Annotated in this window: 42 protein-coding genes, 1 tRNA gene and 1 pseudogene; 19 read left to right on the forward strand and 25 right to left on the reverse strand. The window is 44.9% G+C overall.

Translation table 11 applies throughout. The annotated features are described in order from the left end of the window. Nucleotides 1-143: 143 nt before the first annotated feature. The gene (gene lipA / locus PAE54_RS08470; RefSeq protein ID WP_273777081.1) at nt 144-1157 is read right to left on the reverse strand and encodes a lipoyl synthase; all 1014 of its coding nucleotides are present in this window, start codon (nt 1155-1157) and stop codon (nt 144-146) included. Nucleotides 1158-1367: 210 nt separating this feature from the next. Between lipA and sthA the strand changes: the two genes are divergently transcribed. Next, the gene (gene sthA / locus PAE54_RS08475) at nt 1368-2783 is read left to right on the forward strand and encodes a Si-specific NAD(P)(+) transhydrogenase (RefSeq protein ID WP_273777079.1); all 1416 of its coding nucleotides are present in this window, start codon (nt 1368-1370) and stop codon (nt 2781-2783) included. Between the two features lie 270 nt (nt 2784-3053). Here the strand turns inward: sthA and PAE54_RS08480 are convergent, their stop codons facing one another. Together PAE54_RS08480 and map are read right to left on the reverse strand one after the other, a co-directional pair. Beyond that, complete coding sequence (locus tag PAE54_RS08480; protein WP_326519108.1) at nt 3054-4274, reverse strand: MFS transporter; 1221 nt, start codon at nt 4272-4274, stop codon at nt 3054-3056. A gap of 135 nt (nt 4275-4409) precedes the next feature. Continuing rightward, entirely contained in the window at nt 4410-5240 is an 831-nt protein-coding gene (gene map, locus PAE54_RS08485; RefSeq protein ID WP_326519109.1) for a type I methionyl aminopeptidase, read from the reverse strand. 206 nt (nt 5241-5446) lie between these two features. On the opposite strand from map, the gene rpsB reads away from it, so the two are divergent. Then, complete coding sequence (gene rpsB / locus PAE54_RS08490; RefSeq protein WP_273777073.1) at nt 5447-6193, forward strand: 30S ribosomal protein S2; 747 nt, start codon at nt 5447-5449, stop codon at nt 6191-6193. Between the two features lie 140 nt (nt 6194-6333). Then, the gene (gene tsf, locus PAE54_RS08495) at nt 6334-7209 is read left to right on the forward strand and encodes a translation elongation factor Ts (RefSeq protein ID WP_273777071.1); all 876 of its coding nucleotides are present in this window, start codon (nt 6334-6336) and stop codon (nt 7207-7209) included. Nucleotides 7210-7812: 603 nt separating this feature from the next. Here the strand turns inward: tsf and PAE54_RS08500 are convergent. The 7 genes from PAE54_RS08500 to PAE54_RS08530 form a co-directional block, all read right to left on the reverse strand. Next, nucleotides 7813-8424 carry a septal ring lytic transglycosylase RlpA family protein gene (locus PAE54_RS08500; RefSeq protein WP_326519138.1) on the reverse strand — a complete coding sequence of 204 codons (612 nt, stop codon included), beginning with the start codon at nt 8422-8424 and terminating at the stop codon, nt 7813-7815. 290 nt (nt 8425-8714) lie between these two features. Next, nucleotides 8715-9680, reverse strand: a complete 966-nt coding sequence (gene mltB, locus PAE54_RS08505; protein WP_442784394.1) for a lytic murein transglycosylase B — start codon at nt 9678-9680, stop codon at nt 8715-8717. A gap of 53 nt (nt 9681-9733) precedes the next feature. After that, nucleotides 9734-10876, reverse strand: a complete 1143-nt coding sequence (rodA, locus tag PAE54_RS08510; RefSeq protein WP_326519111.1) for a rod shape-determining protein RodA — start codon at nt 10874-10876, stop codon at nt 9734-9736. A 127-nt stretch (nt 10877-11003) separates the two neighbouring features. After that, the gene (locus PAE54_RS08515) at nt 11004-11654 is read right to left on the reverse strand and encodes a hypothetical protein (protein WP_326519112.1); all 651 of its coding nucleotides are present in this window, start codon (nt 11652-11654) and stop codon (nt 11004-11006) included. Nucleotides 11655-11679: 25 nt separating this feature from the next. Next, on the reverse strand, nt 11680-12495 hold the full coding sequence (gene queF / locus PAE54_RS08520; RefSeq protein ID WP_326519113.1) for an NADPH-dependent 7-cyano-7-deazaguanine reductase QueF: 816 nt from the start codon (nt 12493-12495) through the stop codon (nt 11680-11682). Next, nucleotides 12492-13265: an ABC transporter permease gene (locus PAE54_RS08525; protein WP_326519114.1), complete on the reverse strand. Its 774-nt coding sequence runs from the start codon at nt 13263-13265 to the stop codon at nt 12492-12494. The genes queF and PAE54_RS08525 overlap by 4 nt, the downstream gene beginning before the upstream one ends. Then, the gene (locus PAE54_RS08530) at nt 13262-14197 is read right to left on the reverse strand and encodes an ABC transporter ATP-binding protein (protein ID WP_273777060.1); all 936 of its coding nucleotides are present in this window, start codon (nt 14195-14197) and stop codon (nt 13262-13264) included. The genes PAE54_RS08525 and PAE54_RS08530 overlap by 4 nt, the downstream gene beginning before the upstream one ends. Nucleotides 14198-14387: 190 nt before the next feature. Between PAE54_RS08530 and PAE54_RS08535 the strand changes: the two genes are divergently transcribed. Beyond that, a tRNA-Arg gene (locus PAE54_RS08535) sits at nt 14388-14464 on the forward strand. A 186-nt stretch (nt 14465-14650) separates the two neighbouring features. Continuing rightward, nucleotides 14651-16621 (forward strand): acyltransferase family protein, encoded by a 1971-nt coding sequence (locus PAE54_RS08540; protein WP_326519115.1) that lies wholly within the window; start codon nt 14651-14653, stop codon nt 16619-16621. Between the two features lie 52 nt (nt 16622-16673). Here the strand turns inward: PAE54_RS08540 and PAE54_RS08545 are convergent, their stop codons facing one another. From PAE54_RS08545 to PAE54_RS08560, 4 genes are all read right to left on the reverse strand, one after another. Then, nucleotides 16674-17036 (reverse strand): hypothetical protein, encoded by a 363-nt coding sequence (locus PAE54_RS08545; RefSeq protein WP_326519116.1) that lies wholly within the window; start codon nt 17034-17036, stop codon nt 16674-16676. A gap of 214 nt (nt 17037-17250) precedes the next feature. Continuing rightward, nucleotides 17251-17859, reverse strand: coding sequence for a hypothetical protein (locus tag PAE54_RS08550; protein WP_326519117.1), 609 nt, complete (start codon nt 17857-17859; stop codon nt 17251-17253). Nucleotides 17860-17954: 95 nt separating this feature from the next. Then, nucleotides 17955-18644, reverse strand: coding sequence for a putative quorum-sensing-regulated virulence factor (locus PAE54_RS08555; RefSeq protein WP_326519118.1), 690 nt, complete (start codon nt 18642-18644; stop codon nt 17955-17957). A gap of 91 nt (nt 18645-18735) precedes the next feature. Beyond that, nucleotides 18736-19182, reverse strand: coding sequence for a hypothetical protein (locus PAE54_RS08560; protein ID WP_326519119.1), 447 nt, complete (start codon nt 19180-19182; stop codon nt 18736-18738). Between the two features lie 357 nt (nt 19183-19539). Between PAE54_RS08560 and glyA the strand changes: the two genes are divergently transcribed. The 3 genes from glyA (at nt 19540) to ahpF (ending at nt 23592) form a co-directional block, all read left to right on the forward strand. After that, nucleotides 19540-20793: a serine hydroxymethyltransferase gene (gene glyA, locus PAE54_RS08565; protein ID WP_273777052.1), complete on the forward strand. Its 1254-nt coding sequence runs from the start codon at nt 19540-19542 to the stop codon at nt 20791-20793. A gap of 264 nt (nt 20794-21057) precedes the next feature. Next, nucleotides 21058-21462, forward strand: a complete 405-nt coding sequence (rnk, locus tag PAE54_RS08570) for a nucleoside diphosphate kinase regulator (RefSeq protein ID WP_326519120.1) — start codon at nt 21058-21060, stop codon at nt 21460-21462. A gap of 567 nt (nt 21463-22029) precedes the next feature. Next, a complete protein-coding gene (ahpF, locus tag PAE54_RS08575; RefSeq protein WP_326519121.1) occupies nt 22030-23592 on the forward strand; it encodes an alkyl hydroperoxide reductase subunit F in 1563 nt (520 codons plus the stop codon). A 108-nt stretch (nt 23593-23700) separates the two neighbouring features. Here the strand turns inward: ahpF and PAE54_RS08580 are convergent, their stop codons facing one another. The 4 genes from PAE54_RS08580 to PAE54_RS08595 form a co-directional block, all read right to left on the reverse strand. Continuing rightward, nucleotides 23701-23955, reverse strand: a complete 255-nt coding sequence (locus PAE54_RS08580) for a YfhL family 4Fe-4S dicluster ferredoxin (protein WP_326519122.1) — start codon at nt 23953-23955, stop codon at nt 23701-23703. Next, nucleotides 23955-25325: a prephenate-dependent tRNA uridine(34) hydroxylase TrhP gene (trhP, locus tag PAE54_RS08585; protein WP_326519123.1), complete on the reverse strand. Its 1371-nt coding sequence runs from the start codon at nt 25323-25325 to the stop codon at nt 23955-23957. The genes PAE54_RS08580 and trhP overlap by 1 nt, the downstream gene beginning before the upstream one ends. A gap of 232 nt (nt 25326-25557) precedes the next feature. After that, a complete protein-coding gene (locus PAE54_RS08590) occupies nt 25558-26205 on the reverse strand; it encodes a TetR/AcrR family transcriptional regulator (protein ID WP_326519124.1) in 648 nt (215 codons plus the stop codon). A 308-nt stretch (nt 26206-26513) separates the two neighbouring features. Next, entirely contained in the window at nt 26514-27293 is a 780-nt protein-coding gene (locus tag PAE54_RS08595; protein WP_273777042.1) for a ferredoxin--NADP reductase, read from the reverse strand. Between the two features lie 102 nt (nt 27294-27395). On the opposite strand from PAE54_RS08595, the gene tsaA reads away from it, so the two are divergent. Beyond that, entirely contained in the window at nt 27396-28115 is a 720-nt protein-coding gene (tsaA, locus tag PAE54_RS08600) for a tRNA (N6-threonylcarbamoyladenosine(37)-N6)-methyltransferase TrmO (RefSeq protein WP_326519125.1), read from the forward strand. Between the two features lie 12 nt (nt 28116-28127). Here tsaA and PAE54_RS08605 read toward each other — a convergent pair whose 3' ends face one another. Next, nucleotides 28128-29402, reverse strand: a complete 1275-nt coding sequence (locus PAE54_RS08605) for an MgtC/SapB family protein (protein ID WP_326519126.1) — start codon at nt 29400-29402, stop codon at nt 28128-28130. Nucleotides 29403-29667: 265 nt separating this feature from the next. On the opposite strand from PAE54_RS08605, the gene tfpB reads away from it, so the two are divergent. Continuing rightward, complete coding sequence (tfpB, locus tag PAE54_RS08610; protein ID WP_326519127.1) at nt 29668-31419, forward strand: type IV pilus assembly ATPase TfpB; 1752 nt, start codon at nt 29668-29670, stop codon at nt 31417-31419. 93 nt (nt 31420-31512) lie between these two features. Here tfpB and hemP read toward each other — a convergent pair whose 3' ends face one another. Then, the gene (gene hemP, locus PAE54_RS08615) at nt 31513-31683 is read right to left on the reverse strand and encodes a hemin uptake protein HemP (RefSeq protein ID WP_326519128.1); all 171 of its coding nucleotides are present in this window, start codon (nt 31681-31683) and stop codon (nt 31513-31515) included. 140 nt (nt 31684-31823) lie between these two features. Here hemP and PAE54_RS08620 point away from each other — a divergent pair, with 140 nt between their 5' ends. Further along, complete coding sequence (locus tag PAE54_RS08620) at nt 31824-32726, forward strand: NUDIX domain-containing protein (protein ID WP_326519129.1); 903 nt, start codon at nt 31824-31826, stop codon at nt 32724-32726. A gap of 86 nt (nt 32727-32812) precedes the next feature. Here PAE54_RS08620 and PAE54_RS08625 read toward each other — a convergent pair whose 3' ends face one another. Together PAE54_RS08625 and mrcB are read right to left on the reverse strand one after the other, a co-directional pair. Further along, the gene (locus PAE54_RS08625) at nt 32813-32992 is read right to left on the reverse strand and encodes a YajG family lipoprotein (protein ID WP_273777033.1); all 180 of its coding nucleotides are present in this window, start codon (nt 32990-32992) and stop codon (nt 32813-32815) included. 12 nt (nt 32993-33004) lie between these two features. Continuing rightward, entirely contained in the window at nt 33005-35395 is a 2391-nt protein-coding gene (gene mrcB, locus PAE54_RS08630; RefSeq protein WP_326519130.1) for a penicillin-binding protein 1B, read from the reverse strand. A 296-nt stretch (nt 35396-35691) separates the two neighbouring features. Here mrcB and PAE54_RS08635 point away from each other — a divergent pair, with 296 nt between their 5' ends. Beyond that, the gene (locus tag PAE54_RS08635) at nt 35692-36597 is read left to right on the forward strand and encodes an NAD(+) kinase (protein ID WP_273779468.1); all 906 of its coding nucleotides are present in this window, start codon (nt 35692-35694) and stop codon (nt 36595-36597) included. Between the two features lie 2 nt (nt 36598-36599). Then, nucleotides 36600-36872 (forward strand): YeaC family protein, encoded by a 273-nt coding sequence (locus PAE54_RS08640; RefSeq protein WP_273777029.1) that lies wholly within the window; start codon nt 36600-36602, stop codon nt 36870-36872. 73 nt (nt 36873-36945) lie between these two features. Here PAE54_RS08640 and PAE54_RS08645 read toward each other — a convergent pair whose 3' ends face one another. After that, on the reverse strand, nt 36946-37947 hold the full coding sequence (locus PAE54_RS08645) for a glycosyl transferase family protein (RefSeq protein ID WP_326519131.1): 1002 nt from the start codon (nt 37945-37947) through the stop codon (nt 36946-36948). A 417-nt stretch (nt 37948-38364) separates the two neighbouring features. Here PAE54_RS08645 and PAE54_RS08650 point away from each other — a divergent pair, with 417 nt between their 5' ends. The 5 genes from PAE54_RS08650 (at nt 38365) to PAE54_RS08670 (ending at nt 44911) form a co-directional block, all read left to right on the forward strand. Continuing rightward, entirely contained in the window at nt 38365-39711 is a 1347-nt protein-coding gene (locus tag PAE54_RS08650) for a dicarboxylate/amino acid:cation symporter (RefSeq protein WP_326519132.1), read from the forward strand. A gap of 193 nt (nt 39712-39904) precedes the next feature. Then, a complete protein-coding gene (gene pheA, locus PAE54_RS08655; RefSeq protein ID WP_326519133.1) occupies nt 39905-41014 on the forward strand; it encodes a prephenate dehydratase in 1110 nt (369 codons plus the stop codon). Between the two features lie 66 nt (nt 41015-41080). Then, nucleotides 41081-42172 carry a histidinol-phosphate transaminase gene (gene hisC, locus PAE54_RS08660; RefSeq protein ID WP_273777021.1) on the forward strand — a complete coding sequence of 364 codons (1092 nt, stop codon included), beginning with the start codon at nt 41081-41083 and terminating at the stop codon, nt 42170-42172. Nucleotides 42173-42175: 3 nt separating this feature from the next. Then, nucleotides 42176-44422: a bifunctional prephenate dehydrogenase/3-phosphoshikimate 1-carboxyvinyltransferase gene (locus tag PAE54_RS08665; protein ID WP_326519134.1), complete on the forward strand. Its 2247-nt coding sequence runs from the start codon at nt 42176-42178 to the stop codon at nt 44420-44422. Between the two features lie 123 nt (nt 44423-44545). Then, nucleotides 44546-44911 carry a hypothetical protein gene (locus tag PAE54_RS08670; protein ID WP_326519135.1) on the forward strand — a complete coding sequence of 122 codons (366 nt, stop codon included), beginning with the start codon at nt 44546-44548 and terminating at the stop codon, nt 44909-44911. Between the two features lie 77 nt (nt 44912-44988). Here PAE54_RS08670 and PAE54_RS08675 read toward each other — a convergent pair whose 3' ends face one another. After that, on the reverse strand, nt 44989-45627 hold the full coding sequence (locus tag PAE54_RS08675) for an alpha/beta hydrolase (RefSeq protein ID WP_326519136.1): 639 nt from the start codon (nt 45625-45627) through the stop codon (nt 44989-44991). 122 nt (nt 45628-45749) lie between these two features. Here PAE54_RS08675 and yaaA point away from each other — a divergent pair, with 122 nt between their 5' ends. Next, nucleotides 45750-46529 (forward strand): peroxide stress protein YaaA, encoded by a 780-nt coding sequence (gene yaaA, locus PAE54_RS08680; protein WP_326519137.1) that lies wholly within the window; start codon nt 45750-45752, stop codon nt 46527-46529. 186 nt (nt 46530-46715) lie between these two features. Here the strand turns inward: yaaA and PAE54_RS08685 are convergent. Next, a pseudogene (locus PAE54_RS08685) lies at nt 46716-46851 on the reverse strand (IS4 family transposase); the annotation flags it as partial.

Consider the following 46851-nt stretch of genomic DNA (forward strand, 5'->3'; position numbering starts at 1 on the left):
AAGGGTTAAATCTAAATTCTCAGATAAAGTCATAAAAAAAATGAGCGTATTTATATACACTCATTTTTACAGCATTTGGCTAAATGTTGCTTAACTGACTGGCATTACTCTTGTGAGAGGGCTTTTAAAATCAGAACACTATTTTAGGCTTCAATGGTTTGCACATTGATTTTCTTGGCTGGATCCACCTTGCGACGTACCGCTGGAACCGGTTCACCATAATACTGACGATCTGCGAAATAGCTGGAACGAACCATAGGGGCTGACCAGATATTTTTAAAGCCCAGTTTGCGGCCATGTTCAGCATAACGTTCAAACTCTTCTGGGGTGACAAAACGATCGATAGGTGCATGCTGGGTCGACGGTTGTAAATACTGTCCGATGGTTACATAGTCCACATCATGGGCTTTCAGGTCATCAAGCAGGGCAATCACTTCTTCTTCAGTTTCACCAATACCGACCATCAAACCGCACTTGGTGGGTACGTCTGGACAATAGTCTTTAAAGGTTTTTAACAGGCTTAAAGAGTGTTGATAGTCTGAACCTGGACGCATTGCTTTATACAGACGTGGCACGGTTTCAATATTGTGGTTAAACACATCCGGTGGACATTCAGTCATGATGCGTAACGCAATATCCATACGTCCGCGGAAGTCCGGTACCAGAATTTCCAGTAAGGTATCTGGACTTAATGCACGTGCCTCTTTAATACAATCAACAAAATGCTGTGCGCCACCATCGAGCAGGTCATCGCGGTCGACCGAGGTGATTACGGCATATTTGAGGCCGAGGTTGGCAATGGTTTCAGCCATATGGCGCGGTTCATCCGGATCGAGTGCATTTGGACGGCCGTGGGCCACATCACAGAACGGACAGCGACGGGTACAAATATCGCCCATGATCATGAAAGTTGCCGTTCCACCACCAAAACACTCAGGTAAATTCGGGCAGGCAGCTTCTTCACAGACTGTATGCAGCTTTTGCGCACGTAGGGTGGTTTTGATACGTTGAACTTCTTCTGGTGCCGTCATTTTGACTCGGATCCAGTCCGGTTTGCGCGGCACTTCAACCGTAGGAACAACTTTTACAGGAATTCTAGCGACTTTTTCTGCACCACGAAGTTTGACACCCTGTTCAGGCTTACGGTTTTCAGACATATTCAACTTTTCCACTGTTTAATAGGGGAGAGGATGTTTGGTAATATAGTTGTCATTATAACGGACGTCACCTGAAATGGGTTAAAATCATTATTCATTTAGAAAATGTGGCTATCACTGAATATATGGTTGTGAAATACGGCAGAAATCAGCATATTAGCTCACAATTGATTAAAAAATTAGTATATAGATTGGTGGAAGGAGCTTTGAATGCCACGTAAGAAAGAGGTCGTTAGTGGGAATTTCGTCAAGTATGACGCTGTAGTTCTCGGTTCAGGACCTGCCGGTGAAGGCGCTGCAATGAAGCTGGCGAAAGCGGGGAAGCGCGTTGCAATTGTCGATATGCGTGAGCAACTGGGAGGAAACTGTACCCATGTTGGAACCATCCCAAGTAAATCCTTGCGTCAAACCGTTTCGAGCATCCTTCGCTATCAACGTGATCCAATGTTCCAAAAAGTGGGCGAATGGAAGCATTTCACCATGAAACAGGTGTTGCGCCATGCTCACAAAGTGATTCAGCAACAGGTTGATACGCACTCGCGTTTTTATGACCGCAACCGCATCGATATTTATTACGGCCGTGCCTATATTCAGGATGCCAATACCGTTCTGGTGTTTAGCCCGGATGGTGTCAAGGAAACCCTGATTTTTAAACAGTTGGTGATTGCGACCGGTAGCCGTCCATATCATCCAGAGATTCTAGACTTTAATCACCCACGTGTATTCGATTCAGACAAGATTCTGGATCTTGATTACACCATCCAGAAAATCATTATTTATGGTGCCGGTGTTATTGGCTGTGAATATGCTTCGATCTTTATCGGTCTAGACCATAAAGTTGATCTGATCAATACCCAGCAAAAACTGTTGAGTTACCTCGATGATGAGATTGCGGATGCCTTGTCGTATCACTTGCGTGAGCAGGGCGTGTTGATCCGTCATAATGAACAGATCGACCATTTAGAAACTCATGATGATCATGTGGTCTTGCATTTGTTGAGTGGGAAGAAAATCAAGGCCGATGCGATTCTTTGGTGTAATGGCCGTTCAGGTAATACCGATGGCCTAGGTCTGGAAAATGTCGGTTTAACGCCAAATAGCCGTGGTCAGTTACATGTCAATGAGCAATACCAAACCGAAGTAGAACACATCTATGCTGCAGGTGATGTGATTGGCTGGCCATCGTTGGCTTCTGCTGCGTACGACCAAGGGCGTTGTGCGGGTGCCAATATGAGTGGTGAGAAAAATGTCAAACCGGTGACGGATATTCCAACCGGTATTTACACCATTCCGGAAATTTCTTCGATTGGTAAGACCGAGCAGCAATTAACGGAAGAAAAAGTCCCTTATGAAGTGGGGCAGTCTTCATTCCGTTATTTGGCACGTGCACAAATTACCGGGGATACCGTGGGTGAATTAAAAATCCTGTTCCACCGCGATACCTTGGAAGTTCTCGGAATTCACTGCTTCGGTAACAACGCTGCAGAGATTGTACATATTGGTCAGGCCGTGATGAACAGCTCGAACAATACCTTGAAATATTTCGTGGAAACGACCTTTAACTATCCGACAATGGCGGAAGCCTATCGTGTTGCGGCATTAAACGGGATGAATCGTTTATTCTAAGTCAAGATTTGATTGTAAAGTCCCTCTTCGGAGGGGCTTTTTTTCTGTGAGCTTAAAAGCGACGGTAAAGCGCGTAAAGATAAAGGTTGGTCAGTTTAGTTCGCGTTTTATGCGTTTGAGTTAGCGATAAAATTCAGTTCTGCTTAATGTGCACAAAAGGCCTGATTAAAGTAGTCGAACAGTTCCGGCGTGTTCCCCCAGAGTACTCCGGCTAAAGCAAAGCATAAAACAATTGTCGTCAGTAAAAAGAGCTTGAAGAGCAGGCTTGAACTAATCATGAACGATTTTCTCCTCATTGACAAAGAAATGTACCATCACCCCAAAAACACTCAGCACAATCGAAAAGAGCCAGACGGCATCATAATTACCGTAAAGGTCGTGGTTCAGACCACCCAGCCAGCCGCCAAAAAAAGAACCAACCTGATGAGTGAAGAATACAATTCCACTGAGCATCGTTAAATATTTTACGCCAAACATGCTTGCCACGATACCGTTGGTCAAAGGAACAGTCGACAGCCAGAGCAAGCCCATCATGATCCCAAAGGCATAAATGGTCCATAGGCTTAACGGTAACATGAGAAAAGCAATAATCGCTAGGCCACGTAAACCATATAACCACATGAGCAGTTTGGCTTTAGGAAAATGGCCACCCAACCAGCCAGCACCGTAAGTACCGAAAATATTAAACAAGCCGACCAATGCCAGAAAAATAGTACCGGTCGTGGCATCAAAACCATGGTCAATCAGATAACCGGGTAAATGTACGCCTAAAAACACTACCTGAAAACCACAAACAAAAAAGCCAAGAGCCAGCCACCAGAAAGGTTTGTGTTTGGCCGCGATAGACAGAATATCTTTAAAACCCAAATTTTGTGGTGTGGGCTGGTGTGTATGAACAGATTGTGGTGCCTGATACATAGGGGCTTTCAACATCCAGGCAAGTGGCACAATCAAGGCAATCAGAATCGCACTCACCACCAGTGCTGCTGACCATCCAAAATTTTTGAGCAGTAGAAGTGTAGATGGCAACATAATGAACTGGCCAAAAGAGCCTGCTGCACTGGCAATTCCCATGGCTAAACTACGCTTTTCAGGATGCGCTGCCCGGCCCACGGCAGAGAGTAATACTGGAAACGAGGTGGCGGATAAAGCTAGTCCAAGAATTAAACCGAGACTTAAATTCAGTAACATTGCGTTAGAGCTGACAGCCATTAACAGCAAGCCGAGTGTATAGAGTGCTCCACCAACTGCAACCACGACTTTACTACCGTATTTGTCTGCAAAGGCACCCGTAATCGGCTGTACTGCCCCCCAGATCAGATTTTGCATGGCGATGGCCAAGCTAAAGACTTGATGTCCCCAGCCAAATTCATGGCTCATCGGAACCAGGTACAGACCAAATGCATGACGTACGCCGAGAGAGAGGGCCAGAATAATGGCTGTTCCAATTAACATCACCACTAAAGGTTTGGAAAAACGAGTCTCTGACATAAGGCATCCGTAAGGTCAAAACGTGAAGGAAGGTGTCGGCAGTTTTACTTGATCTGGCTGTATTTTGGCAATCAACCCGGCAGTAAAAATAAAAGGTTGCCAGAAGGCAACCTTATGTATTTCAGAGAGCGCGACTTAAATCGTATTAAAACGTGATAAATCTTCATCTGGGCGAGCAGTCAGCACTTCAATCCCGGTTTTAGTCACCAGAATGGTATGTTCAAACTGTGCCGATAATTTATGGTCTTTGGTGACCACAGTCCATTTGTCTCCAAGCAACTTGGTTTGCCAAACACCGGCATTGACCATTGGTTCGATGGTAAAGGTCATGCCTTCTTCGAGAATCATGCCAGTATTCGGCTGGCCATAATGTAGGACTTGGGGTTCATCATGGAATGTCGTACCAATGCCATGGCCACAGTACTCACGAACCACACTGAAACGTTCTGATTCAACATATTTTTGAATCGCATTACCAATATCACCAATGGTTGAACCCGGTCTGACGCTCGCCATACCACGGTACATGGCTTCTTGGGCTACTTTACATAAACGCTCAGCTAAAATGGTGGTTTCGCCCCCGACGATGTACATCATGTTGGTATCACCATGATAGCCATCTTTAATGACGGTCACGTCAATATTCAGAATATCGCCTTTTTTCAGGATTTTGTTTTCTGACGGGATACCGTGGCACACCACATGGTTGACCGAAGTACAAATGGTATGCTGAAAAGCAGGGCGACCCGGTGCTGCACCATAGCCTAGGCAGGCCGGAATGGCCTCTTGTACATTGACAATATAGTCATGGCAGAGGCGGTCGAGTTCCAGCGTACTAACGCCTGGCTGAACATGCGGTTTAATCATCTCCAGTACTTCCGCCGCCAGTCGTCCTGCAATACGCATTTTCTCAATTTCTTCAGGCGTTTTGATTAAACGGGCAGGGGCTTGATACGTACTATTCATGATCATCAAAAACTTTTGGTAATTTGTAAACGTCTATGGTATAAATAGCCGCCCATTTTATCAAATGCTTTTCATGAATTAATTGCATGAACATTGGTAATGGGATAACAAAATCCGCACATATGTCGTCACATTCCTCTGGGTGCTCTTTTTAGAGTGGAGAATGCGGACATATGGAGGCCTAACCCAACTTTAAGGTAAAGAAAATGGCAGATTACAATGTAAGCATGCGCGACCTTCTTCAAGCAGGCGCGCACTTCGGTCACCAAACTCGTTTTTGGAACCCAAAAATGCGTCAATACATCTTTGGCGCGCGTAACAAAATTCACATCATCAACCTCGAGCACACTGTTCCAGCGTTAAATGATGCTTTGAACTTCGCTAACCAATTAGCAAGCAAAAAGAACAAAGTTTTGTTCGTTGGTACAAAACGTGCTGCTTCTGCAATCATCCGTGAACAAGCTCAACGCGCAGGTCAACCATACGTTGATCACCGTTGGTTAGGTGGTATGTTGACGAACTGGAAAACTCTTCGTCAATCAATCAACCGTTTAAAAGATCTTCAAACTCAATCTACTGACGGTACTTTCGCTAAACTCACTAAACGTGAAGCTTTAGAGCGTACTCGTGAGATGGAAAAACTTGAACGTGCTTTAGGCGGCGTTAAAAACATGGGTGGTTTACCTGACGCATTGTTCGTAATCGACGTTGACCACGAAGCGATTGCGATCAAAGAAGCGAAAAACTTGGGTATTCCTGTAATCGGTATCGTTGATACAAACTCTAACCCAGACAACGTTGATTACGTTATTCCGGGTAACGACGATGCGATCCGTGCAGTAACGCTTTACGCTTCAGCTATGGCTGATGCGATTCTTGCTGGTAAAGAATACGCTCAAACTCAAGCGAACGCTCAAGCAAAAGGCGAAGAAGCTCCTGCTTCTGAGGCTTAATGCGTTTTGACGCAGGCTTGTCATTTTTGCGACATGTAATGGTGGCAAATTAAAGCGTCGATAAAGCAAACGGCCCAGAGATTACTTTGGGCCGTTTTTGTTGAATAGATTCATTTTTCTACCGACTTTAGGAGATCAACATGACTGCAGTTACTGCGAGCATGGTAAAAGAATTACGTGACCGTACTGGTCTTGCAATGATGGAATGCAAAAAAGCTTTAACAGAAGCGAATGGTGACATTGAACTTGCAATCGACAACCTTCGTAAGTCTGGTCAAGCAAAAGCTGCTAAAAAAGCAGGTAACATCGCTGCTGACGGCGCGATCACAATTGCTCAAGAAGGCAATAAAGCGATTCTTCTAGAAGTAAACTGCCAAACTGACTTCGTTGCTAAAGACGAAAACTTTGCTGGTTTCTCTGCGAAAGTTGCTGCGGTTGCTTTAGCTGCAAACGAAACTGATGCTGCTAAAATTGCTGAATTGAAACTTGAAGATGGTCAAACTGTTGAAGAAGCTCGTATCGCGCTTGTTCAAAAAATTGGTGAAAACATCCAGGTTCGTCGTGCACAAATCGTTGAAGGCGAAAACTTGGCTGTTTACAAACACGGTTTGAAAATCGGTGTTGTTGTAGCGTACACAGGTGATGCAGACACTGGTAAAGGCATTGCAATGCACGTTGCTGCATTCAACCCAGTTGCCGTTACTGCTGAACAAGTTCCTGCTGAATTGGTTGCTAAAGAGAAAGAAATTGCTGAAGCTAAAGCAATCGAATCTGGCAAACCAGCAAATATCGTTGAGAAAATGGTATCTGGTTCAGTTGAGAAATACTTGAACGAAGTGGTTCTTGAGCGTCAAATGTACGTGATCGATAACGACAAGAAAGTTGCTGACGTATTGAAAGCAACAGGTACAACTGTTGCTAACTTCGTTCGTTTCGAAGTGGGTGAAGGTATCGAGAAAAAAGCAGAACTTTCTTTCGCTGAAGAAGTTGCTGCTGCTCAAGCTGCTGCAAAATAATTTTTGCATCTTCTTTAAAAAAGCCCCAAACGGGGCTTTTTTTTATGGTTTATTTTTATCGTATCCGAATTGAATCTTCAGTCTCTTTCAATTGGGTTCAAAAATAGCCTCATTTTTGCTGAGTTTTGCCCTGAAATAATCGATAAAACCGTTTTTACCGAATAAATAATTCGATGATGTGTTGTATTTGCGCATAGGAAGCGATTTTTAGCATGTTTTCTTTGCTGGGTGTAGGGTAGGTTGTGCAAAAGGATTTTACCGTGCTTAGAGCGCAATTGAGCGCTAATGAATCAATTTTGCTTTTATAGATTTTAGGTCGGTTAATTTTATAAGCTTTAAAGAGGCATTTTTCGGTGGAAAACCATACAAAAATAGGTGGAAGTCACTACGTTTTTGTTGATCCCTGACATAAGCCTAAAATGGGCACATTAAATGACAGGTTCAAGATGAGTAACCATATCTCATTCATGCATGAGTTTGGCGATTCTAGGCTTCAGATAAACGGATTAAAACCATCTGGAAAAATCACAGCATTTAAAAATGGAAAAAGCCACAACAGTGGCTTTTCGAGTCAAATGCAAATGTCTAGGAGTGAGTACTTAATTAAGAATTTGGCCCCTCAACGCGCTCGATACTTACTTTTGCTGTACCAGCGTTAGTAATTCCTAAGCGTTTTGCCGCACCGTAAGACAAGTCGAGTACACGGTTACCATGGAATGGACCACGGTCATTAACTTTTACGACAACACTTCTGCCATTGGTTTTGTTAGTGACACGAATGTAACAGTTGAGTGGCAGGCTACGGTGTGCAGCAGTTAACTCGTTCATATCGAAAGTTTCACCATTCGCCGTTTTACGGCCATGAAACTGACGGCCATACCAAGATGCCATACCAGTCTGGCTGAATTTACGTACGGTATTTGAGGCAACGGTATTTAACTTTTCAATGACTGAAGGTTCTTCTTCAGGAATTTCAATTTTACTGGCAATAGTTTGGCGACGGATTTGGTCACCTGAACGTTCAGTGATAGACAGTGTATTTAAATTAGAGAAGTGAGCGTTAAATTTTTGAGAATCTTTACTCAAGATACGAGCTGCTAAACTCGAGTTTTCTGCATCATTATTAAAAGATGAAGATTGCACCATTTCAGCATGCGATTGAGCTACAGTGAGTCCAATCGCGGCGGTCAGGATATATTTTAGTGTAGAATGCATCATAAAACTCCTAGTGACATTTTGCTCGTTTCAACTGAGTGAAGCGGTTGAAATTAAAGCGAACCTGTCTGTAAATTCACTTTGCAACTGCATTTGACGGTAGGGGATAATATTCATGCTTGTGCTGAGGTGTCTAGTGTTTCCTCTAAAATTAATATGAAAATGCTGTAATATTAACAATAGTTGATCAAATAATAATCAATATTGTAACAAATGGTGTAAAATGCTGTTTTTGTCAGCAAAAAATAGATAAAAAATGTTGACTTTTTGTATTTATAAGAAAACCGACCTTAACGGTCGGCGATTTCTGTGCCTAATTGCCACACGGCAGTCGCATACATTCGGCTCTTATTATAGGTGGTGATAACCTGAAAATTGGGATAAGTCAGGTAATACACAGGACCATAAGACTCTTGTAATTGAATGACATTCACCATATCCAAATCATCTATTTTGACAATCGGATTGAGTGGAGAAATCCCCTGACTTTTTAACGCACCGTAAGGCGTAGGTTGGGTTAAATCTGAGGCAATAATGCTTTGAGGGTCACGTCCCGTATAACGTGCTAAAAAGCCAATCGGCTGATTGCGCTGCCAACCCTGTTGTGCCAGATAGTTAGCAATTGAACCGATGGCATCAATTGCAGAGTTGCGTAGGTCGATATGCTCATTGCCATCGTAATCCACACCGAATTTGCTGATATTGCTTGGCATAAATTGTGGATAGCCGATCGCACCGGCATAAGAACCGAGAATACTTTCCGTTGGATAGCCTTCTTTGGTACTCCAGGCAATCAGTGCACCTAGTTCGTCACTAAAGTAGGCGGCACGACGTGGGTAACCAAAAGCCAGCGTTGCCAGAGCATCTCGGGTGCGAAAAGAGCCTTTATTGCTGCCGAAACCGGTTTCCACCCCTAAAATGCCTAAAATGATGGATTGGGGCACACCGAATTGTTGTTCGGCACGATTTAAGGTGTCGGCATACAGACGTTTGAAGTTCACCCCTTTTTGGATGGTGCTTTCAGACAAAAAATTGCTTTTATATTCATACCAAGGTTTGCTTTCACCCGGCCGATTCATAATGTTAATAATATTTGGTAAATTTTGTGTGCCATTCATGGCCTGATCAATCTGTTCATTGCTCAGGCCATAGGTTTGCATGGTTTTTTGTTTAAAGCTGAGGTAATCCGGATGAGTGTAAAAATCGTTGGCATGGCTCAATGCTGTTACGGTTAGACAGCCTCCTAATATCGCCATCTGCTTTAATTTTTTAAAAATACCAAGATCCAACATTATTTAAGATTTTCCTATTATCGATGCGTATGAATGGACATCACCAGACCAAAGGTGGCCATGAGCGTAATTATGGCGGTACCCCCATAACTCATAAAGGGTAAGGGCACACCAACTACGGGTAAAATACCACTGACCATTCCAGCATTGACAAACACGTAAACAAAAAACGACAAACCCAGTGAACCGGCGAGCAAGCGGCCGTAGTTGTGGAAACAGTTCAGCCCGATCTGAAAGGTGCGGAAGATAATCGCGCAATACAGTGCGATCAGAATCATCACGCCCAATAGGCCGAATTCTTCCGAGTAGGCAGCGATCACGAAATCGGTATGGCCTTCGGGTAAGAAGTGTAGATGTGATTGAGTACCTTCAAGATAACCTTTGCCGGAAAATCCACCTGAGCCAATTGCTGTTTTGGACTGAATAATGTTCCAGCCGGTACCCAGTGCATCAGCTTCCGGATCGAGCAGGGTTAAAACCCGTTGTCGCTGGTAATCGTGCAGTAAAAACTCCCAAGCAATTGGAATAATGATCCCGAGTCCGGCTGCTGCCGCGCCAATCATTTTCCAGGATAAGCCACTTAGAAACAGAACAAACATCCCACTGGCTAAAATCAGTAAAGAGGTACCCAAATCTGGCTGTTCAGCAATCAATAAGAACGGTATACCCGTCAAGACTGAAGAAATCAAAACATTCGACAGGCTTGGTGGTAGAGGCTTGCGTGATAAAAACCAGGCAATCATCATGGGCATGCCGACTTTCATAAACTCACTGGGCTGTACACTGCCAAAACCGGGAATGTCAATCCAGCGTTGTGCACCCATCCGGACTTCACCAAACACCATTACGGCGATCAGAGACAAGACCCCGAACACATAGAAATAAGGTGAAAAGGCCTGATAGACCTTGGGAGGAATCTGGGCGAGGGTAAACATCACCGTGAAGCCGATACCGAAGCTCATGGCCTGCTTGGAAACCAGGCCTACATCCTGAGCGGAAGCACTATAAAGGACAGTTAATCCCAACATGGCATTCAGCACCAGAAACAGGCATAACCAAGGGTCAATATGCAGGCGTTGCCAACGGGAGGGCAACATTGCTGTACTCAAGCCATCACGAGGTGCTTGGCGGAGGAATTTGTATTGAGAACTCGGAGACATGGGGCTTAAAACGTGGGTCGGTCGATGCTGAGCGCATGCTAACATAAACCCAGTTGGACACAATGTATATCAATATTTTGCAATAAAAAAACCTAGCCGAGGCTAGGTTTCCGATTGGCAAGGCCGCTTAGTGAAAAAACAGACTGTCATGGTATTTCGCTAGGGCGATTAATTCATCTTTGTTCATGTTGGGAATGAGTTTGTCAATCGCGATATTGACGGCTTTGCTAACCCCCGCCGCTCCAAGATCTGCCGCTTTGCGTTTAATGATTCCCAAGTCGAGCGTCTTGGTGAAGTCTGACATAAAATGACGGACCGCTTCATCGGCAAACTGTTTATACAGCTCGGCCAAGGCAGCTTTATTTACACCACGTCCGGCCTGAATTTCAGCAAAACTGTGCTTCAAGTTTGTGACCAGACCAGCATCAAGCGGCTGGCCGACTTTATATTGACCTTGTGGGTCTTGCAATAGGCTATGTTCGGAGAAGGCAATAGATTGTTGCACCACCGTATTATCTGCTTTACTCAGCAGCTGTTTGAGTAAAACAGCGACTGTTGATTTGACATAACCGGCCAATTTCTCTGCAACTTCTGTTTTTTCACTGCGCGGTAAATTGCGGACCAATCCGGTCAATAGCGCATCAATAATTTCTTCATTGATTTGCAGGGCAATTTTGTCACGTAGTGGATACAGCAGTTCTTTCGATTTCTTTTTTTCGATAATGGTCTGAATGTCATTTAACAATGCTTCAGATGGCGTAAAACCAAAAAATGCCATGGAGCAAAACCTCAATATTCTCGTTTTATTGTCGTGCCAAGCGGATTGGGTTGGGTAACCAGCTCAGATCCGATACCCGACATGGGTTGATATCTAAACCACCACGGCGGGTATAAGTGGCGTAGACCATCAGTTTTTGCGGTTGCAGCGTCTGCCAGAGATCGGCAAACATTTGTTCTACACACTGCTCATGAAAACCATTATGCTGACGGTAGGAGATAATATAGGCCAAGATGCTGGAATAACAAGGTTTTTTACCCTGATAACGAATAAATACTGTGCCCCAGTCGGGTTGACCTGTGACCGGACAATTACTGCGTAATAAATGGGAGTACAGTTGCACATCTTCGACTGATGTTGCCTGGGCATCCCACTGTAGCAAACTGGCATCCGGATGCTGACTCAGTTGTGTCGGTATGAAATCATCCAGACAGATGCCTTGCGGTTTGGCAATCTCCAGTTCGTCAACATGAAATAAGCTTAATGTGACTGCTGCACCCGCAGCCTGTGATAAATCCTGCTGTACCGTTGCGATCAGACTTTCTCGTGATTCAAACTGATGGAAATTCAGGCTGTTGAAGTACAGTTTTAAGGATTTAGATTCAATCAGGTTAGGGGATGACGCCGGCAGCTCCAGACGTCCAATTGCCACTTGTGGAATACCTGCCTGATTCAGCCATGACATTTCAAATACATGCCACCAGTCTTTGCCGTTGGCAATACCTGGAACATCCGCATAGTGCTGACGTGCTTGTGCACGTGCAATCGGAAACAGAATATCGGGTTGATATTGTGTTGGGTAATCGGTGTCTTTACCCAAAAGAGACAGTTCTACACTCATTCACGCATTCCTGAGCCATGAGAAAGTAAATAGTAGGCCACGCCATATAAAGCAGCACAGCATAGTGTAATGACGACCAGAGATAAGGAAACATTTACATCACTGTGACCTAAAATGCCGAAACGGAAGGCATTGACCATATAAACGATTGGATTGATCAGTGACAGGTTTTGCCAGAATGGGCTCAAAGCACTGATGGCGTAGAAAACACCGCCCAAATACGTCAAAGGGGTCAGGACGAAAGTCGGGATAATCGAAATGTCATCAAAAGACTTGGCATAAACCGCATTAATAAAGCCACCGATTGAAAATAGCAGGGAAGTGATCAGCACGGTATAAATGGTGACAAACCAGTTCTGAATGGAGAGTTCGGTAAAGAACAGACTCATAACGGTGACGATCAAACCAACCAACGCACCACGGCACACACCACCAATCACATAACCCCAAAGGATAAGGTGGAGTGGAACCGGACTCATGATCAGCTCTTCAATACTTTTTTGAAACTTGGCACTAAAGAAACTGCTGGAAACGTTGGCATAGCTATTGGTAATCACCGCCATCATGATCAGGCCGGGTACAATAAACTGCATATAGCTATAGCCACCCATGGTACCAATACGTGAACCGACCAAATTACCGAAAATAACAAAGTACAGGCTCATGGTAATGGCAGGCGGTAATAAGGTCTGTGGCCAGATCCGCATAAAGCGGCGGATTTCTTTACGAACCAGAGTGCCTAATGCTGTTTGTAATTGAGCGAAATTCATGCCGAAGTTCCTTCCAGATTTTTCTCCACCATTTTCACAAACAGTTCTTCGAGACGGTTGGATTTATTACGCATACTACGTACCTGAATATTCTGAGCTTCGAGTAACTGGAACAGTTCATTCATACTATGGGCTTTGTCCATGGTAACTTCGAGCGTGACCGGATCAAGCAGATTGAATTTCACCCCGATAATATTCAGTTGTGGGGTTTCAATCGGCGCAGCCAAATCAAAAATGAATGATTCCTCAGTGAGTTGATTCAGGAAATTTTTCATGCTGGTGTCTTCTTTAATCACTCCACGATCAATGATCGCAATGCGACGACACAGCATTTCTGCTTCTTCCAGATAATGTGTGGTCAGGATGATTGAAGTTCCTTGTTCGTTCATCTCGGTCAGAAAGTCCCACATCGAACGACGTAATTCAATATCGACGCCAGCTGTTGGTTCATCCAGAATCAGTAGCTTGGGTTCATGCATCATGGCACGTGCGATCATCAGGCGGCGTTTCATCCCTCCTGACAGCATACGGGCTTGAATATTACGCTTTTCCCATAAACCGAGCTTTTCCAGATAATGTTCAGCACGTTGTTCGGCAATCTTTTTCGGAATACCGTAATAACCCGCTTGCGTCACCAGAATATCAAAGGTTTTTTCAAAATGACCGAAGTTGAATTCCTGAGGTACAACCCCGAGACATTGCTTGGCTTGTGAAGGATGGGTATCCAGATTATGCCCAAAGATTTCAACGGTTCCAGAAGTCTTCTTCGTGAGCGAACTGATGATGCTGATCGTTGTTGATTTGCCGGCACCATTCGGGCCCAGAAGTGCGTAGAATTCGCCCTCAGGCACGGTTAAGTTAATGCCTTTTAAAGCCTGAAAACCATTTCGATAAGTCTTGCACAAATCCCTTAGCGTCAATGCATCCGTCATGAATTTCTCACATGGTCAATGGAAAGGGTATTTTGAGCGATCTGGGTCAATAAACCAAGTCACTCGTATGGAATTCTGAAAATGGAAAAAACGATCTTCAGGATTTGTTTAAAGCATAAACATTAAATGCACTGACAGAAATGAATATGCTTTACCTTGCAGTTTTTTTTGTTATGATGTGCCACAAAATGCGGTCATAGCTCAGTTGGATAGAGTACAGGTTTCCGAAGCCTGGGGTCGTGGGTTCGATTCCCGCTGACCGCACCATTTTCATAAGTTAATGAAATTAAAAGATAAAATAATAAAAAGACGCTTGCAAAATTGCTTTAATCGCTCATCTCTACAAGTTTATGATTATTCCATCGCAATGGGTGAAAAGCCTCTATTTGTGCGCAATAGCCATCTAACGGTTTAAAACTTGTTCAATGAAAATGTCATAGGATCGCCACGACAATGAGAAGTCAGCCCCAGCACGAGAAAAAATATCGTCGTGATATTGATGCCTTGCGTGCGATTGCCGTGTTAAGTGTGGTGATTTATCACTTTTCGAAAGATTGGCTGCCGGGGGGCTTTGTCGGGGTTGATGTCTTTTTTGTCATCTCGGGTTTTTTGATCAGTAGTATCCTGATTCCCGCGATTGCAGAGCAGCGCTTTAGTTTTAGTGACTTTTATCTGCGCCGTATTCGACGGATTATTCCAGCTACCTTATTTTGTGTTGGCATCACGGTTGCCGTCTGTAGTGCCTTTTATACGCCCACGGATGGGTTGTTGGTCGCCAAATCTGGATTAGCTGCCTTATTTTCCGTATCCAATCTGTATTTTTTACAAGGAATTCGAACTGATTATTTCGCGCCGACCTCAGATACGCTGCCTTTATTGCATACTTGGTCGCTGGGCGTGGAGGAACAGTTTTATTTGATCTGGCCGCTGTTAATTTTTGTGCTGGCAAAAATGAAGCGTCTTGGCTGGTTGTGGCTGTGTACGATTTTACTTGCTCTATGGTCTTTTGCTTTGAGTGAATATTATCTCAAGCTTAATCCGTCCTTTTCCTATTATATGTTGCCGGCGAGAGCCGGAGAGCTGTTGGTCGGAACGCTAGCGTACCTGCTTTCTACTCAGCTGAAAAAATTACCTTTAGCCATTTATCATTTGGCCTCCGTATTTGGCTTGGGGCTGATTATTTACGCAAGTATCACGTTTGATAAATCGATGAATTTCCCAGGCTGGAGTGCCTTGATTCCCACCTTTGGTGCAGCTTTGTTTATCTTGGCGGGGACGCATGAAAAGAATCGGATTAACGCTGGACTTGCGATTCAGCCCGTGGTCTTTATCGGTCTAATTTCATTTTCACTGTATTTGTGGCATTGGCCGGTGTTGGCATTTATGCGCTATGCCTATGCTGAGATGAATCCCCAACTTGCGGTGATCAGCCTGCTGTTGATTGTCATGCTGACGTTATTTTCTTATTACGCGGTAGAAAAGCCTTTTAGGAATCCAACCCAGTTAAACAAGAGTTACTGGCTGATCGCAATGGTTTTCACGGGCATTGTCGCGTTATCCGTTTGGGTAATTCAGCAACAGGGAACTTTGCAGGCTCAGGGGACTCAGCGCTTTAATGCACAATTACAACAATTGGCACCGAACTCTTTACCCGCGAATGCTTATGCGTTTAACTGCCAGATGGCTGTATTTGACGAGCAAGTTTTTGATCAGCAGCGTTGTAAGATCGGTACGGCTCCTTCGCCCCACTTTTTGCTCATCGGGGATTCAAATGCGGCACATTATGTGGGTTATCTGAAAGAAATCGTGGAAACTCGCGGTGGTTCATTTCAAAACTATACGCATAGTGCTTGTGCGCCATTTGCAGAAAATGTCATCGGTACTTATGCTGCAGCGAATCAGGTCACGAGTTGCCAGGCTTATAACCGTAAAATTCGGGCAGTTGCAGCTCAATACAAGACCTTATTTATTGGGGGGAGCTGGAATAATTATTTGACTTTGGCGGGTGAACAGCAATTTAGGCAAGATCTGGCAAATATGCTGCGTGATTTTTCCCAATCTGGCCAGCAGGTCATTCTAGCGAGTAAAGTACCGGTTTTCCCGACGTATGATCTTCAATGCCAAGAAAAAAGTATCCGCATGCCCTTTATTCAATGTGGCAAGCGCGAAGGCTATCCATTCAAGGCTGAACAGAAAGCCAATCAGATCCTTGTTGAGCTAGCAGCACATTATCCGAATGTGCAGGTTTTGAGTCTGCGTGAACGCATTTGCTCAAATGGCTTTTGTTCGCCATATCTCCACAATAAACCTTTATATTTCGATGCCAATCATTTAAGTATGGAAGGCTCGATTCTAATCGCTGAAGCTGATCTTAGGGATCATCGTGTGCCCGCTTACTTATTACAGGCGCTTGTCCATCCGTAATCCAAGGGTTTTCCGAAGTCATTTAGAAAACAAAGCTCACGATGCTGTGAGCTTAAGTGGAAGATCGGATCAGGGTGAGGGGAATATCATAGTGGTCAAATTCATGAAAGAGTTTATCAAGAACTAACTGACCGATAGCGTCATCAGCATGAAAATGGACATCTTTGCCTTGCTGGCTATCGTAGCATTCAATATTCTCAATCCGCCAATGGTTGTCAGCATCAGCTTTCGCAATACAAATCCTGAGAGGTTGTAAATGTTCACTGATGTGTTGCGGTAATATTGTGGTAAAGGCTAGACGGATATTGACCAGTTCATCTTCGGGACTGAGATAAGTCATAACCCAATTGCCGATTTTGCTCAATTGCATTGGATTATCTGCTGGGTCAAATTTAATAAAATGCGCTGTGGCCATATACATCCTCCCATAAAAAGATGTTATATGGCGCTTATTGTGAATTATCGCCATAACGCTAAAGTGGTAATTATTGTTATGAAAAAAATGTAAGGTGATTATTTTTATTAAGTAATTTATTGATTTTATTTTTATTTTTTAAATTATTATTGTTTTTATTCGGCTTTTTTAAGCGTTTTTATCAATCATGCAACATCAATTAACTCTAATCTATTCAGGAGCGTTGAAGTTGCTGCAAAGAAAAATTGATCTGCTGTAATGCAAGGTTCAATTGCTGTGGAGAGATCCGGCTTTCCTGCAAGCAGGTAATCCATTGCATCTGACATAATTTCAGGCTGCGCAAATCTTCTGCACTTTGGATTTTCAGTGAAAGTTGTTTGGCCATCAGACCACAGTACTGAGAGAGCAATTGCGCCATTAACTGTTTGATTTCTTCAAAGCTGAGCGCTTCTAAGCTGAGCTCATCTTGCTCGTCTGCTGCATGGCCGAGTGAAGTTTGAATGGGTTGGTTATTATTGGCAGCACTAGCAGTAGGGCTACTATTTTGTTCAAGTGTTGAGTTAGATACTTGAATTTCAGAAACACTCACGTTAGCCTCATCTGGATTGGCCATTTCATCTACAGTTGCAGGCACAATGAGGCCCATATCCTGTAGCTGTTCGAGCAGCTCTGGCGGTGCTAAGCGCTCCTTATGGGAATCGCTGAGTAAATCAAAAGCTTCAGTACCAATAACCACCAGTAGACGACGTTGACGTGCGTTTAATTCCCGAGAACGTTGTTGTATGGCTTCAATGCCCAATTCGGTTTTATAGTAGTTCAACATGCCTTAATTTATCTCCCCACAATAAATTAAGGTTAAGATAAGCGCCGATAATGACACTAATATGAATAAAATGTTACAAATCCGATGATTGTGACTTAATTCAGATTATTTTCTAAAGCTTTGCGCAAATAAACATCAAGATCCTCCTGACGTAATAACCAGCGCACATAATCATCCGGCAATTCACTGATTGCATAACCTTTATATTTACCAAAATTCAGCGTGCGCGGAATACGGGCATCTTCCGAAGCTAAATAAAGCTGTTCGATGGTTTGAATATTTAAATGGTAAATGATGTGCATCAAAATATTAGCGGTCAGCATGATATCGGCATCAGCACGATGAGCCCCTTTTAATAATTCACGCGCTTTGGGACTCCCTTTACTGATCATATAAATCAATGCCGAGATATTATGTGCATCCGCCTCAGGCCACACTCGACGAGCCAGTGCGAGGGTACAAATCGCTTTAATGTGGGAGGTATCTACACCACATTTTTCAATCGCTCGAATATCATAATCAACATTGTGGCCAATAATATAACTGGTATTTTCCGGTAATTCGAAGCTGTGATAATCCGGTTGATCGACCAAATCCGACTCTAAAATATGATGGACGGCCATAGCCGCATAAGAAATCGGCTCATTCACACTATAAAGTTGATCAAACATTTGCTGTTTGTCTAGGCTTAATTTACCTTCGCTGATTTCAATCGGTGCATAAGCAATCTCAATAGGAAGGCCATTCAAGGTATGGGTTTCAGTATCGAGAATAATTGCGTGCATGACGGTATTCCAGGCGGGCAAAAAAGTTGGCTCAATCTAGCATTTCACGACGTTGCAAACAAATCTAAAAGCGTCTTTATTGTGCCATTTTCTATATTTTAACCTTATGTAGTTGATGATAATCCTGTTTGAGTGCATCACTCGACAGCAGGCCTTTATATAGAAAAAGGGGCAAGCCATCTTCCTGATCCACCAATTTGCTGGGTTGATGTCCCTCACGATATTCAAAAATGGCGTAAGGCATTTTGTCTTGATCTAATACGATGAAACGTTGCTGTTTAATCGCAATTTCATCTACTGAAAAAGTCTGTTTCAGTAAGCGTAGAAAAATACTTTGATTTGCACTTAACAAGTTGAGTTCACGGATACGGTCACTATCCGATTGATGAAAACTTTTCAGATATAGCCGTTGTTGCTGGGTCAAAGGTGTTTGATAACGGTACAGGGTTTTGACGGGTGTTTTTGATGTTCGATACTGTGCCCGGCAAATCGTGTAGCCGATAAAAATCCCTAGTATTAAGCAGATAAAAGCGAGCATTATGGTCTAGTTAAAATGTTATTTTGCTTGATATGCTAAAACAAAGCGCATGGAAAGAAAATTCCGGACTTTAGATTGAGAAGCTGGATAACCTTTACGTGAGTCACTTTATATAGAGTCAATTTTTTATTCACTGCATTCGGCAGGGATGGGTGCCAGAAGCGGGTTATTTTAAGAACGCAACAATGGATTGAATCCACACTTAAAAATATTAAAAGTTTGTTGCTGATTGGCTCTGGATGAGCGATTTTTATCTGAAACTGAACAAAGTTCATTCTGTTTAATTTCAAAGTTCATGCTACAATATTCCGCAATCATAGCACGGCTAAAAAAGCCCTAATTGATAGGACCTCGCGAATGTTTGCCAATATCTCTATTTCTGAATTTGATCCAGAATTAGCTCAAGCCATTGCTGCTGAAGGTGAGCGCCAAGAAGCGCACATCGAGCTAATTGCCTCTGAAAACTACTGCTCACCAGCAGTGATGGAAGCTCAAGGATCAAAACTCACTAACAAATATGCAGAAGGTTATCCTGGCAAACGCTACTATGGCGGTTGCGAATATGTAGATGTTATTGAGCAATTGGCGATTGACCGTGCAAAAGAACTTTTTGGTGCGGATTACGCAAACGTACAACCACATGCGGGTTCTCAAGCGAACTCTGCTGTTTACCTTGCGCTTTTAAATCCGGGCGATACTGTTTTGGGTATGAGCTTGGCACACGGTGGTCACTTGACTCACGGTGCAAAAGTCAGCTTCTCTGGTAAAACTTATAACGCTGTTCAATACGGTTTAAACCCTGAAACTGGCGAAATCGACTACGAAGAAGTTGAACGTCTTGCACTTGAGCACAAGCCACGCATGATCGTTGCTGGTTTCTCTGCTTACAGCCGTGTTGTTGATTGGCAACGTTTCCGTGATATCGCGGATAAAGTAGGTGCTTACCTGTTTGTGGATATGGCACACGTTGCTGGTTTGGTTGCAGCTGGCGTTTATCCAAACCCAGTACAAATCGCTGATGTAACCACAACAACGACTCACAAAACTCTTCGTGGTCCACGTTCTGGTTTGATCCTTGCGAAAGCCAACGAAGAAATCGAGAAGAAATTACAATCTGCTGTATTCCCAGGCAACCAAGGTGGTCCTTTGATGCACGCGATTGCAGCAAAAGCTATCTGCTTCAAAGAAGCAATGTCTGATGATTTCAAAGCTTACCAACAACAGGTTGTGAAAAACGCGCAAACTATGGCGCAAGTCTTCATTGACCGTGGTTATGATGTTGTTTCTGGTGGTACGTCAAACCACTTGTTCTTGTTATCTTTAATCAAGCAAGACATTACAGGTAAAGATGCTGATGCATGGTTAGGCGCAGCACATATTACTGTCAATAAAAACTCTGTACCAAACGATCCACGCTCTCCATTTGTGACTTCTGGTATCCGTGTAGGTACACCAGCAGTAACGACTCGTGGCTTTGGTGAAGCGGAAGTGCGTGAACTTGCAGGCTGGATGGCAGATATCTTAGACAGCAAAGGTGACGAAGCTGTGATTGCTGCTGTAAAAGCAAAAGTTGAAGCAGTTTGTGCAAAATTCCCTGTTTATGCAAAATAATTTGTATTAAACAAGCAAAGGTCTGGCTTGCCAGACCTTTTTTTATGTCTCATCTATTGTCTTCAGTCCGCACATATGCCGAATAAAGCATAAAAGATCAAAAATTCGATGTGTTATTGGCTTGAATGCCAGGTTTTTCTAATAAAGCTGATACATATTTGAAGCTGTACTTTGAGGGCAATACAGGTTAAATCTAATTTTAAAGATAAATACTTTATTCACAATGAAATAGCACATCTTAATAAGGATAAAAGGATTAGAAGCATGGTCAAACCTTCGATTATTGTGTCCCAGCAGGATCTGGAACGGTTACAAACAATGCTGGAATCGCAGTCCAAACTCACCCCGACGGTCATTCATTTGGAAGAGGAGCTGGCACGAGCTGAAGTGATGAAACCACAAGACATGCCAAAAAATGTGGTCACGATGAATGCCAAAGTGTTAATCAATATTGCCCCCTCCACTGAATCGACAGAAATTCATCTGGTTTACCCACATGATTTTCGTGGTGAAAAAGGACAGGTGAATATTCTGGCTCCAGTGGGTGCTGCGATTTTAGGTTTGAGTGAAGGGCAGGAAATTGAATGGCCACAACCGGATGGTCATCTCATGCAGATTAAAGTGATTCGGGTTTTATATCAGCCTGAACGAGAAGGTGATTATCTGTAGTTTTTTCACTAATGGGCCCCTATGAATGGGGCTTTTTTATTGAGAATCTATGTATGCAGGGGAGCAACTCTCAGAGCACATACTTAAAGAATGAGCTGATCCTTACCCAACCGACTAAAGAGTAAACGGAGTGATCTTAGCTGCTTGATCGTATTTTTTTGTCTGTTTAGAGGTCTGTTAAAGTTTTTGGAATAGGAGAGTGTTACGCATTTTTAAAGAATTTAGCTATGGTGGAAATATTTAGCCAAGTTTTAAACTATTTCCTATCAACTCTTTAACAAGATTCTGCAAAGACTTCAGCAACAGGTATTTAGCTAATCCGATTATCCTGTCTTAATTTTGAACCTTAAAAGATGGTGCCAGTTTTCTACCAACAATTGTCGTAAGCGATAAGCTGGTGGCCTCTCGAAATGCCGAAAGTTGCCATCAATGAGCCTTAGAGGTGAGATCTTAGGAACTCTAATTTTATAATCCGATCAATTTTATAAAAATAAACTGTTTTATCTATTTTTTCATTCAGCCTATGATAGCTTTATTGAATTGAACTTGGCTGCTTTGGAGAAAAACATGTTAGATCAGAACACTACAGCACAACTGAAAACTTTATTACAACGTTTACAAGGCCCAATCGAACTGGTGGCTTCTCTCGATGACTCCGACAAAGCCGTCAAAATCAAAGAACTGGTGGAAGAAATTGCGGCCTTGTCCGATCAGGTAACTGCTCGCTTTGACGGTCAAAACAGCCGTCGTCCAAGTTTCGGCATTGCCAAGGCTGGTGAACAGCCCCGCGTGAACTTTGCCGGTTTACCAATGGGACACGAGTTTACCTCATTGATTCTCGCCTTGTTGCAAGTTTCCGGTTATGCGCCAAAAGTGTCTGATGAAGTTCTAGCCCAGATTAAAGGGCTGAACCTGAAAGCTGACTTTGACGTGTTTGTCTCACTCAGCTGTCATAACTGTCCGGACGTGGTGCAGGCATTAAACCTGATCGCCATCTACAACCCGGGTACCACAGCGACCATGATTGATGGGGCTTTCTTCCAGGAGGAAGTTGAAGAACGCAAAATCATGGCGGTTCCAATGCTATTCCAGGACAACCAGCATATCGGTCAAGGTCGTATGACGCTGGAAGAAATCATTGCCAAACTGGACAGCAACTCAGCCGCAAAAGATGCAGAAAGGCTCAATGCCAAAGACGCGTTTGATGTGCTGGTGATTGGTGGCGGCCCTGCAGGCAATACCGCTGCCATCTATGCCGCACGTAAAGGCATCAAAACCGGCATTGTGGCGGAGCGTTTGGGTGGTCAGGTCATGGACACCATGGACATTGAAAACTTCACTTCCATCCAGAAAACCCAGGGTCCAAAATTTGCCGCAGCCATGGAAGAACACGTTCGTGAATATGGTGTGGACATCATGAGCCTGCAACGAGTGAAACATTTGGTCGGTGCAGACAAAACAGCGAATGGTCTGGTGCAAGTGGAGCTGGAAAATGGTGCGAAACTTGAATCGAAAACCGTTATTCTCTCAACCGGTGCACGCTGGAGAGAAATGAATGTCCCGGGTGAAGCGGAATACCGTACTCGTGGTGTGGCTTACTGCCCACACTGTGATGGTCCACTGTTTAAAGGTAAACGTGTTGCGGTGATTGGAGGGGGGAATTCAGGCGTAGAAGCGGCAATTGATTTGGCCGGGATTGTAGAACATGTCACCCTGCTCGAATTCTCGGATACTTTGCGTGCCGATCAGGTATTACAGGACAAGTTAAACAGCTTGCCAAATACCACGGTAATCAAATCAGCCTTGACCACGGAAGTCGTCGGTGATGGCAGCCAGGTGACGGCACTCCGTTATCAGGACCGTACAACAGGTACAGAACATGAAATTGTCTTGGCCGGGATTTTCGTTCAGATCGGATTATTACCAAACACCGAATTCCTGAAAGAAGTGGTGGAACTGAACAGCCGTGGTGAGATTGTGATTAATGAGCGCAATGAAACCAATGTAAAAGGGGTGTTTGCTGCAGGTGACTGTACCACAGTGCCATACAAACAGATCATCATTGCGACTGGTGAAGGTGCGAAGGCTTCTCTCTCTGCTTTTGATTACATTATCCGTAATGGGCAATAAGCAATAAAAAAAGATGAAGGAAGCAAACTTCCTTCATCTTGATATGCATTATCCTCTTTAGAGGGTTGAATGGATAACACCTTCAACCCTCCTTTTTTATGCGAGGATTTATTTAGTGAACAAGTTGAGGCTGTTAAATTTTTCCATTAACTGTTCCCGATTCTCGATATGTTCAGGGTCTTTAATGATGCAATCGATTGGACAGACGGCCATACAGGTTGGTTCTTCATAAAAACCGACACACTCTGTACAACGTGCCGGATCAATTTCGTAGACTTTAGAGCCTTCAAAAATGGCCGTGTTCGGACATTCTGGCAGGCACATGTCACAGTTGATACAGGCATCCGTAATCAATAAGGCCATTATGCACCTGCATTATAAGCCAGCGAGGAAGCAGTGATGCTTTCTTTAGAATCTGGCAAGTTACGGATCAGCAAAGCATAGTTGATATCGACATCCTGTGGCATTGGAATTTCCACGATATGACCAGAACCTTTGGCATCATCGATTGAATTGCCTTTTTTATCGCGTATTTCAGTTAAGATAAAGGTGATATTGCCCTGTGGGGTCATCAATTCCAAAGAATCTCCGACCACAAAACGGTTTTTCACATCGATTTTAATGTAATCACCATTGCGTTCTAATACTTCACCGCAGAACTGTTGGAAATCAAAACGCGAAGAACCGGTTTCGTAGTTTTGATATTCACTGTGCACATGACGACGCAAGAAACCTTCGGTATAACCACGGTTGGCTAGACCTTCGAGTTGTGTCATCAGACTTGGATCAAATGGACGGCCTGCCAGCGCATCATCAATCGCCTTGCGGTAGATTTGTGCAGTACGTGCGCAGTAGAAATAGGACTTGGTACGGCCTTCAATTTTCAGTGAAGCAATGCCCATCTGGGTTAGACGTTCGACGTGCTGAACGGCACGCAAGTCTTTTGAGTTCATAAAGTAAGTGCCATGTTCATCTTCTTCAGCGGCGAACATGTCTTCATCATTGCGTTGTAACAGCACTGGTTCATCAAACTGGTGTTGATCATTTTCGCTTGAGCAACAGCCTTGTTTTTCTTCGACTTGGGTCACGGGAATCACGTCGCCAGTTTCATCTTCTTTGGCTTCGTGAATCTTGTATTCCCAACGGCAGGCATTGGTACACGCGCCCTGGTTGGCATCGCGTTTGTTCATGTAGCCAGACAACAGGCAGCGGCCAGAGTAAGCCATGCATAGTGCACCATGCACAAACACTTCGATTTCGATGTCGGGCACGTGCTGGTGAATTTCTTCGATTTCTTCAATCGATAATTCGCGCGACAAGATGACACGTGTTAGGCCATAACTTTTCCAGAATTTGACCGTGGCCCAGTTCACCGCATTGGCTTGTACGGAAAGGTGAATCGGCATGTCAGGGAATGCTTCACGAACCATCATGATCAGACCCGGGTCAGACATGATCAGGGCATCCGGTCCCATTGCAACTACGGGTTCCAGATCACGGATAAAGTTTTTCAGTTTGCTGTTGTGTGGCTGGATGTTGACCACGACATAGAATTTTTTACCTAGAGCATGGGCTTCGTTAATGCCAATTTGCAGGTTGTCATGGTCAAATTCATTGTTACGTACACGTAAGCTATAACGTGGCTGACCCGCATACACCGCATCTGCACCATAAGCAAAGGCATAACGCATGTTTTTTAGGGAGCCAGCAGGAGAGAGAAGTTCAGTTTGCATGTTGGTCGCCGCTTGAGCTAAAGACAGGGAAAAAATAGGGGATTATTTTAAGGATTTCAAGTCTTGGGTACAACCTACTAAAACACTCGGAATTATGGGTTCAATTGGTTTGGAATGGGAGCTAAGGCGATGAATCTGAGCGTGAAAGTGTAATATCTCGGCTAATAAAGGATAATTTAACAGCAAGTAAGATCATGAAAAAATCGGGGTTTACCCCCGATTCTGTATAAGACTATGTATGGTCGGGTATTAAAGATGGGGCTGGCCAATCATCATCCAGACTAAAGTGATGTGTCGGTAAGGATAGTGCCTGATTGACATACAGATTGATCATTTTTTTCCGCGAGCCAATGGAGCGTTGATAAAAACTGGAATTGAGCAGTAGGCAGGCACCATAGGTTAATGACCAGATATAAGAGTGGTAGTCACGGATGGAAATGGGACTATCATGCGCTTTTAAATACACTTCAGTCATGTCTTTGATGGCTAAAATACGATCTTGGCGAATCTGATACAGTTTGTCAAACAGGTGATTTAAAGAGGACTCAGTCATGGTCAGGTTCTCTTCAATCTGGTGTAGCAAGATGGTGCGTTCAGGAGCCAGCAGATGATGCAGCATATACTGCGGTACATACACCTTGAAGTCATTATTGTACTTTTTAGACAGCGCCAGAATGTTCTCTTCGTTGCGGATAATCAGTTCAAGCAACAGCTCATTTTTACTTTTAAAATGTTTGTATAAGGTGCCTTTGGCAATATCTAATTCAATAACCAATTCATCTAGTGTAATTTGCTGATTGTTTTCGAGTAACAAGTTTTCAGCAACATCCAGAATACGTTCCTTTCGTAGCAAGAATTGTTTATGGCGTTCGATATTCATGCTTTGTTCCTATTCGTTCTTTCTATTAGCTTACCATTCCCACGTTTTTACTCGGAATTAGACCATTCTCCGAGCTATTTTTTCAAATAGGGTTAAGCGTGTTGTGTTTTAGAGCTTAAATCAAGTTCATGTTAATTGCATGATAAATACAGTAAATAATCGGTTTAAGCCAGATGCTCAGTATCGATTTATCTCAATGATACTTTAAAAATTACCTTAAATTTTAATTAGATTGTGCCAAATCGAGGTCAAAAAAATCGAGGCCCGTAGGCCCCGATGCACTAAAAGGTGGTCTGTAATCGGATCAATTATTTTTCAACGAAAGCACGTTCGATGACGTAATCACCCATTTCACCCATACGTGGTGATTCTTTCAAACCATGCTGATCGAGTAAACCTGCAACATCGCGTAGGAAGTGTGGGCTACCACACAGCATTGCACGGTCATCTTCACGGTTGAACGCTGGTAAGCCTAGATCTTTAAAGATTTGGCCCGATTCAATCAACGCAGTTAAACGGCCCTGAGTTTTAAATGGCTCACGTGTCACAGTTGGGTAATATACCAATTTGTCTTGAATACCTAATTCCTGGAAGAATTCGTTGTTTGGCAGTTCGTTCAGGATCAGGTCTTGATAAGCCAATTCTGAGATAAAGCGCGTACCGTGAACCACGATCACTTTTTCAAAGCGTTCATAAGTTTCCGGATCACGGATGATTGACAAAAATGGTGCCAGACCTGTACCTGAAGACAATAACCAAAGGTTTTTGCCTGGCAACAAGTCATCAAGAACCAACGTTCCTGTCGGTTTGCGAGATACTAAAATCTCATCGCCCACTTGTACTTTTTGCAAGATAGAGGTCAATGGACCATCTTGAACCTTGATCGAGAAGAATTCGAGTTCTTCTTCGTAATTGGCACTGGCAATTGAGTAAGCACGCATTAATGGCTTGCCATTGACTTCAAGTCCAATCATCACAAACTGACCATTCTTAAAACGCAGGCTCTGGTCACGAGTGGTTTTAAAACTGAATAAAGTGTCATTCCAGTGGTGTACGTGAGTAATCTTTTCGACGTTAAATGCAGCCATTAAAGGTCTCAATAAGTTATCAAATTAGAACAGGTTGCTATTCTAATCTAAAATCATTGTCTATAAACTGAATATATTTAATTGTGTTTATCAGAAAAAGTGATGAAGTCAGAACTCACGCTGCCCATAATTGGTCATATGAAATCACCTTATCGTGAGAAATTTGGAATCCCGCGCCAGCCCAATTTGGTTCAGGTCGAGTCCTATATCGAAATGGCTGAACCCTATAATGATCTGCTGGCTTTTGAAGGGATTGAAGCCTTTAGCCATTTATGGCTGGTTTGGCAGTTTCATGACAATAAAAATCAGCAGCGAGACAAATTCCGTCCACAAGTACGTCCACCGCGTTTAGGCGGGAATCGCAAAATCGGGGTATTTGCCACCCGAAGCATGTATCGCCCAGCACCGATTGGATTGTCTGTGGTTCAGCTCAAAGAGGTCAAAAAAATCGGTAAGTCGGTTCGGGTCTATGTCATGGGCAGTGATTTACTGGATGGTACCCCGATTTTGGATATCAAACCCTATATTCAATATTCCGATGCAATTGTGGACGCAGAAAGTGGCTACGCACAGGATGAGCCAACACGTAAACAGGTCATTTGGTCAGAACAGGCAGAGGGTCAGAAACAGCTTGCTTTGCAGCAGCAGAGGATCACAATACAACTGGTAGATGAGTTGCAGCAGGTGCTTGCCTTGGATCCGCGACCTGCCTATCAGGATGATCCAAAACGCCTGTATAAAATGCGTTTTGCTGACTTGGATGTTAGTTTCCAGGTGCAGCAGCAACAGGTGTGTATCGTAGGATTGCATTTGGCTGAATAGGGAGTTTTCCTGTTAAAAAAATTCAGTCATGGTCCATAGCAACCCCACCAAAATCGCCATATGCAGCAGTTGCGCGGGGATAAAAGCCAGTGCATAGCGTAAACCGCCAGAAATCCAGGCATTAATGCTTTTGGCTACCGCATGTGCACTCAGACCCAGCATCAGCGCGAACAGTAAGGTTGAACTTTGTGCGCTGTGCGGTTCGCCTTGGGCAACAACGGCTGCGATCGCCGCATGAATTTCAAACAATGCTGCCAGTAATGTACCGGCTAATAGCCCAGCATCACCCAGTAACAGGCTAAGTCCGTAGACACCGGCTTGGATTAGCGTTAAGGCACTGGCAATGATGGCGGCCTCTTTCAGGCTAAACATGCGTGTATCCAGATTGACAGCAGCCTCAGAGGCTGGAGCCTTACGCATCAACCAAGCTGACCAAAAGGCCAGAATGAGTATGGCAAGCAGCGTTGGTAAAATAATTACCTTGAGCCAAGCGATACTGGTTCCCCCGACCACGATGAGCAGTTGAACCAAGGTCGCAACACAGGACATCAAGGCTGCGCCAGCATTAATCACCGGATTGGCTCGACCATCACGGACTTCTAGACCTAAACTGGCGATCAGCGCAGTACTGGACACGAAACCAGAAGCTAAGGAGGAGAGCATTAAAGCATGATTGGAGGACAACAAGCGTTTAGCCAAATGTGCTAGTGCTTGAACAGCTAAGATCAAGCTCAGCAATTTTAATAACAGATAGGGGTTGAGCACCGGCCCCCAAAGTGGGGTATTCGGAATCAGCGGTAAGGCAATCAGAACTAGTGCCAGCAGAATAATGCCATCCCGTAATTCCGCTTCGGTAATCCATTGTCCTGCAATGCCATGCATGGACTGTTTGCCCATGAGCAGAATGGTCAGCACGACTGACAAACTGGCAGCCACCGGAATATTCCACAGACATAAAGCCCCAATAAAATAAGTACTAATAAAGGCCAGTTCTGTGGTGACCCCTGGATCATCTGGTTGGCTCTTGACCAGTGAAACTAGACTGATCCCGCCGATAATCAAGGCACCTGCGATCCCGGTGGCAATACCAAACAGGAAACACAGGGCACCCAGTACTGCACAGATGGCAAAAGAGCGCAGTCCGGCAAAGCTGATATTATTTTCTTTTTGCTTGTTACGTTCGCGTTCTAATCCGATCAGTAGGCCACAACCCAGCGCCGCCGCCATCACAATGGAAATCTCCTGAAATGGGGCGTTTTGTAAGGATATGAGTTCTGGAATTTCCATAGTTGCCCCCGAAGGTGATGACGCTCTGGTGGTTTTTTGTTATTGGCGTTGAAGGTCGCTGTTATCGAACAGCATAGCATTATTCTTTTCAACTTGTATTCGTGGAGCAAAATTCCAAACTGGCCGTTTCTTCAACATATTAACAACCCAATTGTGATGGATGCAGCACTTCTCCGAAAATTAGACAGGTAAACTTGAATGGAAGCTAGCTGAATGAGGAGAGGGATTTGTTATAGTAAGCTCAACAAATAAATGATCGAAACATATGAGAGATTTTGTTGTAGATACCACCTGGTGTCTGGACCAATTAGAAAAAGATGGACGGATCAGCGAACGTGATCACATGCTGGTACAAACCACTCACCGTCAAAAAGAACAAATGCACTGGCACCCGCTGCAATGGATTGCCTATTTCCATCTATCAGATGCCTTGTTTCCGCAAACCACACTGACCTTAAGCCGCTTGTGTCAATGGCTGTCTGCCAAAGGGGACTTACCTTTTTATATTATTGATCCATTAAAAGCCGACGTGGCCGCATTAACTAGCATCATGTCGCAGGAATTTGCCCTTAGAAATAAAATCTTGGCCGTTGAAATCCAGCCCGACAGTATTCTGATCGGGACCGATCAGCCTTTTGTTACTGATTGGATGGCCAATTTGGAGCGCAGTCTACGGCCGAAAAAAATCCAGCGTGTTTTGTTGAATCCAGAGCAGTTACAGCGTTATTTGACTGAATATTATCAAGTCAGTCGGGCCGTGAATTCGGCACAAAAGGCGGGAGGACAACTGGAAAATAAAGGCGTTGAGGCTCTACTGCAGTTAGGGGATACGCAGAATCCGGATGCGAATGACCAGCATATTGTCAAACTGGTGGACTGGATTTTACAGTTTGCCTTTGAACAGAGTGCCAGTGATATCCACTTAGAACCACGCAAGGAAAAAGGCAAGGTCCGTTTCCGTATAGATGGCGTGTTGCACACAGTTTATCACATGCCTGCTACGACCCTTACTGCGGTGATTTCCCGGATTAAAATTCTGGGACGTTTAAATGTGGCGGAGAAACGTAAACCCCAGGATGGCCGTCTGAAAACCCGCACACCGAAAGGACAGGAAACCGAGCTGCGTTTATCCACCTTGCCCACGGCGTTTGGGGAAAAACTGGTGATGCGTATTTTTGATCCGGATGTGCTGGTCCGCAGTTTTGAACAGCTCGGTTTTGAAGGTCATTTGCTCGAGGACTGGCAGACACTCACCCAGCACAGCCATGGCATTATTTTGGTGACGGGGCCAACCGGTTCCGGTAAAACCACGACGTTGTATTCCACGCTAAAACAGCTCGCCACTGATCAAGTCAATGTTTGTACCATTGAAGACCCGATTGAAATGTTGGAACCGAGTTTTAACCAGATGCAGGTCAATTCCGGCATTGAACTGGGTTTTGCTGAAGGGGTTCGAGCCTTGATGCGTCAGGATCCCGATATCATTATGGTCGGGGAGATTCGTGACCAGGATACGGCCAATATGGCGATTCAAGCCGCGTTAACCGGGCATTTGGTCTTGTCGACTTTGCATACCAATGATTCGCCTTCCAGTTTGACGCGTCTGCATGATTTGGGTGTCCAGCCATTTCTAACCGCAGCCACGATTTTGGGCGTTTTGGCACAGCGTTTGGTACGTCAACTTTGTCCGGATTGCAAACAGCAGGGGCAGATTAATGTTCAGGAATGGCAACATCTTACTTCTGATTATACATTAGCAATGCCGCAGCAAATCTATCAGGCGGTGGGTTGTGAAAAATGCCGCCATACCGGTTATCGGGGCCGTATTGGTATTTATGAATTTATGCCGCTGAGTCTGGAACTGAAACAGTTGCTGAGCAGCGATGCGAGCCTTGATCAGTTGCGGCAGCAGAGCAAAAAAGAAGGAGTGGAACCATTACGTATTGCAGGTGCACGTAAAGTCATAGCAGGTGTGACGACGCTGGATGAAGTACTTCGTGTTGTACCGCTCACCTAAGTCATTTTTGGCTAGATTATACAATGATGGTATGCAGCAGTAGACAGGGTGAAATACTGCTGCAAGAGGCAATCACACCTTTTAGTTTTGCATTTATTTGGTCAGAATCAGGCGGTTGTTACGGGTGAGACGTAAACGATATTCTTCTCCGGCATGCAGAATGCGAATCTCACGACCTAAGGCAAATAAATGGTTGGAATGTAGCATTGGCAGGGCATACTGACTTTCAGAGTGATGGTTAAAAAGCTGAAAAGGTGCATTCATGGGAATCATTCCATCAGAGTTTTACGATTTTATAAATGATAATCATTATCAAATAAACCTGTCAATCTAGATTTGTCAAAATCCTTAAAAGCCGCTAATTTGCTTACAATTTAAAACAGTTCGTTCAAAGAGTAAGTCACATGCCAAAACCGATTGTTGATGTCGCGATTGCTATTCTTCTGCATCATGGAAAAGTGCTGGCCGGTTGGCGTGAAGCTACACAACATCAAGGCAATAAACATGAATTTCCTGGTGGAAAAGTCGAAGCAGGAGAGACCCCTGAACAGGCCTGTCGTCGTGAGGTGTTTGAAGAAGTGGGAATTGGCATCAAAGAATGGCATCCTTTTGACTTGATCTGTCATGAATATGATGATGTGATTGTCAATTTGCATATTTTCCAGGCCGCTGTACCTGCCCCATTACTGGATCTCATTCAGCAGCCATGGACGTGGTATCAGCGTGATCAACTGCTTGCGCTCAATTTCCCCAAAGCCAACCGTGCGATGCTGCAACGTTTGTATTGGCCACATCAGATCAAGATCAGCGCAAATTTAGCGGATTGTGCACATTTATCCGATGAACAGCTCATGTATTGGCGTACGGATCTGCAACCCATCTATGCAATGGCTGAGCTGGAACAGTGCACTGAAGGTCAGCTGAGCCGACTGATTGTGCCGCATGCCTTGTGGTTGAGCTTAAAACCTGAGCAGCAAAAAGCTGTGTTCGCCGTACATCTTTCGCAACGTCAGTTGATGGGTTTAAGGAAAGGACAACTCACGGTCGGGATTCGTCATCTGGCGGCTTGCCATGATGATGTATCAATCCAGCATGCCCAGCAAATTGGCTGTGATGCAATTTTTCTCAGTCCGGTATTTGCCACACCGACACATCCTGAGGCAAAAGGGCTGGGTTGGACAGCATTTGCTCAATGGGCCAGCATTTCGGATTTACCTGTCTTCGCTTTGGGGGGGGTTAAGCCTCAGGATTTAGCAATCGCCCAGCAGCATTTTGCTTATGGGGTGGCAGGAATTCGCCAATTCTAGATGAATCATGGTCAACCGAGTATCTAGAACAAATAAAAAAGGCAGTCAACTGACGTTGACTGCCTTTTTCTGGTTATCGATCCTGGCTAGAGTTTCTGGCGTTTGATCTCATCCGGTTGATAAGGTGTGATGGTCACACCTTCAGAGGGGATGATGACCTTGACCGGTTGTGGTACCGACGGAGCAACCGGCAAAGTGCTGTTGTTTTGACAACCACTGAGCGCCGAAATACTGATCACAGCCAAAGCGCAACAGCTTCTACGCATGACATTTGCTCCTTAATTCTGATAACTGCCACTCGAAATCACTTTATTTTGTTCATCAGGTGAAACCGGAGTTTCACTTTCACGAATATAGTTTTCGATTGAGTCAGTTTCAGGAACAACTCCACTTGCGGGTTCACTGGCAGCTTGACCTGTAGTTTCCGTTTGATAACTGGATAGGGCACATGCTGTCGCCTGACGTGGTACGGTATGACGTAACAATGGGATATAGGCAGCACCGGCACAGTTTGCTGCAGACAGGTCACCACTGGCACGATCAATCCATTGCCACTGCACGGTATCTGGCTGGCGCAGATTAACAGGGGTCTGACGTAATTGCTGCATTACTTGTGTCCAGACCGGTAAAGCACCTGAAGAACCTGTCAATCCAGTGGTTTTGTTATCATCCAAACCTAGCCAAACCACAGTCAAATGGTTACCCGAGTAGCCGGCAAACCAGGAATCACGTGTATCGTTGGTGGTACCGGATTTACCCGCCAGTTTTAAGCTACTTGGCAAGCTGGCATAGGCTGCACGACCGGTTCCCGAATACATCACTTGTTGCAAACCATAATTCAGCAAATAGGCTGCAGCAGGATCAATCGTCTGTTGTGCCGTCATGGCGTAACGTTGCAGTAAGCGGCCGTCAGCATCGACAACAGAACGGATGGCTTTAACCGGATTCTTTTGTCCACCCGTCGCAAAGTTGCCGTACAAGCCCATGACTTCGATTGGAGATAAGTCAACTGCTCCAAGGAAAATAGACGGATAGGATGGAATATTGGATTGCACACCAAATTTGCGCAAATTGCTGCTAAAGGTTGCCATGCCAAACTCCTGGCCGAGGCGAACCGCAGACAGGTTGTAAGAATTGGCGAGTGCTTCTTGCAGGCTTACAAAGCCGTGTGGGCCACCACTATAGTTTTTTGGTGTCCAGGCTTTGCCATCACTTTCAATACTGATTTCACTATCCTGAACTGAACTGGCCCAGGTATAGCGGCCTGATTCCAGTGCACTTAAATAAATAACGGGTTTTAATAGTGAGCCAACCTGACGTTTGGCGTCCAGCGTCCGGTTAAAGCCTGTGAAGTCCTGCGTTGAGCCGACTGCGGCAATCAGTTCGCCATTTTGTGGATTTGAAACCAACACAGCCCCCTGTAAATCTTTCAGGCGTTTTGGATTGCCGCTTGCCAAGCGTGCTACCGAGGTTTTAAAGGCTGTTTCCACGCGGGTTTGAGCAACCGGATCGAGGGTGCTAAAAATGCGTACCCCTTTGTTGGTTAAATCCATTTCCTGATATTCGCTACGTAACTGGCGACGTACAATATCCATAAAGTCCGGGAATTTGGATGGGCCTAAGCTTGGTTTATCGATGACATTGAGTGGACGGGCTGTTTCTTGCTCGTAACGGGCTTGATCCAGATAACCCATCACCAGCATGTTATGTAACACCACATCACGACGCTTTTTGGCCCCTTCCGGGTTGCGCCATGGATTATACAACGTCGGACCCTGTACCAGACCCACCAGGAATGCTTGCTGGGAAATATTCAGCTCACGTAACGGTAAGCCAAAATAGAACTGGGATGCCAGACCATAACCATTAATGGAATAGTTGCCATTTTGTCCCAGATTCACTTCATTCAGATAGGCTTCAAGGATTTCATCTTTGCTGTAATGCAGCTCAATGAGGAGTGCCATCAAGGCTTCATTGATCTTGCGTTTATAGGTGCGTTCCGGAGAAAGATAGAAGTTTTTTACCAACTGCTGTGTCAGGGTTGAACCACCTTGGCGCTTTCCTCCAGTCACGTTACTGACGAGGGCGCGTGCAGTTCCTCGGATGGACACTCCATGATGTTTATAGAAGTTACGGTCTTCTGTTGCGATCAGTGCTTCGATGAGTGGACGAGGCACTTTATTCAGCTTGATCAGGACACGATCTTCGTTGTGCTGTGGATAAATACCGCCAATCAGCATTGGCTCTAGGCGTGCGATCCCGGTGTTGGAGGGTTTTGTTGCACGAACTTCACTGATCTGATCACCAGCAAAGTTGATTTCGAGCACTTGCTCAGGTTCCTGGCTATCTCCAAAATCGAAACCACGGGTATGCACATACAAGGTGCTGCCTTGTACGACATAGCTACCTGATTTGGTGAAATTACTGGTATTTTTGTAACCGAGCAGCTGTAATTCTTGCGTCAGGTCATCCTGCGAGACAGGGGCCTGATTATAAATTTCTAAAGGACGAGCAAAAACTTTCGCGGGGATATCCCAGCGTTGCCCTTCAAATTTGTCACGAATAATATTATCAAGACGAATCAAATATATACTGAGCACAAGAACTGCACCGATCACCAGCACTGAAAAGACTAGTGCAAAAACACCAATACCACGTTGAGACTTCATAGAAATAGCAGGAAACCATCCGAATCGCATAATCATGCGAAGCTTTTACTGATTTTGCAATGATTAAACCGTCATCAAAACGAAAAATAGTAGCAGAAATCCCTATCAATTGACGATTCAATGTTTTTTTTATCAAGAAAGTTAATGCTATGATAGCGACGATTCATTATGGTACTCATGAAGGGTAGGCCGGCATTGTGGCATACCCCGTGTCATTACCTTCAGATGGGTGAGATGTTTACCCGTGCTATGGATCCCCCTGAAACGCTAATAAAATAAGGCTGACAATGAGTCATTTGCACATTTCACATAAGTCTTTTCGCAATATCGGATTGTTAGGGCGACCTGATAAATCATCTGTTGTGGAAACCCTGTGTCTGATTCATGATCATCTATTGTCTTTAGGGCTCCATCCGGTATTTGATGAAGAAACAGCTCAACTGGTTCCTTACCAGAATACTCAGACCGTTAGCCGCAATTTGCTCGGTGAAGTGGTCGATCTGGTGATTGTGGTGGGCGGTGATGGTTCTCTCCTGCATGCCGCGCGTGCCTTGGTAAAACATAATACTCCTGTGATTGGGGTGAACCGTGGACGTTTAGGGTTCCTGACCGACATCAAACCCGCCGAAGCCATTTTTAAACTTGATCAAGTGTTGCAAGGGCAGTTTCAGCTCGATCGCCGTTTCCTGCTGGAAATGGAAATTCGCTCGAATGGACAAACCATTTATGATGCGATTGCCTTGAATGATGTGGTGCTGCATTCGGGTAAATCGGTCCACATGATTGATTTTGAACTTAATATTGATGGTCAGTATGTCTATCGTCAGCATAGTGACGGCCTGATCGTTGCGACACCGACCGGCTCAACAGCTTATGGCTTGTCCGGTGGTGGGCCGATTGTGCATCCTAGTATGGATGCGATTGTGCTGGTGCCGATGCATCCGCATACACTGTCTTCGCGTCCAATCGTGGTCGGCGGCCACAGTGAAGTGAAAATCGTGATACGTGAAAATCGTGTCATGCCAATGGTCAGTGCCGATGGGCAATATAGTGTTTCATTGAATGTCGGAGATAGTTTGCATATCCGCAAGCACCCGTTTAAATTAAATTTGCTGCATCCTCCAGGTTATGATTTTTATATGGCATGCCGTACCAAACTTGGTTGGAATCAAGATTTTGACTCATTTAATCAGCAGGATTAACCATGAATATTGAACAAATGCTTGCCATATTAAATCCGGAAATTGTTGAGCGTCTGAAAACTGCGGTAGAAATTGGCAAATGGCCGAATGGTGTGGCATTGACCAAAGAGCAGCGTCAGACCTGTATGCAAGCGGTGATCGCCTGGGAAATGAAAAACCTGCCAGAAACCGAGCGTACCGGTTATATCGATCGTGGCACGAAAGAAGAAGATGAACATTGCGATTCGCATGATCCTAAAGATGACGAAGAGTTCAAGCCAATCCGTTTTGTCTAAAACATTTGAACGCTAAATTTTTAAAAAAGGGCACGAAATCGTGCCCTTTTTTGATTTAAATCGTGGCTTACGTTTAAGCAGTGTGGCGTGTGTGCCAGAGGTCTTTTGCTTGCTGCATGGCAGCATCAAAAGAGTCGCACACACCCATGGTATATAACGCAATCCCCATGGTTTCAGTGACCGCAATTTCACCATAGGCATGCTGCTGTTTCCCTTCCCAGACCGCTTTAAAAGTGGCGAGATCTAATTCTTCCTCAACCGGACTGCGCTCGGCGGTCAGTTTTGGCAATTCATGTTCGTAAAGTTCGCCGTTTTTAATCCCGCAGATCAGGGTCTTGGCATCCGGATTACGTTCAAACTCTCCACCTTCCCCTTTAATGACAGCACTGTTTAAATACCCCAGCTTCAAGGCGGCTTGCTGGTGTGAACTACGATAGGCGGGATGAAAAATCGCCTGTAAGGTCGCATTCGCATTAAACGGATTAATCAGGCGTGCCAAGGTGTGAATCGGGGAGCGCAGTCCCATGACATTGCACAAGCCAATTAGCTCACTCAGCACTGGTGAAATGGCAGCCAAAGGCAAATAGGCAAAATGTCTTTTTGTCAGTTCCCGCTCCACGTCGAGATCTGTCTGGCAGATCGGATAACCCAGATATTCGAGCACCTGCTTAGTGTAGAGCCGGTTTATGGTATGTCCGGCAGCGCCATGCATGACGACGTTATACCCTTGTTGTGCCAACGTCAGGGCTGCAAGTAAAAACCAGGGATAATGTTTGCGCTTGCCCGCATAAGAGGACCAGTCCAGGTCAACCTGCAGCGCTTTAAACTTAAGCTGATCACGGGTGGCCTGGACAAAACCGGCAAGCTCATCGACAGACTCCTCCTTGACCCGCAATAACATCAGGAAAGCGCCGAGCTGAACATCAAGGACTTCACCTTTGAGAATCATGCTAAATGCATCATAGGCTTCCTGATAGGTGAGGGAGCGAGCACCAGTTTTTCCTTTGCCTAAAATCCGCACGTACTGAGCGAAAGGATGTTCGAAGTCTTGATACAGGTTTTTTTTGGTGTTCATAACGTCATCAGTCTTTTACAGCCAGTATTCATGTCCGCACTATGACATAAAAATGAAAAATACGCTGCCTAGACGATTTATGCGACTAATGTCTAATGGGGTGTGTTTTAACAATTGGTCAAAATTACGTTGTAAGTTTTTTGTTGTGCTGTGTTAAGAATTTTTAAACAGCCAAGGTTATATACCATCTCCTGTTCAACCACATTGGCATCTTTCTATTGCTAATGAATATTACTGGCGTGATGCCACTTAATCTTTGAAAACGTGATTGTTTTCTGTCTATGGGGGTTTTTTGTTCCACAAAAAACTCCTTTGCCTTTTGTAGCTTTGCAAAAGGGGTGAAGGGCTGTGTATTCGTAAGAATAGATCATCAATCGTATATTTCTACATGTAGGAATATCTTAAGAAGTAATTGCTATGGCGAAAAAACCGATTTATAAATCACTGTACTTCCAGGTGATTGTGGCCATTATTGCAGGTATTCTGGTGGGGCATTATTCCCCAAGCGGAACCCAGCTGATCAATGGCGTTGAACAACATATTCCGGGTTTGGGTGAACAGCTCAAACCACTGGGTGATGCATTTATCCGTTTGATTAAAATGATCATTGCTCCAGTGATCTTCTGTACCGTGGTCAGCGGTATCGCCGGCATGGAAAGCATGAAATCGGTCGGGAAAACCGGTGGCGTGGCCTTACTTTATTTTGAAATTGTCTCGACGTTGGCACTGATTATTGGCCTGGTGGTCATTAACATCGTGAAGCCTGGCGTAGGCATGAATGTCGATCCTGCAACACTAGATACCGCCGGCATTCAGAAATATGTCAGCAGTGGTGAATCGCAATCTACCGTTGATTTCCTGATGAATATCATTCCGAACACGGTGGTCGGTGCATTTGCGGAAGGTGAAATCCTGCAGGTTCTACTGTTTGCAATTCTGTTTGGTTTTGCGCTGCACAAATTGGGTGATGCTGGTAAACCGGTTCTAAAATTCATTGATCAGATTTCCCATGTGTTCTTTAACATCGTGAATATGATCATGAAGCTTGCACCGATTGGCGCATTCGGTGCGATGGCCTTTACCATTGGTAAATATGGTATCGGCAGTCTGGCACAGTTGGCACAGCTGATTATCTGCTTCTATATTACCTGTTTATTATTTATTTTCTTGGTCCTCGGTACCATCAGCCGTTTTGCAGGTTTCAGTATCTTGAAAATGATCCGTATGATTCGTGAAGAATTGCTGATCGTTCTGGGTACATCATCTTCTGAATCCGTCTTACCTCGTATGTTGAAGAAGCTTGAGATCGCGGGCTGTGAGAAATCTGTGGTGGGTTTGGTCATTCCAACCGGCTATTCATTCAACCTGGATGGTACTTCAATCTATTTGACCATGGCGGCCATCTTTATTGCGCAAGCGACCAATACGCAATTAGATGTATCACATCAGATTACTTTGTTGCTGGTGTTGTTGATTTCCTCTAAAGGTGCAGCAGGTGTGACCGGTTCAGGCTTTATCGTGATGGCTGCAACGCTTGCGGCAGTGGGGAATATTCCAGTCGCGGGTCTGGCATTGATTTTAGGGATTGACCGTTTCATGTCTGAAGCTCGTGCACTGACCAACTTGGTCGGTAACTCTCTGGCGACGATTGTTGTGGCGAAATGGGTCGGTCAGTTAGATCAGCAAAAATTGCAAGACGCTTTAAATAATCCGGCTGAAGTGGATCGTAAAATGCTGGAGCAGTCACAAGCACCACAGGCTTAATTTTACAATTTTTTAAAAGGAAGCTTCGGCTTCCTTTTTTATTTGAAAATTTACATGATTGGTAATTACGCTGTGTATAAAAACAACTGCCTGTTTTTAAATCTGAATCCATCAAAGTTGTATTGCGCAACATTTGAAAGCTAACTATTGTTATACTGTTGAGCATAAACGATTCTGCAGGGGCTGCATTACAATGATCCAAGATGATCAGAACTCTTCGACTTCTCTAGATTTAGCACAAATTCGTAATGATATTGATGCTGTTGACCAGCAAATTCAGGATTTATTAAATCGTCGAGCGCGTTTGGCAGAAGCGGTGGCAAAAGCCAAATTTGCTTCCGAAGAGAATCCGTTGTTTTACCGCCCTGAACGTGAAGCGCAAGTGCTGCGTAAAGTGATGGAACGTAATACCGGTCCCTTGTCTGATCTGACCATGGCACGTTTATTCCGTGAAATCATGTCGGCCTGTCTGGCACTCGAAGCCCCACAAAGTATTGCATTTTTAGGCCCTGAAGGGACCTTTACCCAGGCAGCAGCCTTAAAACATTTCGGTCAGGATGCCTTGGTACGTCCCTTGCCAACCATCGATGAAGTGTTCCGTGAAGTGGAAGCGGGCAGCGCACACTATGGTGTTGTACCGGTCGAAAATTCATCTGAAGGTGTGGTCAATCACACGCTGGATTGTTTCAAAAGCTCAAGCCTGAATGTGATCGGTGAAGTGGAACTTCGTATTCACCATCAATTTTTAGTGTCAGAAAACACCCGTAAAGACAGCATTAAACAAATCTATGCCCATCAGCAAACTTTGGCACAGTGCCGCCAATGGCTCGATGCCCATTACCCAGGTGTAGAGCGTGTCGCGCTCAGTTCCAATGCTGAAGCCGCACGCCGTATCCGTAATGAATGGCACTCCGCCGCAATCGCATCCGATATTGCTGCGAAAATGTATGATCTGGAAATTCTGCATAGCAACATTGAAGACAATCCAGAAAATACCACGCGTTTCTTGGTGATTGGCCGTGAAAAAGTTCCTGCCAGTGGCAATGACAAAACCTCTTTACTGATTTCTGCGCATGACCGTGCAGGGGCCTTACTGGACATCTTGGCACCGTTTGCCAAACATGGCATTAGTCTGACCAGTATTGAAACCCGTCCAGCCTTGCCAGAAAAATGGGCCTATGTGTTCTTTATTGATTTAGAAGGTCATATCGAGCAGGAAAACGTCGCGGCTGCGATTGAAGAAATCCGCCCATTGGTGAAAGAGCTGCGTGTACTCGGTTCTTATCCGGCGGCAGTACTCTAAATTTCTTTTCGGTGGCCGGCATACCGGTCCCTTTTTGCTGTTAGCTAAAATAATTGGAAGTGTGAAATGACATTTGTCCCTGCGAATGAAGGCATTGAAAAATTAAAACCTTATCAACCGGGTAAGCCAATCAGTGAGCTTGAGCGTGAGTTAGGGATTAGCAATATTGTCAAACTGGCTTCAAATGAAAACCCATTGGGCTGTTCAGACAAAGTGAAAGAAGCAGTTGCTGCAGAACTGGCAGAAATTGGCCGTTATCCGGATGGTGGTGGTTTTATCCTGAAAGATCAGATTCAACAACAATTTGGCTTTGCACACGACCGTATTACCCTGGGTAATGGTTCAAATGATCTGCTGGAAATGTTTGCCCGTGCTTTCGTTTCAGAAAAAGATTCCGTGGTGTATAGCCAGCACGCATTTGCCGTGTATGCCTTGGTGACTCAGGCGATTCATGCTGAAGCGATTGAAGTTCCAGCGAAAGGCTTTGCGCACGACCTCGATGCGATGGCGGCTGCAATCAAGGACAACACTAAACTCGTTTTTATTGCCAACCCGAACAACCCAACCGGCACCTGGTTTGAAGAAGCTGAATTTGAAGCCTTCATGCAGAAAGTTCCAGCCCATGTGATTGTGGTTCTTGATGAAGCTTATGTGGAATATTTCCCAGAAAACTTCAACAGCCTGAAATATCTTGAGCAATATCCTAACCTGATCGTCAGCCGTACTTTGTCCAAGTGCTATGGCTTGGCTGCATTACGTGTCGGTTTTGCTTTGGCATCTGTTGAAGTGACTGATTATCTGAACCGTATCCGTCAACCATTTAACGTCAACCATTTAGCCATGGTGGCTGCGGTCGCTGCATTGAAAGATGAAGCCTTCATCGAGAAATCACGTGAAGTGAACAAAGCCGGCATGAAGCAGCTCGAAGAAGGCTTTAAGGCCTTGGGTCTGAATTATGTACCGTCACGCGCCAATTTTATCTTGGTCGATGTGCAGGCTGATCCCGGACAAACCTTTAATGCGTTATTAAAAGAAGGTGTGATCGTGCGTCCAGTCGGAATTAGCAATCATTTGCGTGTTTCGATCGGTACAGAAGCAGAAAATGCCAAGTTCCTGACCGCACTGGCAAAAGTGTTAGGCTTAGAGGCAAAAGCTTAAACCATGGCACACCCACTGTTTGAAAAAGTTGCATTTATCGGGCTGGGGCTGATTGGCTCCAGCTTGGCTCGTGTGATTGCTGCTGAACAACTGGCAGATTGCGTGGTTGCTTCTGCACGTTCGCAAAAAACCTTGGATGATGCCAAAGCCTTAGGCTTGATTCAGCAAGGCTTTAGTAATCCTGCCGAAGCGGTACAAGGCGCTGACCTGGTGGTACTGGCTTTGCCAGTACGCGCGACGCAAAAAGTGCTGGAAGCGATCAAGCCATATTTGTCTGAACATACCATTTTAACGGATGTTGGCAGTACTAAAGGCAATGTGGTAGAAGCGGCCAAAGCCGTGTTTGGTGAACAGCTGCCAGCCGGTTTTGTGCCTGGGCATCCGATTGCAGGCAGTGAACATACTGGCGTACATGCGGGTAAGGTGGATCTGTTTGCCAATCACAAGGTGATCCTGACCCCTTTGCCGACGAGTGCCGATTGGGCGCTGCAAAAACTGATTCATCTGTGGGCTGCAGCCAAAGCAGAAGTGATTTGTATGGATGTCGAAAAGCACGATGAAGTGCTGGCCCATACCAGTCATCTTCCGCACCTGATGGCCTTTAACCTGGTGGAGCAATTGGCCAACCGCCAGGATAATCTCGATATTTTCCGTTATGCTGCAGGCGGCTTCCGTGATTTCTCGCGCATTGCCGCGAGCGATCCGCAAATGTGGCATGACATTTTCTTTGCCAATAAGAAAGCCATTTTAAATGCCGTAGATGGTTTTGAGCAGCAGCTCGCCATCTTGCGTAAAATGATTGAAGACGAAGATTCGCAGGCGATTATGGGCTTACTAGGACATGCCCAAGCTGCGCGTCAGCACTTTAACCATATGCTAGCCCAGAAACCCTTGATGGAGAACAATAAGGTGACACAACAATTTACCATTTTGCCGGGAAAGAAGACATTTAAAGGTAAATTTACCGTGCCAGGTGACAAGTCTGTGTCACATCGCTCCATCATGTTTGGTGCGATTGCGGAAGGCACCACGCATGTGACTGGTTTCCTTGAAGGTGAAGATGCCTTGGCGACTTTGCAGGCATTCCGTGATATGGGCGTGAGCATTGAAGGGCCAAAAAATGGTGAAGTCACCATTCATGGCGTGGGCATGCACGGCTTGAAACAACCGGCGGGCGTGTTGTACATGGGCAACTCAGGCACCAGTATGCGTCTGCTGTCCGGTATGCTGTCGGCACAAGCCTTTGATACCGTGATGACCGGTGATGCATCACTCTCTAAACGTCCAATGGAGCGAATTGCCAAACCATTACGTTTGATGGGTGCCAAGATTCAGACTACGGGTGAGAAAGGTACGCCACCGGTGAGCATTACCGGGAACCAGCAGCTCAAAGGTATCGATTACGATTTGCCAATGGCCTCTGCACAGGTGAAATCCGGTATTTTACTGGCAGGTCTTTGGGCGGAAGGTGAAACCTCGGTGACTGAACCGGAACCAACCCGTGACCATACCGAACGCATGTTGCGTGCTTTTGGTTATGAAGTAAAAACTGAAGGCAACCGTATTAGCCTGCAAGGCGGCGGTAAGTTGGTGGGCACGGACATTCAGGTGCCATCCGATATTTCTTCAGCTGCTTTCTTTATGGTTGGTGCAGCGATTACCGAAGGTTCGGATGTGACCCTGGAAGCTGTGGGCATTAACCCAACGCGTACCGGTGTGATTGAGATCCTGAAACAGATGGGTGCAGACATCAGCGTGGAAAATGAACGCATTGCGGGTGGTGAGCCGATTGCGGATATCCGTATCCGTGGCAGCCGTACCCTGAAAGGCATTCACATGCCTGAAGATCAGGTGCCTCTCGCAATTGATGAATTCCCTGCCTTATTTATTGCTGCGGCGTGTGCGGAAGGCCAGACGGTATTGACCGGGGCGGCTGAACTGCGTGTGAAAGAGTCTGACCGTATCCAGGTGATGGCCGATGGTTTGCAGGCGATGGGCATTGACTGTACCCCAACGGCTGACGGCATCATCATTGAAGGGAAAGGCAAAGACGGTGACTGGTCTGCGATTTTCCAAGGTGCGCAGATTGAATCACACCATGACCACCGTATTGCCATGAGCTTCAGTATGGCGGGCTTACGTACTGCGGGTGAAATTACCATTGTGGGGACAGAAACCGTCGCGACCAGCTTCCCGACCTTTACCGAGCTGGCCAATCAAGCTGGATTAAACATTCAGGTCAGTAACTAATCGCTTATTGATTCAAAAACCGACCGCAAGATTATCCGAGAAACAGCCAGGCAAATGCTTGGCTGTTTGCATTTTATTGCTTATGCTAATCCCCGATAATGATAATACCCTTGGGGATACGAGATGAAAAAATTACAATTTACCGCCCATCCAGATGCAACGTCTTCTGCTTATCCCTCCCAGACCCAAGCACAGGTTGCTTCCGTATTGTCGGAGCAGTTAAGCCACTATGGCTTTGCGACCAATACTGTTGCGGAAACGCCGAATCAGTTGCAGGTCAGTGTCGAGAGTCGGACTTTGCCCTTATCTGTGAGCTGTCAAAAGCGTGACGAGGACGGGCATCTGGTCTGCGAAATTTCGGCTCATCCGCAACAGGAACAGGACTGGTTTGATAAGATTGCAACAGAAAGCGTGGTGAAACAGTTAGCCCAAGCGGTAGAAAACAGCCTGAAAACGGATGATCGTTTTAGCGGGTTTGAGTGGAAGTAAAGGACGTTAATCTGAAAAGTTTTTAAAAAGCAGCTTTTGCTGCTTTTTTAGATCTAGCCGAATGAAGTGCTTAAATATCAGAGTGCAGGACTCAGCAGAAAGCGCTTGATTTCATGACGTAGCTGCTTGAGATAACCGGTAAAGAAATGATTGGCTCCCGGTAAAATCGTGATGGGATGTTTCTGTGGCGCCGCCCAGGCAATTAAATCCGAAAGCAGGGTAATGTCATCCTGTTCACCATGGAGAAACAGCAGATCACCCTGAATGTCTGGGGTCTGATAATGGCGTAAACCAATAACACTTCCTGTCGGCAGACCACACAGAATCAGTTGTCGTGGCTGTTGGGTTGTGTCCAGACTGGCTTGACACTTGGCCAGCACATGCGCACCAAAGCTGAAACCACCGGCATAAAAAGGCAGATCTGGATACCGATCTCTTAAGTGCGCAATCACGGCCAAAATATCTTGTGTTTCCCCAAAGCCATCATCATGTACGCCAGCGCTTTGACCTGAACCACGGAAACTTGGACGATAGACCACATAGCCTTGTTCCACAAAAATCTGCGCCAGCAGGGCAGGCACTTTATGCTGTGGGTTGCCGCCTTGTAGCGGATGAGGGTGGCAAACGACTGCGAAACCTTTGATTTCACCCTGCGGTGCATCAACAAAAATTTCAATTTGACCGACAGGACCAGATATAAAAATTTGTTCAGACATACAGGCACAGGAGAAAATAGAAGAAGGAATATTTTACTGCCTTGACGCAACAAAAACACAAAGTGGCGTTAAAATGAGCCGACTGTTATCGTTTGATTCATTATTATTTGACCAGGTTATCCATGCTCGCTCTTCTTTCTCCTGCTAAGACACTCGATTACGATTCTGCCTTACCCACAGATCTTCATACCTTCCCGCGCTTACTGCAACATTCAGAGGAGCTGATTCAGGATTGCCAGAAATTGTCTGCGACCGAGATTGCTAGCCTGATGAGTGTGAGTGAGAAGATTGCGCAATTGAATGTTGCGCGTTTTCAGGATTGGCAGCCGGATTTTAACCTGGCAAATGCCCGTCAGGCTCTGTTTGCCTTTAAAGGGGATGTTTATACCGGTCTGGATGCTTATCAGCTGAATGACCAACAAATTGATCTTGCGCAGCAACAACTGCGTATGCTCTCTGGTCTGTATGGGTTGTTGCGACCTCTAGATTTGATGATGCCCTACCGTCTGGAAATGGGTACCAAGCTCCATAACAGCCGTGGCCATAACCTCTATGAATTCTGGGGAGAAATCATCACTCAACAAATCAATACAGATCTGTTGGAAGCTGAATCTGATTTATTGGTCAATCTGGTTTCTGATGAATACTACAAGGCTGTAAAAGAAAAGCAGATCCAGGCACAGATCATCAAACCAGTGTTTTTAGACCAGAAAAATGGCAAATACAAAGTGATCAGTTTCTATGCCAAAAAAGCCCGTGGTCTGATGGCGCGTTTTATACTTGAACAGCAACCTCAAGGTGCAGAAGATCTCAAAGCCTTTAACAGCGAAGGCTATTATTTTGATGCGGATAATTCCACTGCACAAGAATTAGTGTTTAAGCGCGATGAACAGGCTGCCTGAGGATAGAGAGCTAATCCATCCATCGAAATTCGTAGAACATTTCGGCAGGCCTAAATCAATTCTGGCATTGGCTAGCATTTTTACAGTTTTAAATAGCTGTTTTGCTGTGTGAATGACAGCGATTGGGCAGCTTTTATTGATTACAGTGTGGTAAAAAAAGCCCCATGATCGGGTAATGCCAGTCAGTTAAGAAATTGACTGGCATTTTCTTGGGTATTTCTGTGGTTTTAGCTTCACAACCCTGAGACAATTTCTTTTCCTTCTCTCCGGCAAGATATACATCCTTGCTTGTTCCAACAAGCTTTCTAAATGTTTAGGTAAA

Source organism: Acinetobacter minutum (assembly GCF_035916735.1).
GTDB lineage: Bacteria > Pseudomonadota > Gammaproteobacteria > Pseudomonadales > Moraxellaceae > Acinetobacter.

What these genes read in the sequence shown, in the direction of transcription:
- lipA (WP_273777081.1), bottom strand. Translation starts at nt 1,157, where the DNA reads ATGTCTGAAAACCGTAAGCCTGAACAGGGTGTCAAACTTCGTGGTGCA.
- sthA (WP_273777079.1), top strand. Translation starts at nt 1,368, where the DNA reads ATGCCACGTAAGAAAGAGGTCGTTAGTGGGAATTTCGTCAAGTATGAC.
- PAE54_RS08480 (WP_326519108.1), bottom strand. Translation starts at nt 4,274, where the DNA reads ATGTCAGAGACTCGTTTTTCCAAACCTTTAGTGGTGATGTTAATTGGA.
- map (WP_326519109.1), bottom strand. Translation starts at nt 5,240, where the DNA reads ATGAATAGTACGTATCAAGCCCCTGCCCGTTTAATCAAAACGCCTGAA.
- rpsB (WP_273777073.1), top strand. Translation starts at nt 5,447, where the DNA reads ATGGCAGATTACAATGTAAGCATGCGCGACCTTCTTCAAGCAGGCGCG.
- tsf (WP_273777071.1), top strand. Translation starts at nt 6,334, where the DNA reads ATGACTGCAGTTACTGCGAGCATGGTAAAAGAATTACGTGACCGTACT.
- PAE54_RS08500 (WP_326519138.1), bottom strand. Translation starts at nt 8,424, where the DNA reads ATGCATTCTACACTAAAATATATCCTGACCGCCGCGATTGGACTCACT.
- mltB (WP_442784394.1), bottom strand. Translation starts at nt 9,680, where the DNA reads ATGGCGATATTAGGAGGCTGTCTAACCGTAACAGCATTGAGCCATGCC.
- rodA (WP_326519111.1), bottom strand. Translation starts at nt 10,876, where the DNA reads ATGTCTCCGAGTTCTCAATACAAATTCCTCCGCCAAGCACCTCGTGAT.
- PAE54_RS08515 (WP_326519112.1), bottom strand. Translation starts at nt 11,654, where the DNA reads ATGGCATTTTTTGGTTTTACGCCATCTGAAGCATTGTTAAATGACATT.
- queF (WP_326519113.1), bottom strand. Translation starts at nt 12,495, where the DNA reads ATGAGTGTAGAACTGTCTCTTTTGGGTAAAGACACCGATTACCCAACA.
- PAE54_RS08525 (WP_326519114.1), bottom strand. Translation starts at nt 13,265, where the DNA reads ATGAATTTCGCTCAATTACAAACAGCATTAGGCACTCTGGTTCGTAAA.
- PAE54_RS08530 (WP_273777060.1), bottom strand. Translation starts at nt 14,197, where the DNA reads ATGACGGATGCATTGACGCTAAGGGATTTGTGCAAGACTTATCGAAAT.
- PAE54_RS08540 (WP_326519115.1), top strand. Translation starts at nt 14,651, where the DNA reads ATGAGAAGTCAGCCCCAGCACGAGAAAAAATATCGTCGTGATATTGAT.
- PAE54_RS08545 (WP_326519116.1), bottom strand. Translation starts at nt 17,036, where the DNA reads ATGGCCACAGCGCATTTTATTAAATTTGACCCAGCAGATAATCCAATG.
- PAE54_RS08550 (WP_326519117.1), bottom strand. Translation starts at nt 17,859, where the DNA reads ATGTTGAACTACTATAAAACCGAATTGGGCATTGAAGCCATACAACAA.
- PAE54_RS08555 (WP_326519118.1), bottom strand. Translation starts at nt 18,644, where the DNA reads ATGCACGCAATTATTCTCGATACTGAAACCCATACCTTGAATGGCCTT.
- PAE54_RS08560 (WP_326519119.1), bottom strand. Translation starts at nt 19,182, where the DNA reads ATGCTCGCTTTTATCTGCTTAATACTAGGGATTTTTATCGGCTACACG.
- glyA (WP_273777052.1), top strand. Translation starts at nt 19,540, where the DNA reads ATGTTTGCCAATATCTCTATTTCTGAATTTGATCCAGAATTAGCTCAA.
- rnk (WP_326519120.1), top strand. Translation starts at nt 21,058, where the DNA reads ATGGTCAAACCTTCGATTATTGTGTCCCAGCAGGATCTGGAACGGTTA.
- ahpF (WP_326519121.1), top strand. Translation starts at nt 22,030, where the DNA reads ATGTTAGATCAGAACACTACAGCACAACTGAAAACTTTATTACAACGT.
- PAE54_RS08580 (WP_326519122.1), bottom strand. Translation starts at nt 23,955, where the DNA reads ATGGCCTTATTGATTACGGATGCCTGTATCAACTGTGACATGTGCCTG.
- trhP (WP_326519123.1), bottom strand. Translation starts at nt 25,325, where the DNA reads ATGCAAACTGAACTTCTCTCTCCTGCTGGCTCCCTAAAAAACATGCGT.
- PAE54_RS08590 (WP_326519124.1), bottom strand. Translation starts at nt 26,205, where the DNA reads ATGAATATCGAACGCCATAAACAATTCTTGCTACGAAAGGAACGTATT.
- PAE54_RS08595 (WP_273777042.1), bottom strand. Translation starts at nt 27,293, where the DNA reads ATGGCTGCATTTAACGTCGAAAAGATTACTCACGTACACCACTGGAAT.
- tsaA (WP_326519125.1), top strand. Translation starts at nt 27,396, where the DNA reads ATGAAGTCAGAACTCACGCTGCCCATAATTGGTCATATGAAATCACCT.
- PAE54_RS08605 (WP_326519126.1), bottom strand. Translation starts at nt 29,402, where the DNA reads ATGGAAATTCCAGAACTCATATCCTTACAAAACGCCCCATTTCAGGAG.
- tfpB (WP_326519127.1), top strand. Translation starts at nt 29,668, where the DNA reads ATGAGAGATTTTGTTGTAGATACCACCTGGTGTCTGGACCAATTAGAA.
- hemP (WP_326519128.1), bottom strand. Translation starts at nt 31,683, where the DNA reads ATGAATGCACCTTTTCAGCTTTTTAACCATCACTCTGAAAGTCAGTAT.
- PAE54_RS08620 (WP_326519129.1), top strand. Translation starts at nt 31,824, where the DNA reads ATGCCAAAACCGATTGTTGATGTCGCGATTGCTATTCTTCTGCATCAT.
- PAE54_RS08625 (WP_273777033.1), bottom strand. Translation starts at nt 32,992, where the DNA reads ATGCGTAGAAGCTGTTGCGCTTTGGCTGTGATCAGTATTTCGGCGCTC.
- mrcB (WP_326519130.1), bottom strand. Translation starts at nt 35,395, where the DNA reads ATGAAGTCTCAACGTGGTATTGGTGTTTTTGCACTAGTCTTTTCAGTG.
- PAE54_RS08640 (WP_273777029.1), top strand. Translation starts at nt 36,600, where the DNA reads ATGAATATTGAACAAATGCTTGCCATATTAAATCCGGAAATTGTTGAG.
- PAE54_RS08645 (WP_326519131.1), bottom strand. Translation starts at nt 37,947, where the DNA reads ATGAACACCAAAAAAAACCTGTATCAAGACTTCGAACATCCTTTCGCT.
- PAE54_RS08650 (WP_326519132.1), top strand. Translation starts at nt 38,365, where the DNA reads ATGGCGAAAAAACCGATTTATAAATCACTGTACTTCCAGGTGATTGTG.
- pheA (WP_326519133.1), top strand. Translation starts at nt 39,905, where the DNA reads ATGATCCAAGATGATCAGAACTCTTCGACTTCTCTAGATTTAGCACAA.
- hisC (WP_273777021.1), top strand. Translation starts at nt 41,081, where the DNA reads ATGACATTTGTCCCTGCGAATGAAGGCATTGAAAAATTAAAACCTTAT.
- PAE54_RS08665 (WP_326519134.1), top strand. Translation starts at nt 42,176, where the DNA reads ATGGCACACCCACTGTTTGAAAAAGTTGCATTTATCGGGCTGGGGCTG.
- PAE54_RS08670 (WP_326519135.1), top strand. Translation starts at nt 44,546, where the DNA reads ATGAAAAAATTACAATTTACCGCCCATCCAGATGCAACGTCTTCTGCT.
- PAE54_RS08675 (WP_326519136.1), bottom strand. Translation starts at nt 45,627, where the DNA reads ATGTCTGAACAAATTTTTATATCTGGTCCTGTCGGTCAAATTGAAATT.
- yaaA (WP_326519137.1), top strand. Translation starts at nt 45,750, where the DNA reads ATGCTCGCTCTTCTTTCTCCTGCTAAGACACTCGATTACGATTCTGCC.